We start from the raw sequence: 57671 nt of genomic DNA on the forward strand, positions 1-57671 counted from the left end.
CGCTGGCGCTGACGACCGGCGTACGTATGGACGATCATGAAACCTACGGTGAACACTGGAGTCCACGTGCCTACCTGGTTTATAACGCCACCGACACCGTAACGGTGAAAGGGGGCTGGGCGACGGCATTTAAAGCACCTTCTCTGTTGCAACTTAGCCCTGACTGGATGAGCAATTCCTGCCGTGGCGCATGCAAGATTGTGGGTAGCCCGGATCTGAAACCTGAAACCAGCGAAAGTTGGGAGCTGGGGCTGTATTACCTGGGTGAGGAGGGCTGGCTGGAAGGGATTGAATCCAGCGTGACCGTTTTCCGTAACGATGTAAAAGATCGTATCAGCATCAGCCGTACGTCTGACGTCAATGCTGCACCGGGCTACCAAAACTTTGTCGGTTTTACAGCGGACGGTGTGCCGGTATTCAGCTACTACAACGTTAACAAAGCACGTATTCAGGGCGTGGAAACCGAACTGAAAATTCCGTTCAACGATGAATGGAAACTGTCGATCAACTACACCTACAACGATGGTCGTGATGTCAGCAACGGCGAAAACAAACCGTTGTCCGATCTGCCGTTCCATACCGCTAACGGTACGCTGGACTGGAAACCGCTGGCGCTGGAAGACTGGTCATTCTATGTTTCTGGTCACTATACCGGGCAGAAACGCGCCGACAGCGCGACGGCTAAAACTCCGGGCGGTTATACCATCTGGAATACCGGCGCGGCCTGGCAGGTGACCAAAGACGTCAAACTGCGTGCGGGCGTGCTGAACCTTGGCGACAAGGATCTCAGTCGTGACGACTACAGCTATAACGAAGACGGACGTCGTTACTTTATGGCAGTGGATTATCGCTTTTGATGAGAAGATGCCCGGCGAACCGGGCAGACTTTACTTCAGTAAATACTGCGCATGGAAGCGCAGATGATCCTCTATATAAGAGGCAATAAAGTAGTAACTGTGATCATATCCCGGCTGAATACGCAGCGTCATCGGCCACGCTTTTTGACGCGCGGCTTCTGCCAGCACTGCGGGTTGTAGCTGGTCGGCAAGAAACTGATCATTATCGCCCTGATCAATCAGTGTCGGGATCGCATCCTGCGCATTACTCGCATACATCAGCGCGCAACTGTCCCATTCCATCCAGTCATTTTTATCCTCACCCAGATAAGTGCGAAACGCTTTGATTCCCCACGGGACGCTGCACGGATTCACAATCGGCGCAAAGGCAGAAACACTGGTGTATTTGCCAGGATTTTTCAGCGCCATAATCAATGCGCCGTGACCACCCATGGAATGACCGCTAATAGCGCAGCGATCGCTGACGTTAAATTGCGATTGAATGAGAGTCGGTAATTCATCGCGCAGATAATCGTACATCCTGTAATGCGTCGCCCACGGTTTTTGTGTGGCGTTGAGATAAAACCCCGCGCCCTGACCTAAATCGTAGCCGTCGTCGTTGGCTACTTGTTCGCCGCGCGGACTGGTGTCTGGCATCACCAGTACAATCCCCAGTTCCGCCGCTACGCGTTGGGCCCCCGCTTTGGTGGTGAAGTTCTCGTCATTGCAGGTTAATCCGGAGAGCCAGTACAGCACCGGCGGCGGGGTGTGATCGCGAGGCGGTGGAAGAAAGATGCTGAACGTCATCGGGCAATTTAAGGTACTGGAGTCGTGCCGCCAGCGTTGTTGCCAGCCTTCAAAACAGCGGTGCTCTTCGAGCATTTCCATGCGTGGCTCCTTGTTGTGTTGTTTGCAATTTCTTCATCATACCGTTTATTCAATGTGCTGTGAGTAACTTTCACTTCCGTATATACATAACGATGTTTTAACATCTGCTGATGAAAGGCAGCGGCAATTACAATAATTATCGCTGTGAATACTGGATTATGTGCGCCGCCTCACGCACAATAATCAGGCTGTAAATCAGCTTAATAACTTTGCCCCCACGCAGGGCGGAGGCGTCACACCTGCAGGAGAAATCATAAATGTCATCACTCAGTAAAGAAGCGGCCCTGGTTCATGAAGCGTTAGTTGCGCGAGGACTGGAAACACCGCTGCGCCCGCCCGTGCATGAAATGGATAACGAAACGCGCAAAAGCCTTATTGCTGGTCATATGACCGAAATCATGCAGCTGCTGAATCTCGACCTGGCTGATGACAGTTTGATGGAAACGCCGCATCGCATCGCTAAAATGTATGTCGATGAAATTTTCTCCGGTCTGGATTACGCCAATTTCCCGAAAATCACCCTCATTGAAAACAAAATGAAGGTTGATGAAATGGTCACCGTGCGCGATATCACCCTGACCAGTACCTGTGAACACCATTTTGTTACCATCGATGGCAAAGCGACGGTGGCTTATATCCCGAAAGATTCGGTGATCGGTCTGTCAAAAATTAACCGTATCGTGCAGTTCTTTGCCCAGCGTCCGCAGGTGCAGGAACGTCTGACGCAGCAAATTCTCATTGCGCTACAAACGCTGCTGGGCACCAATAACGTGGCTGTCTCTATCGATGCGGTACATTACTGCGTGAAGGCGCGTGGCATCCGCGATGCAACCAGTGCCACGACAACGACCTCTCTTGGTGGATTGTTCAAATCCAGTCAGAATACGCGCCACGAATTTCTGCGCGCTGTGCGTCATCACAACTGATTAAAAGGCAGGAACCATGGAGCGCAACGTCACGCTCGATTTTGTTCGCGGCGTCGCCATTCTGGGGATCCTGCTATTAAACATCAGCGCCTTTGGGTTACCAAAGGCGGCTTATCTCAATCCCGCCTGGTACGGCGCTATTACGCCGCAGGATGCATGGACCTGGGCATTACTCGATCTCATCGGTCAGGTGAAATTCCTCACGCTTTTTGCGTTGCTGTTTGGTGCTGGCCTGCAAATGTTGCTACCCCGTGGCAAACGCTGGATCCAGTCGCGGTTAACACTGTTAGTCTTGTTGGGCTTTATTCACGGTTTATTGTTCTGGGACGGCGATATTCTGTTGGCTTACGGGCTGGTGGGCTTAATCTGTTGGCGGCTGGTGCGCGATGCGCCATCGGTAAAAAGCCTGTTTAATACCGGCGTCATGCTTTATCTGGTGGGGCTTGGCGTTTTGCTGTTGTTGGGGTTGATTTCAGACAGTCAGACCAGCCGCGCCTGGACGCCGGATGCATCGGCTATTTTGTATGAAAAATACTGGAAGCTTCACGGCGGCGTTGAAGCGATCAGTAATCGTGCCGATGGTGTTGGCAACAGTTTACTGGCACTGGGCGCACAGTATGGCTGGCAACTGGCAGGGATGATGCTAATTGGCGCGGCGCTGATGCGCAGTGGCTGGCTGAAAGGGCAGTTTAGCTTGCGCCATTATCGGCGTACCGGTTTTGTGCTGGTGGCGATTGGGGTGATCATTAACCTTCCAGCGATCGCCCTGCAATGGCGGCTGGACTGGGCATATCGCTGGTGCGCCTTCTTACTTCAGATGCCGCGGGAACTGAGTGCGCCGTTTCAGGCGGTTGGCTATGCGTCGCTGTTTTATGGTTTCTGGCCGCAATTGAGCCGCTTTAAGCTGGTGCTCGCGATCGCCTGCGTCGGACGGATGGCGCTGACCAACTATCTATTGCAAACGCTGATTTGTACCACGCTTTTTTATCACCTCGGTTTGTTTATGCAGTTTGACCGTCTGGAATTGCTGGCGTTTGTTATTCCGGTATGGCTGGCGAATATTCTCTTCTCTGTTATCTGGCTGCGTTACTTCCGTCAGGGGCCGGTGGAATGGCTCTGGCGTCAGTTAACTTTGCGTGCTGCCGGACCTGCATTATCTAAAACATCAAGATAACGATCTGGATCACATTCATTAACAAAATGGTTGTAACCGTTTCCATTGCTGTGACTCGATTCACGAAGTCCTGAATTCAGTGCTGACAAAATAGCCGCCAGCAAGCAGGCATTTACTGCAATCTCATAACAGGTAGTGAATATGATCACCATTCGTGATGTAGCGCGTCAGGCTGGCGTCTCTGTGGCAACGGTTTCCCGGGTGCTCAATAACAGCACGCTGGTCAGTGCCGACACGCGTGAAGCAGTAATGAAAGCAGTGAGCGAGCTGGATTATCGGCCAAACGCCAATGCCCAGGCGCTGGCAACTCAGGTTAGCGATACCATTGGCGTGGTGGTAATGGACGTTTCTGATGCGTTTTTCGGCGCGCTGGTAAAAGCGGTGGATCTCGTCGCCCAGCAGCACCAGAAATATGTGCTAATAGGTAATAGCTATCATGAAGCGGAAAAAGAGCGTCATGCCATTGAGGTGTTAATTCGCCAGCGTTGTAACGCGTTGATTGTTCATTCAAAAGCGTTAAGCGATGATGAATTAGCGCAGTTTATGGATAACATTCCCGGTATGGTGTTAATCAACCGCGTTGTGCCAGGTTACGCCCATCGTTGCGTTTGCCTGGATAATCTCAGTGGTGCCCGAATGGCCACGCGCATGTTGCTCAATAATGGTCATCAACGTATTGGTTATCTTTCTTCCAGCCACGGCATTGAAGATGATGCCATGCGCAAAGCAGGCTGGATGAGTGCGTTGAAAGAGCAGGATATTATTCCGTCGGAAAGCTGGATTGGCACTGGCACCCCGGACATGCCAGGCGGTGAGGCGGCGATGGTTGAACTGCTGGGGCGCAATCTACAACTTACCGCTGTATTTGCATACAACGACAATATGGCCGCTGGCGCACTGACGGCATTAAAAGATAATGGTATTGCGATTCCGTTACATCTCTCAATCATCGGTTTCGATGATATTCCCATCGCTCGTTACACCGACCCACAATTAACGACCGTGCGTTATCCTATTGCTTCGATGGCAAAATTAGCTACCGAACTGGCCTTACAAGGGGCAGCAGGCAACATTGATCCTCACGCCAGCCACTGTTTTATGCCGACGTTAGTGCGTCGCCATTCTGTCGCAACGCGCCAGAATGCGGCAGCGATCACTAACTCAACAAATCAGTCGATGTAACCGCTTTCAATCTGTGAGTGATTTCACAGTATATTAACAATGCGATAGCTATGATTGCACCGTTTTAACGCTGTAACCTGTATGTAACAGTGAATCATCACTTTCACCGAGGTAATAGCGTCATAACAACAATTAAAGCCGTTTTCTGGAGCGTTACCGGGCATGGAAGAACGAATTTTAAAAAGTGAGCTTCGGCGTTCAGTAACACTTCATTAACTCTACTGCCCCGCCGAGCATTTATCTCAAGCACTACCCTGCATAAGAAAAACCGGAGATACCATGAATAAGAAGGTGTTAACCCTGTCTGCTGTAATGGCCAGTATGTTATTCGGTGCCACTGCACACGCTGCTGATACCCGTATTGGTGTAACAATCTATAAGTACGACGATAACTTTATGTCTGTTGTGCGCAAGGCTATCGAACAAGATGCGAAAGCCGCGCCAGATGTTCAGCTGCTGATGAATGATTCTCAGAATGACCAGTCCAAGCAGAACGATCAGATCGATGTATTGCTGGCGAAAGGGGTGAAGGCACTGGCGATCAACCTGGTTGACCCGGCAGCTGCGGGTACGGTGATTGAGAAAGCGCGCGGGCAAAACGTGCCGGTGGTTTTCTTCAACAAAGAACCGTCTCGTAAGGCGCTGGATAGCTACGATAAAGCCTACTATGTCGGCACTGACTCCAAAGAGTCCGGCATTATTCAGGGCGATTTGATTGCTAAGCATTGGGCGGCAAACCAGGATTGGGATCTCAACAAAGACGGTCAGATTCAATTCGTACTGCTGAAAGGTGAACCGGGCCATCCGGATGCAGAAGCACGCACCACTTACGTGATTAAAGAGCTGAACGACAAAGGCATCAAAACTGAACAGTTACAGTTAGATACCGCTATGTGGGATACCGCTCAGGCGAAAGATAAGATGGACGCCTGGCTGTCTGGCCCGAACGCCAACAAAATCGAAGTGGTTATCGCCAACAACGATGCGATGGCAATGGGCGCAGTAGAAGCACTGAAAGCACACAACAAGTCCAGCATTCCAGTGTTTGGTGTCGATGCGCTGCCAGAAGCTCTGGCACTGGTGAAATCCGGTGCACTGGCGGGCACCGTATTGAACGACGCTAACAACCAGGCGAAAGCGACTTTTGATCTGGCGAAAAACCTGGCCGATGGCAAAGGTGCGGCTGATGGTACCAACTGGAAAATCGACAACAAAGTGGTCCGCGTACCTTACGTTGGCGTAGATAAAGACAACCTGGCTGAATTCAGCAAGAAATAAGACTGATTGGGCGCAGTCGTTTACTGCGCCCTTATTGTATGGCCAACAAGGTAAAATTATATGGTCAGCTCAACGACTCCGTCTTCCGGGGAATACTTGTTGGAAATGAGCGGTATCAACAAGTCTTTTCCGGGTGTTAAGGCACTTGATAACGTTAATTTAAAAGTCCGGCCACATTCTATCCATGCATTAATGGGGGAAAACGGCGCAGGAAAATCAACATTATTAAAATGCCTGTTTGGTATTTATCAGAAAGACTCCGGCACCATTTTGTTCCAGGGGAAAGAGATCGATTTTCATTCTGCCAAAGAAGCACTGGAAAATGGTATTTCGATGGTACACCAGGAATTAAACCTGGTATTACAACGTTCGGTGATGGACAACATGTGGCTGGGGCGATATCCCACCAAAGGCATGTTTGTCGATCAGGACAAAATGTACCGCGAAACCAAAGCGATTTTTGATGAGCTGGATATTGATATCGATCCGCGTGCGCGCGTCGGCACATTATCCGTTTCGCAAATGCAGATGATCGAAATCGCCAAAGCGTTTTCCTATAACGCGAAAATTGTGATTATGGATGAACCGACATCTTCGTTAACTGAAAAAGAGGTCAATCATCTTTTCACTATTATTCGTAAATTAAAAGAGCGCGGCTGCGGTATTGTTTATATCTCGCATAAAATGGAAGAAATCTTCCAGTTATGTGATGAAGTCACCGTATTGCGCGACGGTCAGTGGATCGCTACCGAACCGCTGGCAGGGCTAACGATGGACAAGATCATCGCCATGATGGTTGGACGCTCTCTTAACCAGCGTTTCCCTGACAAAGAAAACAAGCCGGGCGAAGTGATTCTGGAAGTGCGTAATCTGACGTCGCTGCGCCAGCCGTCGATTCGCGATGTCTCGTTTGATCTGCATAAAGGGGAGATCCTCGGTATTGCCGGTCTGGTGGGGGCGAAACGTACCGATATTGTTGAGACGTTATTTGGTATTCGCGAGAAATCGGCTGGCACCATTACGTTGCACGGCAAAAAGATCAATAACCATAACGCTAATGAAGCCATAAACCACGGATTTGCACTGGTAACTGAAGAGCGCCGCTCAACGGGAATTTATGCCTATCTGGATATTGGCTTTAACTCGTTAATTTCCAATATCCGCAACTACAAAAATAAAGTTGGCTTGCTGGATAACTCGCGGATGAAAAGCGATACCCAGTGGGTAATTGATTCGATGCGGGTAAAAACGCCGGGACATCGTACGCAAATTGGTTCACTCTCCGGCGGTAATCAGCAAAAGGTAATTATTGGGCGCTGGCTGCTTACGCAACCAGAAATATTAATGCTCGATGAACCAACGCGCGGTATTGATGTCGGAGCGAAGTTTGAAATTTATCAGTTAATTGCCGAACTGGCGAAGAAAGGCAAGGGGATTATTATTATTTCCTCCGAAATGCCAGAGTTGTTAGGGATAACAGACCGTATTCTGGTCATGAGCAATGGTCTCGTTTCCGGAATTGTCGATACAAAAACAACAACGCAAAACGAAATTCTGCGTCTTGCGTCCTTGCACCTTTAAGATTAGGGGCCTCCCATGAGTGCGTTAAATAAGAAAAGTTTTCTTACTTACCTGAAAGAGGGCGGTATTTACGTCGTTCTTTTAGTTTTGCTGGCGATTATTATTTTCCAGGACCCAACTTTTTTAAGTCTGTTGAACTTAAGTAATATTCTCACCCAGTCATCGGTGCGTATTATTATCGCGCTTGGTGTGGCAGGATTAATTGTCACCCAGGGGACCGACCTTTCTGCGGGACGTCAGGTAGGGCTGGCAGCCGTGGTGGCAGCGACGTTATTGCAGTCCATGGATAACGCTAACAAAGTATTCCCGGAAATGGCGACGATGCCGATTGCGCTGGTAATTCTGATTGTCTGTGCCATTGGCGCGGTGATCGGTTTGATCAACGGCCTGATTATCGCTTATCTCAACGTGACGCCATTCATTACCACGCTCGGCACGATGATTATCGTCTACGGCATCAACTCGCTCTATTACGACTTTGTCGGGGCGTCGCCAATTTCTGGTTTTGACAGTGGCTTCTCTACCTTTGCTCAGGGCTTTGTTGCGCTGGGGAGCTTCCGTCTCTCTTACATCACTTTCTACGCGTTGATTGCGGTGGCATTCGTCTGGGTGTTGTGGAACAAAACCCGCTTCGGCAAGAACATTTTTGCCATTGGCGGTAACCCGGAAGCGGCGAAAGTTTCTGGTGTAAACGTTGGCCTGAACCTGCTGATGATCTACGCGTTGTCTGGTGTGTTCTATGCCTTTGGCGGGATGTTAGAAGCCGGACGTATCGGCTCTGCCACCAACAACCTCGGCTTTATGTATGAGCTGGATGCTATCGCAGCGTGCGTGGTGGGCGGCGTATCGTTTAGCGGCGGTGTGGGGACGGTAATTGGTGTAGTGACCGGGGTAATTATCTTTACCGTTATCAACTATGGCCTGACGTACATCGGCGTAAATCCGTACTGGCAGTACATCATCAAAGGGGCGATTATTATCTTCGCCGTGGCGCTGGATTCACTGAAATACGCGCGTAAGAAGTGATGTGAATGTGGGTATTGCCGGATGCGCCGCATCCGGCAATCGGTGCCAAATGCCGGATGCGACGCTGGTTCTACAACGTTACCGGGTGTTCTTTCTCTCCCTTCTTAAACTTCACTTCCCCGAGATCAATACAACCAACCGGGCAAACATGACCACAAAGCAGACAACCCACGCACTTCTCGGTATTACAATGCGGTGTGCGCGTTTTCTCGCTCCATTCCATCGCCTGGTGACCGCCGTCGTAACAGGAAATATAACAGCGTCCACAGCCAACACATTTATCGAGATTGATATGGGGATAGACGATATAGCTACGGTCTAAATCTTCCGCCGGAACAATATTGTGATTCGCCAGACCTACCATCTCCTGCAACGAATCAAATCCCTGATCGGCGAGATAATGCGATAACCCGCTCGCCATATCTTCCACTATCCGATACCCGTACTGCATAATGCCGGTGGTCACCTGTAACGTTGCTGCGCCGAGCAATAAAAACTCCGCAGCATCTTCCCAGGTTTCAATACCGCCGATACCGCTAATCGGGAAATCGCGCAGCTCTGGATGGGTGCGCATTTGCTGAATAAAGCGTAGGGCGATCGGTTTTACCGCTTTACCGGAATATCCGGAAATACTCGATTTACCGTTAACGATCGGCATACCAATTTTCTGATTAAGATCGATATTGGTGATGGATTTAACGGTATTAATCGCCGCAATGCCATCTGCGCCGCCGCGCTTCGCAGCCAGCGCCACTTCGCACATATCACCGATATTCGGCGTCATCTTCGCCAGCATCGGCAGCGTAGAACCACGTTTCACTGCCCGACAATATTTTTCTACCAGCTCCGGGCTTTGCCCGACATCGCTACCCATCGCATGAGAAGTCATTTGCGGACAGGAGAAGTTACACTCAATCATATCGGCACCAGCTTCTTGCACCAGCCGCGCCAGCTCTTCCCACTGCTGTTCATTTTCGCCCATGATCGAAGCGATCAATACTTTGTCCGGATAATCTTCTTTCAGCCGACGCAGGGCGGCCAGATTCTCTTCCAACGGATGTTCAGCAATCTGCTCCATATTTTTGAAGCCGATAAAACCGGTATCTTCTTTCACCAGATGATCAAAACGCGGCGAGACTTCGTTGGCGATAAAAAAGCCGATCGTTTTAAACACCACGCCACCCCAACCTGTGTCGTAGGCTTTGGCACACATCTCATAGCAGTTGCCTACCGGCGAAGAAGAGAGGCAGAACGGGTTGGGAAACTTCACGCCGCAAAAAGTAATCGAAAGATCTTTCGTTAACATGAGCAAGCTCCCTCTAAATAGTGATGAATAGCCTCGGCGGCTTCTTTCCCGGTTTTCACGGCATAGACCACGGTTTTGTCACCCTCAACAATATCGCCAGCAGCAAAGACTTGCGGATCGCGGGTCTGGTAATTTTGTGTATTGATGGTGTTACGCTGCGGCTCTAACTCCGCAAAGGCATCCAGTCTGGCATGCTGACCGACGGCGAGAATAATTTTATCTGCCGCCATCGTCAGTTCGCCCGGTAAGCGTACATGCTTAAACGTGACTTTATTGCCTTCCACGGCCACTGGTGTGAATCCATCGATGATCGAAACGCCCAACTCCCGGGCGCTGGCAAACTCTTTTTCGCTTGCCGGAAACTCATCTAACTCTTCACGTGCTACGCAGGTTACCGCCTGACAGCCGAGAACTTTCAGCGTGCTGGCAACGTCCATCGCGACATCACCGCCGCCGATAATTAATGCGCTTTGTGGAATGCTGATATCGCCCTGCGCCTGCCGTGCACGTTGCAAGAAGTCGACGGCAATCTCAACGTCGCTATGCTCAAACAGCGGTAGCCCGGAACCGCCCGACAACCCTACGGTGACAAGTACTGCGCGGTTTTCCGCTTTCAGTTGCTCCAGGGTGAGTACTTTACCGATTTCGTTATTGCACTTAATGGTCACCCCCATTTTTTCGATACGGGCGATCTCTGCATCCAGCACGGATTGCGGCAAACGAAATTGCGGAATACCGTTACACAGCCAGCCACCGGGTTGCGCTTCTTTTTCATAAATAGTGACGTCGTACCCCATATTTGTCAGCGTCACGCTGGCCTGCAATCCAGCAGGACCTGCGCCAATAATGGCGACTTTGCCGAGCGTTTTAGTACCAGGCTGATAAATTTCCATCCCGGTTTGTTGTTCAAAATCAGTGATAAAACGCTGTAAGCGACCGATATCAATGGGATCATCAACACCGGCACGGGTACAACCGCTTTGACATAATTTCTCCGTTGGGCAAACTCTGGCGCATACGGCACCGAGGGCATTATTTTCGCGAATTGTCTCGGCAGCGCCTTTAAAATTACGAAAGTAGATTGAGCGTATAAATTTCCCCGGATCGGTTTGTGCCGGGCAAGCCTGACTACAGGGCGCGTCGTGACATAATAAACAGCGAGAGGCTTCTTTAATCGCCAGTAAAGGCGTAAAAGCCGGAGTGAGTTCATCCAGATAATTTTGTTGCGGCATGTGATCTTCCTTAATGCTATGAGTAATTAAGGCGAACGCTAAATATACTCGTCATACTTCAAGTTGCATGTGCTGCGTCTGCGTTAGCTCACCCCAGTCACTTGTCGCCTTCCTGCAACTCGAATTATTTAGAGCATAAATATTGCTTGCTGATATTAAGGCTAAGCGTGTGGGGAAATTTAAACTGTGAAAGAATTCACAAATAGCTGCGGTTCAGAATGTTATATCCGCAGCTTATTGACTGAAGTAATAATTATTCTCAATAATTAACAGGGGAGGGACAATATTAACGATAGAAAATAAGATAAATAATCATACCAATAGATAAAATTCCGAAGCCACTATATGCCACTATATAAGCAAAGAAAAGTCCGGGATTTTTTGCTCGCCAGACATACACCGGTTCCGCTGCATTTTTAACCCGTTTATCAATCGCGCCTGCACGCCAGCCTTTCCATGCTTCGCGGAAACAAAATATCGGGATAAGGAAAAAAACGGCAACCACAAAAAACTGCTGTACATCCATAACTACTTTCCTTGTTTCTTCTGTAATTCAAGTAACTGTTCGGGCGTGACGGCGGGATACCCCTGTGCATCTTCCGGCACCTGGTGCATAGCCGGAATAGGCACAAGCGGCCCTAAAAAGCGCGGTTCACGTTTAAAAATATAAAGGTCAGCCAGCGCACCGAAACGGGCGGCAAATTCGCGAATACGTACTGACAGCATATCTTTCGGCGACGGTACGGCATAACACTGGGCCTGAATCCCCATATGTAGCGCTATAAATAATGCCCGCTCACAGTGGAAACGTTGGGTGATAATAATGAAATCATTAGTATCAAAAACTTTGCGTGTACGGACGATGGAATCCAGCGTACGAAAGCCTGCGTAATCGAGAACAATATCTGATGGGTCGACACCTGCGGCGATTAAATCTTTGCGCATGGTCTTTGGCTCATTATAACTTTGCAAAGCATTATCGCCGCTCAGTAATAGATAATTTACCTTGCCGCTGTTATAGGCATTAATCGCTCCTTGAATACGGTAGCGATAATACTGATTAATTACGCCAGTACGATAATATTTTGCTGTGCCGAGCACCACGCCGACCTGGCGGTAGGGGAGATCCTGCAATTCGTCGTAGATATAAGGCGCGGTTTTCCAGCTCATCCAGCGATCGAGGCCGAGCACAGTCAACAGCAGCAAGCCGATCAGGACTAACAGGCTGTAGAACACGCGCTTTAACATGCAGGAGACTCGATCTAAGGAAAATTTCCATCAGGCTACTTTACCCGCTGGTTTTGCGCAAGAAACGGCAAACTGTTTGCCGGGATTTTCGACACCGGGAGAGAGCAGGCAAGTATGATGCGACGTTTATCAGTGTGTCAGACCTGAAGGCGGCCGGATAAGGCGTTCACGCCACATCCGGCACCAGTCTTAAGCGAGAAGCACGCGGTCGATACTGTGACAGCCGAGAGCTTTCAGCGTTGCGGAGGTTGCATCCCACTGAATCAACGGCGCATCGGCTTTTTCTGCCAGAACCGCGCGCTGGATATCCGGGTAATCATAACCCTTGAGATTCAACAAAATTAATGCCCCCTGCAACGGTGGTAGAGTCGGGTTAAATGCGGCGTTTTCAGCGTAGCTGCCGCTGAAAATACGACCGTCTTTACATTCCAGCGCTACACCGCTTGGCGACTTACTGTAAGGCATGTGTGAACGATTTGCCGCTGCAATCGCCGCCTGAGAAAGCGCATCACCAGTCAGCGCATAGCCGTGATCCTGCTCGTCCATCAGCAGCGTTTTAATCTCCAGATCCTTCGGCCCAAAGGCATCCGGCAGATAGTCACGCAGCGCGTGTGCCTCGCGGCCCGGCAGATGAATACGCAGATCCAGACCGCTGTTCAGTTCATTCATAAACTGACGGCAGTGACCACAAGGCGTGTAGTTAACGGTGATGGCTGCGAGCGCTTTTTCACCACTCAACCAGGCGTGGCTGATCGCGCTTTGTTCGGCATGAACGGTTTGCTGCATTGTCGCACCAATAAATTCCATATTGGCACCGAAATACCAGGTTCCGCTCACACCGTGCGCAATTGCGCCAACATTAAAATTCGACAATGGCGTACGCGCACAGGCCGCCGCCAGCGGGAGTAGTGCGAATGCCAGCGCGTCTTCGTCCAGCCCCGTTGCGATCTTCAGCGATGAGACTTGCTCCCCGGTCAACAAAGCGGGGAAGTACTTGTCTGCCAGAATAGGTTCCAGTGCAGATTGCAAGTTATCCGCAAGTTGGGCAAAGGCGGTTTGAAAACGTGGATGCATGGCGTTGCCTCATAATCATGTAATGGGATAACAGTTTACGAACCCGTTATGGCTTTATATGTGATCTGAATCTCATTAATTGTGCAACGAATGAAACTTACATCAAAAATGCGCGACGCATCGCAAATTTTAGCCCATTACTGCCAGAATAATCGGGAAAAGGAACGGTGCGATCAGCGAAGTAATAATCCCGCATAACACCAGCGCCAGCGAACTAAATGCACCTTCCTGATAATCCAGCTCAGCACAGCGTGCCGTACCGAGGGCGTGCGAGGCTGTCCCCATCGCCAGACCGCGCGCTGCTTTGGTGCGAATACGCATCGCATTAAGTAACGTATGACCAAACACTGCGCCCAGAATACCGACGAAAATCACGCAAACTGCGCTGATTGCCGGAATACCGCCAATACTGCCGCCAACCGCCATTGCAATAGGCGTGGTGACTGATTTCGGCAGGATTGACGCGGCGATTTCCGGTGAAGCGCCCATCAACAATGCCACGGAAGTCCCCGTCACCATCGCAACCACGCTGCCGATAAAACAGATGGTGATGATCGATTTCCAGCGCGCGCGGATCTGGTGCAGCTGCTCATATAAAGGATAGGCCAGTGCGACAACCGCCGGTTGCAGCAGATCGTTTAGCACTTCGCTACCTTTAAAGTAGCTGTCGTAAGAGATGCCGGTCAGCATTAAAAAAGGAATGATCACCACCATTGCAACCAGCAATGGGTTAAGCAAGGGAAACTTATACCGCGCCGCCAGTTTGCGGGCGGCAAAAAAGACAATTAACGTTAGCGGCAATGACCACCAGATATTTGCCATCATTCTTCTGATCCTTTCTGACCTACGACTTTACGTTCACCGTGCACCAGTTGCGAACTCCAGCTCACCACCAGAAAAACCACCAGCGTACTGACTGCACAGGAAACCACTACCGGACCAAACTGTGCGCGGAGCAAATCAAAATATTGCATGACGCCTACGCCAATCGGCACAAACAATAGCGCCATATAGCGAATCAGTACGTAGCACCCCGGATTGACCCACTTTGCCGGAAGAATTTGCAAGGCCAGCAGGACAAACAAGATCAGCATCCCGATGATGCTGCCCGGAATGGTTACCGGTAGCAGGGAAGCAATGAAAATGCCTGCATACAGGCAGGCATAAATCAGGATAAAAGCGCGTAAATATTGCCAGATAATGTTCAGTGTCTTACTCATAATCAACACCCCAGATGAGATGGATTCATCATACAATTAATTCGTAAAACGTGCTACCGATCACATTAAGAATTCTCAGCATAGTTGAATTACAGGGAAGTAACATCGGGCGAGTGCCCAGTTCAGCACACTAATTCTGCTGTAAAAAGTGCAGAAACTGACTTAAAGCATAAGAAGGCGTTTCGTTATTACGCCAAAACACACCGACGCTGCCTTTCTGTTCAATCTTTGGCAGGTTGAGGATCGCCAGTTGCCCCTGGCTGGCATAACGTTGCGCCAGGCGTAATGACAAAATAGAGATCATATTGCTGCTTTGTAACAGGTTGGTACTGACGTTCATCGACGCCGACTCAATCGTGTTTTCTGGCAGCATCACGCCGTGGTCTACCAGCGCATTATCAATGCTGATGCGGATGGGGGTACCTGTCGGCCAGACTATCCACCGCCAGTTAGCAAGATCATTCCAGCTGAGGGTGGCGTATTTCGCCAGTGGATGCTCAGGACGGGCGACAAAGCATACCGGCTCGGTGTAGAGCACGCGATAATTCAGCGGCAATTGCAACGCGCGACCGCCAATTCGCCCAACCACCACATCGACAGAACCTGCCAACAGATCTTGCAGCAATGGGGTCATCACCTTCTCTTCGATATTCAGGTGTAGAGTTGGCATCTCCTTGAGCAAATGCAAAATCGCCTGGGATACGCAGTCAGTGGCGACGGGAGAACAGCCAATTTTCAGACTGCCGACCAGTCCACCTTGTTTAAAGCGAGCCAGTTCATATTGCGATCTTTCCATGTCATTGATTAACCGTTGGGCATGTTGCAATAACAATTTGCCGCCTTCGGTCGGACGAAGCCCTTTGCTGTGCCGCTCAAAAAGTGTGAGTCCGATCTCATCTTCCAGTTGTGACAACCATTTCGAAAGTGCGGGTTGGGTGATATTCATCATCCGTGCGACATGGGTCAGATTACCTTGTTCACCCAGCGCCACCAGCATTTGCAGGTGATGTAGTTTTAGTTTTTGCGCCCAGTTCGCCATTTGCCATAACCTCCAGGTTATCTCTCTGCCCGAAATGCCATTGTACATCTCATCTCTTTAATCACATTATCGCAACATATACAAAACAAAAGAAACATCTACCTTACCTGCACTGAGGCATTTACTATGACTCAACGACGTGATTTACAAGCACTTATCGATGCCGCTCCGGTCGGCAAGATGCAGTGGCGCGTTATCATCTGCTGTTTTCTGGTGGTAATGCTCGATGGTTTTGACACCGCGGCTATCGGCTTTATCGCCCCTGATATTCGCACTCACTGGCAGCTCACCGCAGGCGATCTCGCCCCGCTTTTTGGTGCGGGTCTGCTGGGTTTAACGGCAGGCGCACTGCTTTGTGGCCCGTTGTCCGATCGCTTTGGTCGCAAGCGGGTGATTGAGCTGTGCGTCTTTTTGTTTGGCGCGTTAAGCCTCGCCTCGGCTTTCTCACCGGATCTGCAAACGCTGGTCTTCCTGCGCTTTCTCACCGGCCTGGGTCTGGGCGGCGCGATGCCGAACACCATCACCATGACCTCGGAGTATCTGCCTGCCCGCCGCCGCGGCGCGCTGGTGACGCTGATGTTTTGCGGCTTTACGCTGGGTTCGGCGTTTGGCGGGATTGTCAGTGCGCAGCTGGTGCCGGTGATTGGCTGGCACGGCATTCTGGTGTTGGGGGGCGTGTTACCGCTGATGCTGTTTGTCGCACTGCTGGTAGTTCTGCCGGAATCGCCACGCTGGCAGGTGCGCCGCCAGCTACCGCAGGCGGTGATTGCGAAAACCGTCAGCGCCATCACCCGCGAGCGTTATGTCGATACCCACTTTTATCTCATTGAATCAGCCTCCGTTACAAAAGGCAGCATTCGTCAACTGTTTATGGGACGTCAGTTACCCATTACGTTGATGTTGTGGGTAGTGTTCTTTATGAGCCTGCTGATTATTTACCTGCTCTCAAGCTGGATGCCAACGCTGTTGAACCATCGCGGCATAGACCTGCAACACGCGTCCTGGGTCACCGCCGCGTTCCAGATTGGCGGTACGTTGGGCGCGCTGGCGCTGGGCGTGCTGATGGATAAGTTCAATCCTTTCCGCGTGCTGGCGCTGAGCTATGCCGTAGGCGCTGTATGCATCGTGATGATTGGCTTAAGCCAGGATGGATTATGGCTGATGGCGCTGGCGATTTTCGGCACTGGCATTGGCATTAGCGGATCTCAGGTGGGGTTGAACGCGTTGACCGCAACGCTCTACCCAACGCAAAGCCGCGCCACGGGCGTGAGCTGGTCAAACGCCGTAGGCCGCTGCGGCGCGATTGTCGGCTCGCTTTCTGGCGGCCTGATGATGGCGATGAATTTCTCTTTCGACACCCTGTTTTTCATTATCGCTGTGCCCGCGGCGATCAGTGCGGTGATGTTAAGCCTGCTGATCACCGTGGTTCGCCAGTCGACCTCTGTCCCTGACTCACTGCCTCGCGCAGGCGTTGTGAACGAATAAGGAGAATCCTAATGACTGATAACAATCAAAAAAGCCGCGAGCAATTTTATCAGCATATTTCCGGGCAAAACCTGACCCCGCTGTGGGAGTCACTGCACCATCTGGTGCCGAAAACGCCCAACGCTAACTGTGCGCCAGCGTACTGGAATTATCAGGAGATCCGCCCGCTGCTACTGGAGAGCGGCAGCCTGATTGGTGCGAAAGAGGCCGTGCGCCGCGTGCTGGTGCTGGAAAACCCGGCGCTGCGCGGGCAGTCTTCCATTACCGCGACTTTATATGCCGGTTTGCAACTGATCATGCCGGGCGAAGTGGCACCGAGTCATCGTCATAATCAGTCGGCGCTGCGTTTTATTGTTGAAGGCAAAGGGGCATTTACCGCCGTTGATGGCGAACGCACGCCAATGAATGAGGGCGATTTTATCCTGACCCCACAATGGCGCTGGCACGATCACGGTAACCCTGGCGACGAACCGGTTATCTGGCTCGATGGACTGGATCTGCCATTAGTGAACACTCTGGGCTGCGGTTTTGCCGAAGATTACCCGGAAGAGCAACAACCGGTCACGCGTAAAGAGGGGGATTATCTGCCGCGTTATGCCGCCAATATGTTGCCGCTGCGCCATCAGACGGGGAACTCCTCACCGATCTTTAACTATCGTTATGACCGTAGCCGCGAAGTGCTGCACGATTTAACCCGCCTGGGCGATGCCGACGAGTGGGATGGCTACAAAATGCGCTATGTCAACCCGGTCACCGGCGGCTATCCGATGCCGTCGATGGGCGCCTTCCTGCAACTGCTACCGAAAGGGTTCGCCTCCCGCGTGGCGCGTACCACTGACAGCACTATCTACCATGTAGTGGAAGGTAGCGGACAAGTCACCATCGGCAATGAAATCTTCACCTTTAGTGCAAAAGATATCTTCGTGGTGCCGACCTGGCACGGTGTGTCATTCCAGACTACGCAAGATACCGTTTTATTCAGTTTTTCGGACAGACCGGTACAAGAAGCCCTGGGGCTGTTCCGCGAAGCGCGTTATTAATTTGGGAGAGAGAAAATGACTCAATATGTATTCGAACCACAAGCGCCCGTTACCGTACCGGTTGTTGGCAGTGATGAACAATTCCCCGTGCGCCGCGTTTACTGTGTCGGGCGTAACTATGCCGCCCACGCCCGCGAAATGGGCTTTGATCCGGATCGTGAACCCCCCTTCTTCTTCTGCAAACCAGCAGATGCCGTTGTTCCGGTCGCCGCTGGCGAAATGCTGGCGCTGCCGTATCCGGCGCAGACCGATAACTATCATTACGAAATTGAACTGGTGGTGGCGATTGGTAAAAAGGGCAGCGATATCCCACTGGAAAAGGCCCATGAATATGTCTGGGGTTATGCCACAGGCCTTGATATGACGCGCCGTGACCGTCAAATGGAAATGCGTCAGATGGGCCGCCCGTGGGAAATCGGCAAAGCATTTGATCTCTCGGCCCCCATCGCACCGCTGCACAAAGCCAGCGAAACCGGCGGTATTGATAACGCACCAATCTGGTTACAGGTAAACGGTGAAGATCACCAGCGCAGCGATATTCGCCATCTCATCTGGTCGGTGAATGAAACCATCAGCTACCTGTCAGGCTTCTTTGAGCTGCAACCGGGCGATCTGATCTTCACTGGTACGCCAGAAGGGGTGGGCCCGGTAGTGAAAGGTGATGTGATCACGGGCAACGTCGAGGGCTTAACCCCTATCGCGGTGAAGATTGTCTGAGGTGCATGATGAAGCTGTACAGTTTTTTTAATAGTTCAGCATCGTACCGGGTACGCATTGCGCTGGCGCTGAAAGGCATTAATTACCAGACCGAAGGGGTGAATATCCGTATTGGTCAGCAAAATGAACTGGCCTATCGGCGGATGAATCCTGTCGGGCTGGTGCCGACGCTGCTGACTGACGAGGGCGAGTCACTCGGTCAGTCGCTGGCGATTATTGACTGGCTGGATCGTCACTACCCGCAAGTTCCGCTGGTGCCGCAGGAAGAACCGGCCCGCAACAAGGTGCTGGAAATTGTCTATGCCATCGCTTGTGATATTCATCCATTGAATAACCTGCGCGTGCTGCGCTACCTGACCGAAGAGCTGAACGTCAGTGAAGAAGAGAAAAAACGCTGGTATGCGCACTGGATCCAGCAAGGGTTAAACGCGGTGGAACAGCTACTGCGCCAGAGCCAGTCGGGGCAATTTTGTGTGGGTGAGACGCCGACGCTGGCAGACTGCTGCCTTGTTCCGCAGTGGGCGAACGCGCTACGTATGAACTGCGATCTGAGTGGATATCCGCGCTGCAAAGCGGTGTACGACGCCTGCACACAACTGCCAGCGTTCATTGCCGCAGCGCCAGAAAATCAACAAGATAAAATTTCAGCCTGACCAGGAGAACCATAATGACTAAAGTGACACGCGCAGTAATTGTGGGAGGCGGGATCGGCGGTGCGGCAACTGCGCTGTCACTGGCCCGCCAGGGGATCAAAGTGGTGCTGCTGGAAAAGGCGCATGAGATCGGTGAGATCGGCGCAGGCATCCAGTTGGGGCCAAACGCGTTTTCGGCGTTGGATAGTCTTGGTGTTGGCGAAATCGCCCGCCAGCGCGCGGTGTTTACCGATCACATCACCATGATGGATGCGGTGAACGCCGAAGAAGTGGTGCGTATTGAAACCGGGCAGGCCTTTCGTGACCATTTCGGCGGCCCTTACGCGGTGATCCATCGCGTTGATATTCATGCCTCGGTATGGGAAGCGGTACTGACGCATCCGGACGTGGAGTATCACACCTCCACAAACGTCGTTGATATTCGCGAGACGCCGGACGATGTCACCGTTTTCGACGATCGAGGTAATAGCTGGAGCGGCGATATTTTGATTGGCTGTGATGGCGTGAAGTCAGTGGTGCGCCAGAGCTTATTAGGCGATGCGCCGCGCGTCACCGGTCATGTGGTCTACCGTGCGGTTATCGATTGTGCGGATATGCCGGAAGATTTACGTATTAATGCGCCGGTATTGTGGGCGGGTCCGCACTGTCACCTGGTGCATTATCCTTTGCGCGGCGGCAAGCAGTATAACCTGGTGGTGACATTCCACAGCCGCCACCAGGAAGAGTGGGGCGTGAAGGATGGCAGTAAAGAGGAAGTGCTTTCCTATTTTGAAGGCATTCACCCGCGTCCTCGCCAGATGCTGGATAAACCGACGTCATGGCGACGCTGGTCAACGGCCGATCGTGAACCGGTAGGGAAATGGGGGACTAACCGCATTACGCTGGTGGGCGATGCGGCCCATCCGGTGGCGCAGTATATGGCACAAGGTGCCTGTATGGCGCTGGAAGATGCAGTAACGCTGGGTAAGGCGCTGGCGCAGTGTGTGGGTGATGCGGCGCAAGCCTTTGCGCTGTATGAGTCGGTACGTATTCCGCGTACCGCGCGCATCGTCTGGTCGACCCGTGAAATGGGGCGGGTTTATCACGCCGCAGGGGTAGAACGTCAGGTACGTAACCTGCTGTGGAAAGGGAAATCGCAGGCAGAGTTTTATCGCGGCATGGAGTGGCTGTACGGCTGGAAAGAAGATAACTGTCTGCAACCACGCTGAGTACTTCTTACCCAATCAGGTGCACGGACGGTCCCCTCGCCCCTTTGGGGAGAGGGTTAGGGTGAGGGGAAAAATCTTGCCCGAATTAATCAGTAAGTCAGTTTGTCTGCAAACACCAGAGGCGCTAACATAGCGCCTCATTTTTTTGCGGGTGATGATATGCGTGTGTTACTGGCGCCGATGGAGGGTGTACTCGACTCTCTGGTGCGTGAATTGCTGACCGAAGTTAACGACTACGATCTGTGCATCACCGAGTTTGTCCGCGTGGTGGATCAACTGCTGCCGGTAAAAGTTTTTCATCGCATTTGCCCGGAGCTACAAAACGCCAGCCGAACGCCATCCGGTACGCTGGTGCGCGTGCAATTGCTGGGTCAGTTCCCACAATGGCTGGCAGAGAACGCCGCCCGTGCGGTGGAGTTAGGTTCCTGGGGTGTGGATCTTAATTGCGGCTGTCCGTCGAAAACGGTTAACGGTAGCGGCGGCGGGGCGACACTACTCAAAGATCCTGAACTCATCTACCAGGGTGCAAAAGCGATGCGTGAAGCTGTACCGGCGCATTTGCCCGTCAGTGTGAAAGTGCGTCTGGGCTGGGACAGCGGTGAGAAGAAATTTGAAATCGCCGATGCGGTTCAACAGGCTGGCGCTACGGAGTTGGTGGTGCATGGGCGGACAAAAGAGCAGGGTTACCGCGCGGAGCATATTGACTGGCAGGCGATTGGCGAGATTCGCCAACGGCTGAATATTCCAGTGATTGCCAACGGTGAAATCTGGGACTGGCAGAGCGCGCAACAGTGTATGGCGATCAGCGGCTGTGACGCGGTGATGATTGGTCGCGGAGCGCTCAATATTCCCAATCTGAGCCGAGTGGTAAAATATAACGAACCGCGAATGCCGTGGCCGGAGGTGGTTGCTTTGCTACAAAAATATACCCGTCTGGAAAAGCAGGGCGATACTGGGTTATATCACGTTGCGCGGATTAAACAGTGGTTGAGTTATTTGCGTAAAGAATACGATGAGGCAACGGAATTATTTCAGCATGTTCGGGTGTTGAATAATTCCCCTGATATTGCAAGGGCTATTCAGGCAATTGATATCGATAAGCTGCGATAAGAGTGGAATCGCAGCTTATCAGAGACAATGAATCGTTTATTCAGCTTCATCATCTTGTTGCGCTCCTTTCATGAGCTAAGCCATATATTGCCACTGGCGCAAGGCGCGCGCAGGGGGAGGACAATCGCCTCCTCCCCCTGCATCCCCGGGCTCTGGCGAACAAAATCGCCGTTGCGTGGTACCTTCAGCTTATCCCCTTCGTCTACCGTGTCGTGCGCAAGTTAACGTCCCTGTAAAACGCGCCCTCAGCCCACATCCATGTGGGCTGCCCCGGCCTTCAGGGAACGCCTCGGCGATTTTGACGCTACCAACAACGGAGCTGTTTGCAAATCAAGTACACAAAATATCGAGTTCCTGACCTGACAACTTATATGCCATATCTGATTTTTAAAATATCATCTTAAATACGCCAGTCACCACCAGTAGTCCAATCAGGAAAATAATCAATACAGCCCAGAGTATAATTTTCATTGGCGTTCCTTTATTTGTGAGTGTCGAATAAGTATAGGAAAAAAAGAAGCCCTTTGCCGTTACTCATAAGTGATTAAGATAAATCGGAGAATATCATTCACTTACTGTATATTTTTCTGAATATGTCGTTTTATTGCCACTGATGTATTGCCACGCGAAACTAAAAAATATATCGCAACACACGGTAATCTCCGCGCACCTTTTCTTACCTGATTATTCCCCCATGAATCGTGATTCCTTTTACCCAGCCATCGCCTGTTTTCCTCTGTTACTGATGCTGGCCGGGTGTGCGCCTATGCATGAAACCCGCCAGGCGTTAAGCCAGCAAACACCCGCTGCGCAAGTTGACACCGCATTACCCACGGCGCTGAAAAATGGTTGGCCAGACAGCCAATGGTGGCTGGAGTATCACGATAATCAACTCACTTCATTAATTAACAATGCACTGCAGAACGCACCGGATATGCAGGTGGCTGAACAGCGCATTCAGCTGGCTGAAGCCCAGGCGAAGGCAGTTGCCACTCAGGATGGCCCTCAGATCGATTTTTCTGCGGATATGGAGCGGCAAAAAATGTCGGCAGAAGGGCTAATGGGGCCGTTTGCTCTGAACGATCCTGCCGCAGGTACGACCGGTCCGTGGTACACCAATGGTACTTTTGGCTTAACGGCGGGCTGGCATCTTGATATTTGGGGAAAGAATCGGGCGGAGGTTACTGCTCGCCTCGGTACGGTTAAAGCACGGGCGGCGGAACGCGAGCAAACCCGCCAATTGCTGGCTGGCAGTGTAGCCCGCCTGTACTGGGAGTGGCAAACCCAGGCAGCGTTAAACACTGTTTTGCAGCAAATCGAAAAAGAGCAGAACACCATTATCGCGACCGATCGCCAGCTATATCAGAACGGGATTACTTCTTCAGTTGAAGGTGTGGAAACCGATATTAATGCCAGCAAGACCCGGCAGCAGCTCAACGATGTCGCGGGGAAAATGAAAATTATTGAGGCACGGTTAAGCGCACTTACAAATCACCAGACAAAGGCATTGAAGCTTAATCCGGTCGCGTTGCCGAAAGTGGCAAGTCAGCTTCCTGATGAACTGGGGTATTCATTGCTGGCACGGCGGGCAGATTTGCAGGCAGCGCATTGGTACGTTGAGTCATCGTTAAGCACCATTGATGCGGCAAAAGCGGCATTTTACCCTGACATCAACCTGATGGCCTTCCTGCAACAGGATGCGTTGCACTTAAGCGATTTGTTCCGTCATTCCGCGCAGCAAATGGGCGTTACGGCAGGCCTGACGCTACCCATTTTCGATAGTGGTCGTCTTAACGCCAACCTCGATATTGCAAAAGCCGAAAGCAACTTGTCTATCGCCAGCTACAACAAAGCGGTGGTTGAAGCGGTGAATGACGTGGCGCGGGCAGCCAGTCAGGTTCAGACGCTGGCGGAGAAAAACCAGCATCAGGCGCAAATTGAGCGCGATGCCTTGCGTGTGGTAGGTCTTGCGCAGGCCCGCTTTAACGCGGGTATCATTGCTGGTTCCCGCGTCAGCGAAGCCAGGATCCCGGCGCTGCGTGAGCGGGCCAATGGCCTGTTATTGCAAGGGCAGTGGCTGGATGCCTCCATTCAACTCACTGGTGCGTTGGGCGGGGGTTACAAACGCTGATGATATACGCCTTCTATACTTAACGTTTATTCAGCGTTAAGTGGAGAACTCGATGGCACAGGTCGCGATTATTACCGCTTCCGATTCGGGGATCGGCAAAGAGTGCGCGTTATTACTGGCGCAGCAGGGTTTTGATATTGGTATTACCTGGCACTCAGATGAAGAAGGGGCAAAAGATACCGTGCGTGAGGTGGTTAGCCACGGCGTACGTGCGGAGATGGTGCAGTTGGATCTCGGTAAACTGCCAGAGGGGGCAATGGCGCTGGAGAAACTTATTCAACGGCTGGGGCGCATCGATGTGCTCGTGAATAATGCGGGCACAATGACCAAAGCGCCGTTTCTTGATATGGCTTTCGATGAGTGGCGCAAGATTTTTACCGTTGATGTTGATGGTGCATTTTTATGCTCGCAAATTGCGGCCCGCCAGATGGTGAAACAAGGGCAGGGCGGTCGCATCATCAACATTACGTCGGTACATGAGCATACGCCGCTGCCGGATGCCAGCGCCTATACAGCCGCTAAACATGCACTCGGTGGGCTAACCAAAGCGATGGCGCTTGAGCTGGTCAGGCATAAGATTTTGGTGAATGCAGTCGCGCCTGGGGCTATCGCCACACCAATGAATGGCATGGATGACGGCGACGTGAAGCCCGACGCGGAGCCTTCGATTCCCCTGCGGCGTTTCGGCGCAACGCATGAGATTGCCAGCCTGGTGGCGTGGTTATGCTCTGAAGGCGCAAATTACACCACCGGGCAGTCGTTAATTGTCGATGGTGGCTTTATGCTGGCGAATCCGCAGTTCAACCCAGAATAGCACTGTGAGGTGCGTGGTTATTTCAATGGGTAATATTTGGTAGGCATGATAAGACGTGCAAGCGTCGCATCAGGCATGGTGCGACGGATGTCGGATGCGGCGCAAACCGCCTTATCCGAGGCAATGGTTTTACGCCTGATCATCCGGCTTTTTCTTCCCGCGCCGTTTCAGCCACCAGCGCACGCCAACCACCAGAACCACGACCAGAATCAACCAGACCCAGTGCTTCAAATGCTGGTCGAGATTGTGCAACCACGGCGCAATCACCTGACCACCAGCATAACCGATAGTGGTAAAAATCAACGCCCAGGCAAATGCGCCGAGAATATTCAGCGGCAGAAAGATTTTCGGCGGCAGCTGGCTGGCACCAATCAGCGTCGGGCCAATGACCCGAAAGCCATACATAAAACGCGTACCAATGACAAACAGATACGGATGGCGCTGGATAAGTTTCTGCGCCCGCTCAATTTTATCCTGATGCTTAGAGAAACGGCGTAACAGCTTGCCACCAAACCGCCGCCCGCACAGATAAAGCACTTGGTCGCCAATCATGCCGCCAAGCGCTACAGAAAGTACCACCAGCGGGAACTTTAATAACCCCTGATGTGCCGCAACGCCTCCCAGCAACGTCACGGTTTCACCTTCCGCCAGACTTCCGAGCACCAGCGCGGCATAACCATATTGTGAGATGAGTGTATTGAGATCCATAGGCCCGTCTGTCTCCCTTTGGTTGCTTGTAAGCATACACCCTGTGAATCATTCACGCTGAAAAAGGACGCTCATCAGACGGTGCAAATTCTATGAATGCACAAAAAATAATCACAAGCTGACTTATACTTGAACTGTCAGGTTCATGAACTCACAACAAGGGGGCGGTATGAGCCATGTCTGGGGACTGTTTTCCCATCCCGATCGTGAAATGCAGGTGATTAATCGCGAAAACGAAACGATTTCTCATCACTACACCCACCACGTTTTGCTGATGGCGGCGATTCCGGTGATTTGCGCCTTCATTGGCACTACACAGATTGGCTGGAATTTTGGCGATGGCACTATCCTGAAGTTATCCTGGTTCACCGGACTGGCGCTGGCCGTCTTGTTTTATGGCGTTATGCTGGCTGGGGTCGCGGTGATGGGGCGGGTCATTTGGTGGATGGCACGCAATTACGCGCAGCGTCCGTCGCTTGCGCACTGTATGGTCTTCGCGGGCTACGTTGCGACGCCGCTGTTTTTAAGCGGTCTGGTGGCGCTTTATCCGCTGGTCTGGTTATGTGCGCTGGTCGGCACGGTGGCGCTGTTTTACACCGGCTACCTGCTTTATCTCGGTATTCCGAGCTTCCTGAATATCAACAAAGAGGAAGGCCTTAGCTTCTCCAGTTCGACGCTGGCGATTGGCGTGCTGGTACTGGAAGTGCTGCTCGCCCTTACCGTTATACTATGGGGTTACGGTTATCGTTTGTTCTAGAAAGTTCTTTTGTGTTGCATTGCTGGCGTAAATGTCAGCAATGCAGCATTTCCTCACGATTCTCCTTTGACGATCGCACTTTTTGCTCGTTATGATGGCGTCGCTAGCCTCAGTAAATCCTTACTCCGGCGGTGCGCAACCTGTGCGCGTGAACCACTATCTGAATGCTCATCATGCCGAAATTTCGAGTTTCTTTATTTAGCCTGGCCCTGATGCTGGCTGTGCCTTTTGCACCGCAGGCCGTTGCGAAAACGGCAGCCGCTACCACCGCTTCACAGCCGGAAATTGCCTCCGGTAGCGCTATGATTGTTGATCTGAATACCAACAAAGTGATCTATTCGAACCACCCGGATTTGGTGCGTCCGATTGCGTCTATCAGTAAATTAATGACCGCGATGGTTGTGCTGGATGCACGATTGCCGCTGGATGAAAAACTGAAAGTGGATATCAGCCAGACGCCGGAGATGAAAGGGGTCTATTCGCGCGTACGACTGAACAGCGAAATCAGCCGTAAAGATATGCTGTTGCTGGCGCTGATGTCTTCAGAAAACCGCGCGGCGGCAAGCCTTGCGCACCATTATCCCGGTGGCTACAAAGCCTTTATTAAGGCGATGAATGCGAAAGCGAAATCGCTCGGAATGAACAACACGCGCTTTGTTGAACCGACCGGATTGTCGGTGCATAACGTTTCAACTGCCCGTGACTTAACCAAACTGCTCATTGCCAGCAAACAATATCCGTTGATTGGTCAGTTAAGTACTACCAGGGAAGATATGGCAACCTTCTCTAACCCGACGTATACGCTGCCGTTCCGCAATACTAACCATCTGGTGTATCGCGATAACTGGAATATTCAGTTAACCAAAACGGGCTTTACCAATGCGGCGGGCCATTGTCTGGTGATGCGCACGGTTATCAATAATAAACCGGTGGCGCTGGTAGTGATGGACGCGTTTGGCAAATATACCCATTTTGCCGATGCCAGCCGCCTGCGTACCTGGATTGAAACCGGTAAAGTGATGCCTGTTCCGGCAGCAGCGTTGAGCTATAAAAAACAAAAAGCCGCTCAGATGGCGGCGGCGGGGCAGACGGCGCAGAACGATTAAGGGTAGGCAGAATAAGGCGTTTACGCCGCATCCGGCATTCGGAGCACAATGCCTGATGCGATGCTTGCGCATCTTATCAGGCCTACAAACGTGACGCGTCCGTAGGCAGGATAAGGCGTTCACGCCGCATCCGGCATTCGGTGCCCGTGCCTGATGCGATGCTTACGCATCTTATCAGGCCTACGTCTGCATCAGGCATCCAGCCGTATTTACTCCACTTCCTGCCAGTTTTTCCGCTTACTGGTTTTACCGATCCCCGGATTCATGCTGTTGGTCGGATCGTTCTCGCGATAGAACTTCTGCAACGTCTCCGGTGCTTTATACAAATGACCGACGTTATGCTCGGCAGGGTATTGCGCGCCGCGCTGCTGTAGCAGTTCCAGCATCTGTTCTTTCAACGCATGTACATCCACGCCTTTTTTAACGATGTAATCCTGATGGAAGACATAGCACATAAAATGGCCGTAATAGAGCTTGTGCACCAACTGACTGTCGATCTCCGGCGGTAAATGCTCATACCACTCGGTGTCGTTACGCCGCAGAGCGATATCCAGCGCCAGAATGTCTTCGACTTCATCGGAATGCACCGCCTGATAACGAATTGCTGCGCCCGCAGCGGCGAAACGGTGTAAAAACGCTTTGCTGCCTTCTTCCGGCGTACAGACAAAGAAATCGCCCTCGGCCTGTTTGAAATAATCCACCAGCCACGATTTAGCTTCGCCGACGCCATCGCCCGCCATTTTTAACAGCAGATGATGTTCATATTTATCGCGCCAGCTTTTCATGCGCGGTGGTAAATGGCTGGGGAACAAGTGACCGAATTTTTGCATCGCACGGTCGGTAAAATGCGGACGGAAGAATTTCACTTTCTCCAGCATCGCATCGGTGCGTCCCTTGAGATTAAAGAAGAACGGCATCTTGTCGGTGCCTAACTTATCAATCATCAGGAAGGTGTCTTTGCCGTATTTTTCCGCAATATCGTAGATATCCCGGTGCATATATTCCCCGGCAACTGGCAGATTTTCGAAATTAGCCAGAATATGACGGCGGATTTCGGTCAGTACTTCCGGCTGGTTGGTGCCGATATAAAACACCTGCTGATTTTTTTCTGCTTCGAAGGTATCAAGACGTACCGCAAAGACGGCCAGTTTACCGGCGCAACCGGAGGATTCAAACAGGCGATCCGGGTCGGCGTTATAACGTGCTGGTGTGTCGGCTTCAATATCACGAACGCGGTGGACATAGTCATAATCGTGGGCGTGACGACCATCGTGGCGCACATCGTCATCTTTGATGCGATCGTCATCCAGCTTGCTAAGGATCTGCTCCGGCGTTTCGCCGAGATCAATCCCCAGATGGTTCACCAGCGTCAGTTTGCCGTCTTCATTTATACGCGCGAATAACGACATTTCGGTATACGCCGGGCCACGCTGTACCAGCGAGCCGCCGGAGTTGTTACAGATACCGCCGATGACCGATGCGCCTATACACGATGAGCCAATCACCGAGTGCGGTTCGCGTCCCAGCGGTTTGAGGGCTTTTTCCAGCGAATAAAGCGTGGTGCCCGGATAGGCCAGCACCTGTTCGCCCTTGCCAAGAACGTGCAGCTTGTCGAGACGCAGGGTGCTGATGATCACGATATCGCGATCATAGTCGTTACCGTTTGGCGTCGAGCCTTCGGTCAGACCTGTATTGGCAGCCTGCATCAGAATAATTTTGTCGGCGGTGACGCAGGCTTTCAGCACCCGCCACAATTCCAGTAGTGAACCAGGGAAAACGACAGCCAGCGCGTCGCCCTGACCAGAACGGAAGCCCTTGCGATAGCGGGCCGTTTTTGCGGGATCGGTGAGCAGGTGTGAATGACCGACCAGACGGGCAAGTTCATTCAAAAAGGCTTTATTATCAGTTGTTGTCATGGAAGACATTTTCCACTCCTTGTGGTGGCGAAAAAATATCACAAACTAGCATAGCGCCTTGTATGACAATTCAGCGAGTGAATATTTTGAAAATTCAGACAATAAACTGAGCATTCTTTTTCTCTCTCCATCATGCTTATGGCAAACTACGGTTTTTGCACCATTTTCGCTGCCTCGTCGGGCAACAGAGGAAGAATTATCCATATGAAATGGCTATGTTCAGTAGGTATCGCGGTGAGTCTGGCCCTGCAACCAGCACTGGCGGATGATTTATTCGGTAACCATCCATTAACGCCTGAAGCGCGTGATGCGTTCGTCACCGAACTGCTCAAGAAAATGACAGTTGATGAGAAAATTGGTCAGCTGCGCTTAATCAGCGTCGGCCCGGATAATCCGAAAGAGGCGATCCGCGAGATGATCAAAGACGGGCAGGTTGGGGCGATTTTCAACACCGTAACCCGTCAGGATATCCGCGCCATGCAGGATCAGGTGATGGAATTAAGCCGCCTGAAAATTCCTCTTTTCTTTGCTTACGACGTGCTGCACGGTCAGCGCACGGTGTTCCCGATTAGCCTCGGTCTGGCCTCGTCTTTTAACCTCGATGCGGTGAAAACGGTCGGACGTGTCTCTGCTTATGAAGCCGCAGATGATGGCCTGAACATGACCTGGGCACCGATGGTCGATGTCTCGCGCGATCCGCGCTGGGGACGTGCTTCCGAAGGTTTTGGGGAAGATACGTATCTCACTTCGATTATGGGTAAGACCATGGTGGAAGCGATGCAGGGTAAAAGCCCGGCAGATCGCCACTCGGTGATGACCAGCGTCAAACACTTTGCCGCTTACGGCGCGGTGGAAGGTGGTAAAGAGTACAACACCGTCGATATGAGTCCGCAGCGCCTGTTTAACGACTATATGCCGCCGTACAAAGCGGGGCTGGATGCAGGCAGCGGTGCGGTAATGGTGGCGCTGAACTCGCTGAATGGCACGCCAGCAACTTCCGACTCCTGGCTACTGAAAGATGTGCTGCGCGATCAGTGGGGCTTTAAAGGCATTACCGTTTCCGATCATGGCGCAATCAAAGAGCTGATTAAACATGGCACGGCGGCAGACCCGGAAGATGCGGTGCGCGTGGCACTGAAATCCGGCATCAACATGAGTATGAGCGATGAGTATTACTCGAAGTATCTGCCTGGGTTGATCAAATCCGGCAAAGTGACGATGGAAGAGCTGGATGACGCTGCCCGTCATGTACTGAACGTGAAATATGATATGGGGTTGTTTAACGACCCGTACAGCCATCTCGGTCCGAAAGAGTCTGACCCGGTGGATACCAATGCCGAAAGCCGCCTGCACCGCAAAGAAGCGCGTGAAGTGGCACGCGAAAGCCTGGTGTTGCTGAAAAACCGTCTCGAAACGTTACCGCTGAAAAAATCAGCCACCATTGCGGTGGTTGGGCCACTGGCGGACAGCAAACGTGACGTGATGGGCAGCTGGTCCGCAGCCGGTGTTGCCGATCAATCCGTGACCGTACTGACCGGGATTAAAAATGCCGTCGGTGAAAACGGTAAAGTGCTGTACGCCAAAGGGGCGAACGTTACCAGTGACAAAGGCATTATCGATTTCCTGAATCAGTATGAAGAAGCGGTCAAAGTCGATCCGCGTTCGTCGCAAGAGATGATTGATGAAGCGGTGCAGACGGCGAAACAATCTGATGTGGTAGTGGCTGTAGTCGGTGAAGCACAGGGGATGGCGCACGAGGCTTCCAGCCGTACCGATATCACTATTCCGCAAAGCCAACGTGACTTGATTGCGGCGCTGAAAGCCACCGGTAAACCGCTGGTGCTGGTGCTGATGAACGGGCGTCCGCTGGCGCTGGTGAAAGAAGATCAGCAGGCTGATGCGATTCTGGAAACCTGGTTTGCGGGGACTGAAGGCGGTAATGCGATTGCCGATGTGTTGTTTGGCGATTACAACCCGTCGGGCAAGCTGCCGATGTCCTTCCCGCGTTCTGTCGGGCAGATCCCGGTGTACTACAGCCATCTGAATACCGGGCGTCCGTATAATGCCGACAAGCCGAACAAATACACTTCGCGTTATTTTGATGAAGCTAACGGGGCGCTTTATCCGTTCGGCTATGGTCTGAGCTACACCACTTTCACCGTCTCTGATGTGAAACTTTCTGCGCCGACCATGAAGCGTGACGGCAAAGTGACCGCCAGTGTGCAGGTGACGAACACCGGTAAGCGCGAAGGGGCGACGGTAGTGCAGATGTACTTGCAGGATGTGACGGCTTCCATGAGTCGTCCGGTGAAGCAGCTGAAAGGCTTTGAGAAAATCACCCTGAAACCGGGCGAAACTCAGACCGTCAGCTTCCCACTTGACATTGAGGCGTTGAAGTTCTGGAATCAACAGATGAAATATGACGCCGAGCCTGGCAAATTCAATGTCTTTATCGGCACTGATTCCGCACGCGTTAAGAAAGGCGAGTTTGAGTTGCTGTAATGCTTTAGTAAGGGCGCGACGTTTGCGCCCTTTGCCTGATGCGTTGCGCTTATCAGGCCTTCAGGGGTTTTTAACCTATTGAATTTTCGCTGTTTGTAGGCCGGATAAGGCGTTTACGCCGCATCCGGCAAGAAACGCCGGGCAAAATATGCCCTTTAAGTATTTATCTGATTCTGCAACTGAATCCTTCCGCTCAGGCTAACCCCGCCATTATCAACTATGCTTTTCTCTTAATTCGCTGAAAACAACAGTAAAAGAATGAGGAAAGCATCATGCCACTCTCAAAGCTCTGGGCAGGTTCACTGGTTTTGTTGGCAGCCGTGAGCCTGCCGCTACAGGCGGCTTCCCCCGTTAAAGTCGGTTCGAAAATCGATACCGAAGGCGCGCTACTCGGCAACATTATTTTGCAAGTGCTGGAAAGCCACGGCGTACCGACGGTGAATAAAGTCCAGTTGGGAACCACGCCGGTGGTGCGCGGGGCGATTACTTCCGGTGAACTGGATATCTATCCGGAATATACCGGCAATGGCGCGTTTTTCTTTAAAGATGAAAACGATGCGGCGTGGAAAAATGCCGGGCAAGGCTACGAGAAAGTCAAAAAGCTCGATGCAGAACAAAACAAGTTAATCTGGCTGACGCCTGCGCCTGCAAATAACACCTGGACCATCGCCGTGCGTCAGGATGTTGCAGAGAAAAACAAACTCACTTCGCTTGCCGACCTGAGTCGTTATCTGAAAGACGGTGGCACCTTCAAACTGGCGGCCTCAGCAGAGTTTATCGAACGCGCCGATGCCTTACCCGCTTTTGAAAAAGCCTATGGCTTTAAGCTCAGTCAGGATCAGTTGCTGTCACTGGCCGGTGGCGACACTGCGGTGACAATCAAAGCTGCTGCCCAGCAAACATCCGGCGTTAATGCGGCGATGGCTTACGGCACCGACGGCCCGGTCGCGGCGCTGGGGCTGCAAACCTTAAGCGATCCGCAAGGCGTGCAACCTATCTACGCGCCTGCACCAGTGGTGCGTGAATCGGTGTTGAAGGAGTATCCGCAAATGGCACAGTGGCTACAGCCAGTCTTCGCCAGCCTCGATGCAAAAACATTGCAGCAACTGAATGCCAGCATTGCCGTTGAAGGACTGGATGCCAAAAAAGTGGCTGCCGACTACCTGAAACAAAAAGGGTGGACGAAGTAATTTCCCGTGACTTATTTACGTATTAATCCTGTTCTGGCGCTGCTGATGTTGCTGACGGCAATCGCAGCGGCGCTGCCGTTTATCAGTTACGCGCCTAATCGTTTAGTCTCTGGTGAGGGGCGTCATCTCTGGCAGCTGTGGCCGCAAACGATCTGGATGCTGGTGGGCGTTGGTTGCGCCTGGCTGACAGCCTGTTTTATTCCCGGTAGAAAAGGCAGCATTTTTGCACTCATCCTGGCGCAATTCGTCTTCGTGTTGCTGGTATGGGGCGCAGGAAAGGCCGCGACGCAACTGGCGCAAAATGGCAGTGCGCTGGCGCGTACCAGCCTCGGCAGTGGTTTCTGGCTGGCTGCGGCGCTGGCATTGCTGGCCTGTAGCGATGCCATCCGCCGAATCTCCACGCATCCGCTGTGGCGCTGGTTGTTGCATATGCAGATTGCCATTATTCCGCTGTGGTTGCTGTATTCCGGCGCGCTTAACGATCTCTCGCTAATGAAAGAATACGCCAACCGTCAGGATGTGTTTGATGATGCGCTGGCACAGCATCTGACCCTGCTGTTTGGTGCGGTGCTGCCTGCGTTAGTGATTGGTGTGCCGCTGGGCGTCTGGTGCTACTTTTCCACTGCGCGGCAGGGGGCGATTTTTTCTCTGCTGAATGTCATTCAGACCGTGCCTTCGGTGGCGCTCTTTGGCCTGTTGATTGCGCCGCTTGCCGGACTGGTTACGGCCTTTCCGTGGCTGGGAACGCTCGGCGTAGCAGGAACCGGAATGACACCCGCACTGATTGCGCTGGTGCTCTATGCCTTGCTGCCGCTGGTGCGCGGTGTGGTAGTCGGCTTGAACCAGATCCCGCGCGATGTGCTGGAGAGCGCCAGAGCGATGGGCATGAGCGGGGCGCAGCGATTCCTGCATGTTCAGTTACCGCTGGCGTTACCGGTATTTCTGCGCAGCCTGCGGGTGGTGATGGTGCAAACCGTCGGCATGGCGGTGATTGCGGCGTTAATCGGCGCAGGTGGTTTTGGTGCGCTGGTTTTCCAGGGGCTGCTAAGCAGTGCCATTGATTTAGTGTTGCTGGGGGTGATCCCGGTAATCGTACTGGCGGTGCTGATCGACGCACTGTTCGATCTGGTTATCGCACTGCTGAAGGTGAAAAGTAATGATTGAATTTAGCCATGTCAGCAAACTGTTCGGCACACAAAAAGCTGTTAACGATCTCAATCTCAATTTTCAGGAAGGGAGTTTCTCGGTGCTGATTGGTACATCAGGCTCCGGTAAATCCACCACGTTGAAAATGATCAACCGTCTGGTAGAGCATGACAGCGGAGTGATCCGCTTTGCCGGAGAAGAAATTCGCTCGCTGCCAGTGCTGGAGTTGCGCCGCCGGATGGGCTATGCCATTCAATCTATTGGCCTGTTTCCCCACTGGAGCGTGGCGCAAAACATTGCTACTGTGCCGCAATTACAAAAATGGCCGCGGGCGCGGATCGACGACCGTATTGACGAATTAATGGCGCTACTGGGGCTGGAGCCGAATTTGCGTGAGCGTTATCCGCATCAGCTTTCCGGCGGTCAGCAGCAACGTGTGGGAGTGGCCCGCGCACTGGCTGCCGATCCGCAAGTCTTACTGATGGATGAACCTTTTGGCGCACTGGACCCGGTAACGCGCGGCGCGTTGCAACAAGAGATGACGCGTATTCACCGTTTGTTGGGGCGTACCATTGTGCTGGTCACTCATGATATTGATGAGGCGCTACGGCTGGCAGAACATCTGGTATTGATGGATCACGGTGAAGTGGTGCAGCAGGGCAATCCGCTGACGATGCTGACTCGTCCGGCGAATGATTTCGTCCGCCAGTTTTTTGGCCGTAGTGAACTGGGTGTGCGCCTGCTTTCGTTACGTAGCGTGGCGGATTATGTGCGCCGCGAAGAGCGGGCTGAAGGTGAGGCGCTGGCAGAAGAGATGACGCTACGCGATGCGCTCTCCCTGTTTGTCGCGCGGGGATGCGAAGTGCTGCCGGTGGTGAACACGCAGGGCCAGCCTTGCGGCACGCTGCATTTTCAGGATCTGCTGGTGGAGGCGTAAGCGTATGAAGATGTTGCGCGATCCGCTGTTCTGGCTCATTGCTTTGTTTGTGGCACTGATTTTCTGGCTGCCTTACAGCCAGCCGCTGTTTTCTGCCTTGTTCCCACAACTGCCACGCCCCGTTTATCAGCAAGAAAGTTTTGCTGCTCTGGCACTGGCTCATTTCTGGCTGGTGGGAATTTCGAGTTTGTTTGCGGTGATCATTGGCACAGGTGCCGGAATTATTGTTACTCGCCCGTGGGGCGCGGAATTTCGCCCACTGGTGGAAACTATTGCCGCCGTTGGGCAGACTTTTCCGCCCGTTGCGGTGCTGGCGATTGCCGTTCCGGTGATTGGGTTTGGTCTGCAACCCGCGATTATCGCCTTGATCCTGTACGGTGTGCTGCCCGTCCTGCAGGCGACACTTGCCGGGCTGGGAGCGATTGATGCCAGCGTGACAGAAGTTGCGAAAGGTATGGGAATGAGCCGTGGTCAGCAACTGCGTAAGGTCGAGCTACCGCTGGCGGCTCCGGTGATTCTGGCGGGCGTGCGAACTTCGGTGATTATCAACATTGGTACGGCGACGATCGCCTCAACGGTAGGGGCCAGCACGCTGGGTACGCCCATCATCATCGGGCTTAGCGGATTTAATACCGCGTATGTGATCCAGGGGGCGTTACTGGTGGCACTGGCGGCGATCATCGCAGACCGCCTGTTTGAAAGGCTGGTGCAGGCGCTTAGCCAGCACGCAAAATAAAGGTATAACCTGCGAGCATGACGCCACCAATTCCGCCTAACGCCATAAAAAGGAACAGGGCGATGACCCCAATTTTAGCTATGCGCATAATGCACTCCTTATGTTAACGAAAGGATTGTACAGTAAAGCGCATTTGTTAACGAATCATTAAATGCCGAGTGGGAAAATATCATGGCCTTGTTCCTGCCAACTGGTAAGTTGCTGCTGTTGGGCAGAGGTTCGATTTTCACCGCACCACACCAGCAATGTACGGCCTTCGAACAGTTCAGGGCGTAGTTGATTGAGCGAGTGGGCGAGGACATCAATGCGCCATCCTTGTTGACTGGCAATCCAGCCTTCCAGCCACAGACGGGTGGTATCCTGAATATTCCAGCCAACCACCAGCGCATCTTTACCCTGTTTTTTACGTGCCGAAGCCAGACAAATGGCGATGTAGTTGATCAGTACGCCGTCGAGGATCGCCAGCAGCGCCTGGAGAGTCGGTTGTTGGCACTGAAGTCGTCGGCGCAGAGGAATAAACAGGTGCGTGGTGAGTGTCTGGGCGGGGTAATCCTGACCGCGCTCTTTGATCCACGTTCGCAGGCTATGCAGATTGCCGCTTTGCAGGTAAGTCAGTAATGTTTCTTGCTGATCGCGCCAGCCGTTCTGCACATCAACATTTTCATTACTGAGCAGCATTTTAACTTTGCTGACCTGCACGCCGTTGTCGATCCAGCGTTTGATCTCGCGGATCCGGTCAATATCGGCATCATTGAACAGCCGATGACCGCCGTCTGTCCGTTGCGGTTTCAGCAATCCGTAACGCCTCTGCCACGCGCGTAACGTGACAGGGTTAATATCACAAAGCAACGCCACTTCACCAATTGTGTAAAGCGCCATCGTCTCACCCTTGCTCGCGAGGTCCCAGTTTAACTTTAGACGCAGTTTTGCGAACCAGGTAGTTTTGCCCGTTTTTTGTTCATCTATAGGGTGATTTTATTTTTGCCAGACGATTTTGAGTGATCGTACTCACGAATTCTCATTTTTCTGCAAGAGTTCAAAGAAAGTTAAACGCAGGCAATGTATGTTACGCGTTTTAAAGGGAAGTGTGGTTTGCGGGTATGTACGATTTTAATCTGGTGTTGCTGCTGCTTCAGCAGATGTGCGTTTTTTTAGTCATTGCGTGGTTAATGAGTAAAACGCCATTATTCATACCGTTAATGCAGGTCACGGTTCGTCTGCCGCATAAATTTCTCTGCTACATCGTCTTTTCCATCTTCTGCATCATGGGCACCTGGTTTGGGCTGCACATTGACGATTCTATTGCCAATACCCGTGCGATTGGTGCGGTAATGGGCGGCTTACTCGGCGGTCCGGTCGTCGGTGGGCTGGTTGGTCTGACCGGCGGGTTACATCGATATTCGATGGGGGGCATGACCGCGCTAAGTTGCATGATCTCGACCATCGTTGAAGGATTGCTCGGCGGCCTGGTACACAGCATCCTGATCCGTCGCGGGCGCACTGATAAAGTCTTTAACCCCATTACCGCCGGTGCCGTCACGTTCGTCGCTGAAATGGTGCAAATGTTGATCATCCTGGCGATCGCCCGACCTTATGAAGATGCGGTGCGTCTGGTGAGTAATATTGCTGCGCCAATGATGGTCACCAATACCGTCGGCGCGGCGCTGTTTATGCGTATATTGCTCGATAAACGCGCGATGTTTGAAAAATACACTTCGGCTTTTTCTGCTACTGCGCTGAAAGTGGCGGCTTCGACGGAAGGCATTTTGCGCCAGGGGTTTAACGAAGTGAACAGCATGAAGGTGGCTCAGGTGCTGTATCAGGAGCTGGATATTGGTGCAGTCGCGATTACCGATCGTGAGAAATTGCTGGCCTTTACCGGAATTGGTGATGACCACCATTTACCTGGTAAACCGATTTCTTCGACTTACACCTTAAAAGCGATTGAAACCGGTGAAGTGGTCTACGCCGATGGCAACGAAGTGCCTTACCGTTGCTCGTTGCATCCGCAATGCAAACTGGGTTCGACGCTGGTGATTCCGTTGCGTGGTGAAAATCAGCGGGTGATGGGCACCATCAAATTGTATGAAGCCAAAAACCGTTTGTTCAGTTCAATCAATCGCACGCTGGGCGAGGGGATTGCGCAATTGCTTTCGGCGCAGATTCTCGCTGGGCAATATGAGCGGCAAAAAGCGATGCTCACCCAGTCAGAGATCAAACTACTTCACGCTCAGGTGAACCCCCATTTTCTGTTCAATGCGCTTAACACCATTAAAGCGGTGATCCGCCGCGACAGCGAACAGGCCAGTCAGCTGGTGCAGTATCTTTCCACTTTTTTCCGCAAAAACTTAAAGCGGCCTTCGGAGTTTGTTACTCTCGCCGACGAAATTGAACATGTGAACGCTTATCTGCAAATTGAAAAGGCGCGCTTCCAGTCGCGGTTGCAGGTCAATATTGCTATTCCGCAAGAATTATCCCAGCAGCAATTGCCCGCGTTTACCCTGCAACCGATTGTGGAAAACGCTATTAAACATGGGACATCACAACTGCTGGATACAGGGCGAGTAGCAATCAGCGCCCGACGTGAGGGGCAACATTTGATGCTGGAGATCGAAGACAATGCTGGCTTGTATCAACCGGTAACCAATGCCAGCGGGCTGGGGATGAATCTGGTGGATAAGCGTTTACGTGAACGGTTTGGCGATGACTATGGGATAAGCGTCGCCTGTGAACCTGATAATTACACCCGAATAACGTTACGACTGCCATGGAGGGACGAGGCATGATTAAAGTCTTAATTGTCGATGACGAACCGTTAGCACGGGAGAACCTGCGCGTATTTTTGCAGGAGCAGAGTGATATTGAAATTGTCGGCGAGTGTTCAAACGCCGTGGAAGGGATCGGCGCGGTGCATAAACTGCGCCCGGACGTGCTGTTTCTCGATATCCAGATGCCGCGTATTAGCGGTCTGGAAATGGTGGGGATGCTCGACCCGGAACATCGTCCGTATATCGTTTTTCTCACCGCGTTTGACGAATACGCCATTAAAGCCTTTGAAGAACATGCCTTTGATTATCTGCTGAAGCCAATTGATGAAGCGCGGCTGGAGAAAACGCTGGCGCGATTGCGTCAGGAGCGCAGCAAGCAGGATATTTCGCTGTTACCGGAAAATCAACAGGCGCTGAAATTTATCCCTTGTACGGGGCATAGTCGGATTTATTTGCTGCAAATGAGAGATGTAGCATTTGTCAGCAGTCGGATGAGCGGTGTCTACGTTACCAGCCACGAAGGGAAAGAGGGTTTTACCGAACTGACTTTGCGCACCCTGGAGAGCCGTACACCACTACTGCGCTGCCATCGTCAGTACCTGGTTAACCTCGCGCATTTACAGGAGATTCGTCTGGAAGATAACGGCCAGGCCGAGTTGATTTTACGTAATGGCTTAACTGTTCCGGTCAGCCGCCGCTATCTGAAAAGTTTAAAAGAGGCGATTGGCCTGTAAAAGACTGCTAAAATGGTTTTTTGCCTCATCAACACCTGAAGGCCTCATGCTAAGTAACGATATTCTGCGCAGCGTGCGCTACATTTTGAAAGCCAATAATAACGACCTGGTGCGCATTCTGGCGCTGGGTAATGTCGAAGCCACTGCGGAACAGATCGCCGTCTGGCTACGCAAAGAAGACGAAGAAGGGTTTCAGCGTTGTCCGGACATTGTTCTGTCTTCATTCCTGAATGGCCTGATTTATGAAAAACGTGGCAAGGATGAGTCAGCTCCGGCACTGGAGCCGGAACGTCGCATTAATAACAACATCGTGCTGAAAAAATTACGTATCGCGTTTTCGCTGAAAACTGATGATATTCTGGCGATCCTTACCGAACAGCAGTTCCGCGTTTCGATGCCGGAAATTACGGCGATGATGCGTGCACCGGATCATAAAAACTTCCGCGAATGCGGCGATCAATTTTTACGTTATTTTTTGCGTGGACTGGCAGCGCGCCAGCATGTGAAGAAAAGCTAAGACGGGCATGGCGGCCATGCGAAAAACATGGCCGCCGACAGATTATTTCACTTCTTTAAAACCAGCGGCTTTCATCACCAGTTCCATTTGCGCCATAGTGATACCTTTTTTGGCATCTTCAGCAGAAACGTTGATACCTGAAATACCCTGCAGGGCTTTAAAATCAACTTTTTCCATATCGATAGTCACGTTTTCCTGAGCATAAGTATCGGTAAAGGTTAATTTTTCTTCAACGCCAGGGATGTTTTTATATTTGGCACTTAACGGCTCAAGTGTCTTGGCAGCATCTTCTTTGGTGGTTGCACCAATGGAGGCAAATTGAATTTTGGTTTCAGAAGATTGCTTAAGAACCTTGTCACCTTTGTAGACATAGGTAATAGCAATTTCAGTACCGTTCAGATTAGCGCTAAATTTCTTCGATTCTTCTTTGTCACCGCAGCCAGCAAGAGAGAAAACCAGAACAGATGCAACAACAAGGGAAAACAGCTTATTGAAAGCCTTCATGTAAAACTCCATTTTATTTAATCAAGGAACTGGTGACCACACCAGGGGCCATATAGGATATGCCTAATACCTTGGCGTGAGCAGTCCGGAACTGGAGTAGAACTCTTTGTAAAAAGCACTATTTGTCCTTGTTACTCAAGCAAGGTTAATAATTGTTCGCAAAGCAAAACGCAGTTATTCATTGCTTCTCCCCGTGCCTCGCCTTCTGTATTACGAAATTGTCCCAACACATGTGCCAGCCGATAAAAACCCATCGCGGTGAGTTCATTGACCAGCAACTCTGACTGACTAATGGCACTCTGTTCCTGATAGCGCCAGCCATTATGGAGCAGTTGAATAAGCAACGCCTGACAGCGCATCAGTAACTGATGAGTGGTAGACGGTACAGGCAGAACGCTGGTAGAAGGTAGCGGTGCCACAGGCGAAGTTTCTGCGTCCAGTGCCCAGGCGCGGGTTTGCGTCATCATTACTCGTGGTTCCAGTGTCAATTGCCCCTCAGCAAAATTGATAAACCCAGAAACCAGACTAACGGGATCTTCTGTTTGTTGTAACAGAGCTGCCATGCGTTCAACAGCAAAGGGCGCACTGGCTGAAGCTGGCAGTGATAACGTCAGCACATTATCGTCACCTTCGCCACTGATTACCTGCGCATCCAGTGTCTGCCGACTGCTGTCCCAACCGAGTGAAATGCACTCTTCTACTGGCAGAATAAATAAGTTATCGACCTGGTTAAGCGGTCGTATGGCGGCTGGCGGACGTTGGCGTAAATATTCCCGCAAAGCCACAATGCCCGGCTGGCGCAGTGGTGCGCTCAACATTTGCCAGGCATCAGGCGACAGCGGAACAACACTGCTTAAGCGGTTGCGGGTAGCTAACAGCAACTCGCCATCAGCACTGCGTTTTGCTGCTTGTGAAACAATTTGCCCACCCGCCAGCGCGCCAGCCTGAAAACTAAACAGCCGCCGTTTTGCCGCTGGAGAGTTATCCTGTTCACTTCTCGGCCAACTGCGCGAAAGATGCAAAATACTGCCGGTGTCGGGATCGGTGAACCAGATACGTAAACCATACCGCTCATTATCCTGCCAGCAACGCATACCTAGTGACACCAGCCGCAAATGATCAAGCTTTGCTTCGCCAGCAATGCCTGCGCCAATGACCGTGCGCCACGGTATGGGCGGTACTTCACCGACACTGTCACGTCGCGCCATCTCTTGTGCACTGTTCAAGCGACTGGTTAACGCCGCAAGCTGGCACAAGCATTTTCCGGCATGATAGTAGCTGGCGCGGGCGTGGAAGGCATCAACGCTTGCCCGTAGCTGTCGTAGTGATTCACTTACCCAACGCCAGTTGCAGCGTTCCGCCGCTTGCTGCGCGCGGCTGAAAGCGGCCTCGTAGTGGATTGACGGTTGGCTGATGCCGCCCAGCCATAATGCCTGACTTAATTGCTGAACATATTGACGACATGCTTTACCTTCGTCGCTGGAAAACGGATCGTCAGATGATGTGACGTGTTCACTGTGCATCTGCCAGATCAAATGAGTAAATTCTGCTTGTTGATTTTTGGCCTCGACGAAGGCCTGCACAGCCAGTACGACATGTTCACACAGCGTGCCTTCAATACAATCACAGCGTGCGAAACGAATGCTGCTGCGGGAATAAAAACGCACATCGCTCATCGGTAAGCGGGCAGAGGGAATTTCGCCCGGGGTGCAGAACAACTCAATGGTGATGCCTTTAGCGGCCAGCGCCTGCGCGCGTTTGCGCGTGGTATTGGGCAGGGTAGCCAGTTCTTCCTGCCAGATTGCCGGTTCCCACTCTTCTTCTTTTTCCGTAGGCTGGGCGGTGGCACAAAGTCGTTGATAACTTAACACCAGCATCACGCGATGACGGCACATGCCGCTGGCCCCGCAGCTGCATTGAGCCTCTTTCAGTGCCTGACTGTTCGCCAGCCGGGTACGGACACCGTCACTGAACGTGGCGATTAAAGCGCCGTTCTCATGGCAGATTTCCGGGACGTTGCCATTTTCCAGTTCTTTAAGGCTGCGCTTAACAAAACCGGCATTGCTTAACGCCGTCAAAGCTTGTGGTGTCAGTTCTAATAATTCCGGACGTAGTGAATTCATGACTGAAGATTCTCCGCAAGCCAGGTCGCCAGTTCGCCCGGTGTCATGGCAGCTATTTGTGCGCCGACATTAACCAGCGCCTGGGCCATATCGCGGTCATAGCAAGGTGTAGCGGTGCTATCTAGCGCCGCCAGTCCCAGCACTTTGATGCCGCTCTGGACACACTTTTTCACCTGATGCGTCAGCAATGATGATGAACCCCCTTCATAAAAATCGCTCACGAGGATAATGACGCTTTTCGCTGGTTGTTCAATAAGTTGCCGACCATACTCCACGGCACTGGCGATATTGGTCCCGCCGCCCAGTTGTACTTTCATTAATAACTCTACCGGATCAGCAACGTCTGCCGTGAGATCAACGACGCTGGTGTCAAACGCCACCAGATGGGTACGAATGCCGGGTAACTGCCATAAACAGGCCGCCATCACCGCTGAGTGGATCACCGAATCGACCATTGATCCGCTTTGATCAACCAGTAACACCAGCTGCCATTGTTCGCTATGGCGCTTAATGCGACTGTTAAAGCGGGGGGATTCGATATACAACTTGCCGTGTTGCGGGTGCCAGTGTTGCAGGTTGGCGCGCAGAGTACTTTTGAAATCGAAATTACGCGCCAGTGGAATAAATGAGCGGCGACGGCGATCGCGGACACCAGAAAAAGCCTGACGAACTTCCTTTGCCAGTCGCGCCATAATTTCTTCAACAACCTGGCGCACTATCCGGCGGGCGGCAGCCAGCACTTCGGGATTCATCAGATGTTTGGTGTGCAAAACGGCGCGTAACAGGCTTTCAGAGGGCTGCATACGTTCCAGCACGTCGAGATTTGTCACTACATCTTCAATGCCATAGCGCAGTACAGCATCGCTTTCCAGCCGCTCAATCACCTGTTGCGGAAACAGCGTGTGAATACTGTTGATCCAATCAGGGGTGGTGAGATTTGAGCCACCTAATCCACCGGAGCGTTCACCACGCTGGAGCCGTTCAGGATCGCGCCCGTACAGCCACTCCAGCGCGTGGTCCATCCGCCGGGCGTTGTCATCCAGCCCACAAAGCGTCGTTTCTGCCGCTTCGCCAAGAATTAATCGCCAGCGTTGTAGCTCACGAGTGGTCAGAAGATCGTTCAGTTCAGACATGGAAAACTCCCCAGTGTTGCAGTGATGCCATTGCCTGCTGTTCGAGTTGTTGATGATGTGCAATGGCTTGCGGTGGGCAATGCAACGGCATTTGCAGCGCCGAAACGGGAAGCTGAGCGAGCTGGTAATGCTCAAGCACCTGATGCGCCAGCGTCCCGCGTTCTCGTGGCGGTAGCCAGGCCATCGCCGCGCGCAAATCGGGCAGGGCGTTAATAAAATCGGCGTCACTCAGTTGATTCAAATGGCTGCTGAAACCGGCGATAAATGCAGGCTGACTGGCCAGTTGATGGCGGGCTAATGCCAGCAAACCGTGCAGCGCCTCGCCAGATTGTGCCGGGGATAATTGTGCCAGCATCGTCAGCGCCGCTTCGGCACTGGCGTTGGGATGTTCCAGACGCATCAGCGCGCCAAGGGCCGCACCGCGATCCAGCGCTGGGGCATGAATCGCCTGACTGCGACGTTCCAGTAAGGCTACCGCCGCAGAAAGCGAAACGCCGGGTAAATTAACGCCGCTATTTAGATCGCGCAGGATATGGCAAAGCGCCTGCCAGCTATGCAGGTGAGCGTGAAACTCCTTTTCATCCGGTCTGCCGTTGGATTCACACAGCCACAGCGTGCGATCGATAGCCGCGCATAACGTCGTCTGCAATATCTGCGCGCCTTGCATACCGCTGATTTCATCGAGTTGCCATAAGGCATAAAGCACTTCAAGCGCCTGGCCCATTTCGGCAAACTGATTTTCCTGGGCGATTAATAATGTGAGTTGTTCCAGTAATTGCTGACTGAAGGACGCCAGACCCGCTAACGCTGCCTGGCTAAGACATGTGGTGATGCCGCTGATTCCACCCGCGTCCAGCATATCGGCTTCTAATTTATTGCGTGCGGCCTCCTGGAGTGTGGCACCAAAGCAGGCGGCTTCAATCAATGCCGCATGTTGGCTAAGTGGCTGGGTTAATGTCCAGCGTTCTTCACCGTTGCCCGCCAGCGTCAGTGTACTTCCTTGCTCGCGCACAATGCCGGGAATCTCCAGTATTGCCAACCGATGTAGCACCTGACTTTGCGCCAGTCCATCGGGGGTAAAGCGATTTAAGGTAAGCTCCGCCGGAAGAGAGATTCCGGTACGTTCCAGTTCGCAGGTGACATCTTTTGGCAGAGGTGGCTGTGGCGTCGAGGGGGCAAGTTTACCGAATCCGTCACCTGCTAATGTGTCTATCAACGTTACCAGTATCGGATCGGTATCGGGATGAATAACGCCGCGATAGCTCCACGGCAACGGCGCATTCAAGGCTTCTTTAATCAGCGAGCCTGCTATGGCATCCAGCCAGTCAGCGCGTAACGGTAGTGTATGACCGCGCAGCTGTGCCAGCGCCATCGCATGTAGATGAGCGGCAGCCATATCCGCGGTTGAAGCAGGCAAGTGGTGCTGGCGCAAACGGGTAAGAACCGTTTTTAGTAGTTGTTCACCTGCCTGCTGCAAACCTGACTGCCAGCACCAGTTTTGCCAGACCGGGGCTGGCATTCCTGAAAGGTATCCTGCCAGCACATCAAGGCGCTTTTCACTGTATGGCGTGAGATAGCAACCTGTAACGGCATCATCCTGTGAGAGCAATTCTGGCTTGTTAATTTCTTGCGGGCATTCGCGCCACATTTTTGCAAGTGCCGGAGCGTGCCAGCCTCCGCAGACGACTAATACGTCGCCATTATTTTGCTGCATCGCCCATGCAATCCAGCGGGCCATAAAGGCTTCGCGCTGACGATTGAGTGCATCGCCGGAGGCGTCGCCCCGCAGTTGTGCAAAATAGTGCGCCAGTGCAGAGGGTAATATAGTTTGCTGGCTTTCATTTTCGAACAAGTGATCCCACAAGGTGTCGCTGTTATCCATGCGGGTGGCACGCAGCAGCAAGGCCTGGCTTTCCTCTTGCATATCCGGCGAATCATCCTCTTCTTCACTTTGTGCCCAGCAAGGCAAATCGATGAAGTAAGTTTGTGCCTGAATACGACGTGCGGCTTGTAGCGCCTGCCACTCCGGCGAAAATTCAGCAAATGGCGTCCAGGCACCACGCCCGGGGGCCGCACCGTCCTGATACTGGCAATAACTGTAAATAGCTACCGGAAGCTGGTGGGCTAACAACAGTTCGTCTACCCGGTCATTAAAATCAGCCGGGCCTTCAATCAACACGTATCGTGGCCGCTGGCTTTCGATTAACGATTTCACCAGCCGGGCGCAGGCCGGACTATGATGCCGGATGCCGACAATTAACGGCTCGCTCATGGATCTTTCCTCACGGCAGGCGGTGGCGAGCTTGATAATAAGCCTGCCAGTGAGCTTCTTTATGTGTAGCGACACGTTGTTCGAAGTAACGGCGCAGACGTGCGCGATCTTCTTCGTTATCTTTGACGATGGTTCCGGCAATACAGTCCACCAGGTCGGCTGGCTCCCCCGCGCGATTCGCTAAAAACCAGGCGCGGACGCCCACAGCGTGGGCCACGTTCACGGCTTCAGCGGTGGACATAATCGCTGTCAGTGTATCCATTGACGTTTTCTTTTCGCCGTTGGCACGCAGATCGCGGAAGGTGCGTACCAGTAACTCAAGTACCGCGTCAGGCACTTTATGCGGAATACCGCTATGGGCCAACAAACGCGCCGAAGCACTGGCGACCAGTTCCAGCTCCTGGGCGAAATCCATAATCGGAAAAACCGTTTCAAAATCGAAGCGACGCTTTAGCGCAGCGCTCATTTCATTGACGCCGCGATCGCGGGTATTGGCAGTGGCAATAATATTAAAGCCTTCTCGCGCATAGAGCTGACTGGCTTCACCAGTGAGTTCCGGCACCGTCATTACCCTGTCAGAAAGCATACCTAACAGACAGTCTTGTACTTCCAGCGGTGTACGCGTTATCTCTTCAAAACGGACAATTTTGCCGTCGCGCATTCCCTGGTAAAGTGGGGCAGGGACCAGCGCTTCCGTTGACGGGCCATGGTTGATAAGCAGGGCGTAGTTCCAGCCGTACTTGATTTGATCTTCGGTGGTAGATGCGCCGCCCTGGATGGTTAACCCAGCATCGCCGCTAATAGCGGTTGCCAGTAATTCAGACAGGAGAGATTTTGCGGTGCCAGGTTCCCCCACCAACATCAAACCGCGCCCGGTAGCAAGAGTGACTAACATGCGTTCGACAGCGGAGGGACTAATCACGACTTTACGGCTGATATTTTGCGCGCTATCGCCAAGAATAAAAGAACGGGCCGCAGGCAAACTTAACTGCCAACCGGGCGGGCAAGGTGCGTTATCATTTTGCTTTAATTTTGCCAGTTCATCGGCGTATAACACAGCGGCAGGCGGACGCTGCAGATGATTATTCTGCGGTGACATATATTCATCCCTGAAATGTATTAATCAAATAAACGATATTTTACGCGCAATAAATGTTTGGCGCATTAGTTGTTTGAGCGGAAAATATCTGGAAAGCAGATCACAGTAAATAAAAAAACCTGCTGGTGAGGCAGGTTCTTTTATTTACTACTTTCAGGCCTAACACCACGGCCTGTGCAACATCGTGTTCCAACGAACGAATTATAACCATCGGTGGACCCCGTTGCAATTAAGATAATGAGATTTATAATCCTGACTGTTGGGACGTTGCGCCGGATCGAACCCATTTCAAGTCCTGGCTACCGGACGGGTGGTGCCGCAGGTAGTGCCCTGATCCGGAGTGCAACATCGTGGTCCAACATACGTAAACCAGTATCGACAGGCAGTGTAAGGGTAAGATGCTGGTGTTGCGCTCCTTAATAAGGAGAGCGGATGGACACGCTGACACAAAAGTTAACCGTGCTCATTGCCGTACTGGAGTTATTAGTGGCTCTGTTACGGCTGATTGATTTGTTGAAGTAACGGGCAAATTGAAACGCATCTAAGGGGGAAAATACCGCTTCCCCCTTTAATAAAATGATTATTGCTTCCATTAATTCACCCGATAACTTTTTTCTTATTTATAAATTCATCGATTTTATAATGAACGTACATTTGACCGGGATGTGAGTATTTATGGTGGATTATGGGCAAAAATATCTGGAAAGCAGATCGCAGAAAATAAAAAAACCTGCTGGTGAGGCAGATTCTTTTATTTACAACTTTGACGTTAAGTTACTGATTATGCAACATGGCGCCCCAACGAACGAATTATAACGACCTACGGACCCCGTTGCAATTAAGATAATGAGATTTATAATCCTGACTGTTGGGAAGTTGCGCCGGATCGAACCAATTTCAAGTCCTGGCTACCGGACGGGTGGTGCCGCAGGTGGTGCTCTGATCCGGAGTGCAACATGGCGACTCAACATACGTAAACCAGTATCGACAGGCAGTGTAAGGGTAAGGTCCTGGTGTTGCGCTCCTTAATAAGGAGAGCGGATGGACACGCTGACACAAAAGTTAACTGTGCTCATTGCCGTACTGGAGTTATTAGTGGCTCTGTTACGGTTGATTGATTTGTTGAAGTAGCTGGCAAATTGAAACGCATCTAAGGGGGAATACCGTTTCCCCCTTTAATAAAGCTATACTCGCCATACTTCAAGTTGCATATGCTGCGGCTGCGGGTTATTCGGCCCATCCATGGACCTCACCCCTTACGGGGCCGCTACAAGTAGCGTTCAAATCCGCTCCATGCGGATTTGTCGTTCACTCCAGTCACTTACTTTAGTAAGCTTCTGGGGATTCACTCGCTTATCGCCTTCCTGCAACTTGAATTATTTAGAGTATATTATTCTATTTCTTGGTTGAATATGTTCTGTAGTTCACGATTAAAAATTGCTATTACAGTTTTAGGTGATTCACCTCGTAATTTTCGCTCATCAATAAATTCATCTCTTATATAAATCAACGCATCATTTATTAGCGGGTCGGCATCTTCTCTATCACGTTGATGAAATGTTGGACGTAGCCGGAATCGTTCCTGTCGATAGACGGAACCTGTAACTAATTCAGAGCATTTATGGATCTCAAGTCTGAAGGAAAACGGATCTTCAGGTACAGGGACTTCATAATCATAAATAGCGACCAGCTCTTTTTGCACGATCATCGCTTTTCCCGGTGGTAAGTCGTGTTAATAACGGGCAGTCGCATTACTCCCCGCTGTGTATTAATGGAAAATGACGTCAGGTGCGCTTAACGCTTCACTCAAATCAAACGTATCGAGTTCGGCAAAAGTGACAGATTTATTGTCACGGTACACTCGAAGAGAACGGAAGCTCATTAGCGCTTTGTTATCAGCACTGTAGTGGTTAAAACCGGGTGAAAACTTAAGGACCAGCCGGTACTCGCCCAGGTCATAGACAAATGCGTCCTCAAAACCTGACTCCCAGCCTTTGTATCGCATTCCCATAAGTTGCCCAACGGTTGCGGATTTACCTTCCCAGCGAGTCAGGCTGTTACTGGCTGACTCGTCAGGTGTGAGCAGCACTGTGCGCCGCATCAACTGGCGAAAAGGCGGCATAATTTCGTAATCGGCAAAAACCTGTGCAAATTCACTGCGCATTTCTGCTGTCATTTCTAACGGGTGGGCAATGCCAATCAGAGCATCCGCAGGCAGGTCAATTGGCTCATCTTGTGCGTTGCAGAACTCCCCCTCAGCGGCCACACGAAAGGCGTTGAGTAAACGACGCGGTTCATTTGCCGGATAAACCGCCCATATTAATCGCTGAGTAACCAGGCGAGTAAAGGGATGATTAACAAACAGAGAATGAAAATCTGCCAGCGACCAGCGTCGGGTGGTGCGTAGGGCAGTTTCAAGACGCGGGAGCAGGTTTTTGCTCACCTGAGTGGCATCTTTTTTTAGCCCTTTTAGTCGGGCCAGTGCCTCGGGCGCTTTCAGTTGATCGTCATCGGCGCGCAACCGGGGAACACTTTTCTGGCGAACGTTTTGCTGATCAAAGATAACCGGGTTGAGGTTTTCATCGAAGCGAACGGTAAACTGCCGGGGTCCAAAATCAAATATCAACGCCTGCGGATCATCCAGGCCCAGTGTTGGGACTAATCTGTCCGCTAACTCTTCCTGGCTTAGTCCACGATTTTCTGCGACCACCTGAAGAAATTCCGCCGCGTTATCACGTAAGGGACGGGATTTCGCCCGTTGCGATATATGATGCAGCTGTATCAGCGCCATATCATTATTCATCAGGGTAAGTATGTTCAGGCCACTGACGGCACGGGCAGATTTGCCTTCCTGTGGCCAGGCGAGGATCTTTGTCGTCAGATCCCGAGCCGTGCTTTCGTCACCAAAGAGACTTAACGCCAAAAAAGCCCAGTTGTCTTTTGCGGGGGCGCCAGCCTGTTGCCAGGCGGTGAAGAGATCCCAGGCAAAAGCGGCCAGCGTTTGTGGCTGGCAGAACGTTTTCAGTTGTTCCAGCCCGCAATAAAAACGTCCGCCCTGGGTAAAGCGCAGCATTTCGCCAATAATTTCCAGAGCGTCATCAGTAACAGGCTGATTATTCGTGATAAGACGCGGCCTGGACCACATTGCCGGATGCCAGAAATCAGGGGCTTTGGGAATGCGTGCCGGGTAAATCTCTATTGGACTCTGTTTAAGTAATTGCTCCAGGGCAGGCCATACATCTGTACGCTGCCAGCGGTTTGCTACAGTTTGCAGTAATTCGCCATGCCCTTGTTCATACAGTAAACGCAGAGCGCTGAGTGCCGCTTCGCTGTTATCGCCAGACCTGGCAAAGATTAATGGGATCAGCGCCGTAGCCGTATGCTCCGGCCATTGTAAAATCCACTGGCGAGCCAGATTACGCTGGCCCGCAAAACGATGCCAGACGCGGGCAATGGGTAACGCCAGTTCGGTAGTGCCGAATTGAATCAGCAGCGGAAATATCTCTTTTGGATGTCGGGCAAAGGCGGCGCTTAAACCGGGCAAAGCATCGGTACCCAGGACACTTAACAGATATTCTACCCCGGTGTAATGAAAATCAGCCGCAACAATTTGTTGCCAGCACGATACCGCCATTTCGCGCGGCATCTGCGCGATAAGGTACAGATTCCACACTCCCCAACGCTTTTCATCAGTGTAATTAAATTTGCGTTGGAAAGTTCGCCACCCCTCCATCAACGCAACGCTATCTTGTGCCAGTAATGCGCTGGCGGCCTCTTCCCGGTAGTGTTTATTTTCATTCTGTTTTGCCTGATAATTGAGCAATCTTCCTAATGAAGTATGTGTCTCTAGTTGATCGGTATCCAGAGCATCCAACTGTCCTGTGAGAATAAACTCATTAAACTTCCACCTGTGATCTTCAAAACCTAATTCCCGCAAGAAGGTATCGGTTCCTCTGCTAGCGAGACGTTCGTCAAAAGGCATGGCGCTAAAATGGCTGATTGTAGTTTGCTGTTCCTGCGTCCAGTGTTCCTGGGACGACCTGTACGCTTGCGGTACAAGCGTAAGTTCAGGTAGCGAAAAGTGAGTTATGGAAGCCTTTTTCCTGCCACGCCACGGTGGTGAAACGAGGATTTCAGGCAGACTATTGTTATCGGTGCTATCAATAACCGGTTTTGGCGAAGCCGATAAATAACTATTCACCACTGCCCGGGCTTGAGTACTTAACCACGGGATCACCTCTTCTGCCAGTTGTGGCTGCGATGCCATCAGCGTTTGTAACAGCGTACGCCAGTATTCATCACGTGCTTTTTGCTGTGCAGGCAGCTTTTTGTCTTCGATGATAGGATAACCAGGGCGCGTAGGGGGGGCTTTTAACGCCAGTAGTTCTGCCAGTGCGGCGAGCGTCGCATGGGGAAAGTTTTTACTGTATTTAGCCACACGCTGCAGGCTGGGTTTGTTTTTATCGACAACTAACAGCAAGATGCGAATAATTTGCGGATGGTTAATTTGTACCAGCAGGCTACCGCAATCTTCTTTATGGGCATACATTGCCAGGCGTGGAATGGCTGCCAGTCCTTGTTCGCGCAAAAGGGCGGCGCAGGCCGCGTAGCCGAAGTGGTTTTCATGCGACATGTAGCTGGCTTCGCGATCGCTGAATATATCCTGGCTCCAGTAGCGTTCGAGTTTTCTCACCGCTCTGGGGTCATTAGCAACAACTTTTAACCACTCCTTAGAATGAAAATGAGTCCGCGGGCATTCAAGGCCTACCAACTCATTGGCGATTTCTGGTTTCTCCGGGATGATGAGTGCAATAAAAGGACGGCGAACTTTGGGTATTCCTGGCAGTGCGGCAATGAGTTTGTCGGCGCAACGCTGCCAGCAGCTTTCCTCTGCCAGAGAGAGATGCTTACGCAGTCGGAGATCGAATTCGTTATAGGTTTCTGAGCGATAACCATAACCATCGTCCTCGTTCTGATACTGCAATGTTACTACCAGAGGATCACTCTCATAACACCGTACAATAAACTGGCGTGCAATCACCACTTCAGTCGCATATTCCAGTCCCTCTTGTTGGACGATTTCGTCGAGCAACTGTTGGCTATCATTTTGCGCGATACAGGCTAGCGCCGCCATTGTCCGGGCCGGAATTGAGGGTTTGTGCTCGCCGATCAAGTTGATGGCTTGCGTAATGGCCGACTGCCACTCCAGTGAAAAATTTTCATAACGCCAGACAATGTTTTTTTTCTTCTCAGCAATGTGTAGCAATTTATCACCCAGTGTCTGGATGAGGCTTTCAGTGATAACAGGCACCGGTTCGCCCGGCCAATTGCGATGGCTGAGTGGTGTTTTGCCTTTTTTATATTTCAGTTCCAGCTGGGCGTTATCCGCCAGCCACGGTAATTCCTTGTCCATGTTCTTTCCTTATTCAAACAGGGCTTCAATATCGTTAATCAACTCGCTGGCGGTGATGTCATCGAGTGCGGAGAACTGCGCTTCCTGTGTTGAATGACTCCCCCAGCCATAGCTTTCTGCTTTGCCTTCCCATAGCCACAGCTTGCTTAAGAGTTGCTCGGCACTGAGTTCGGCTGGCGACATACCTACTGCAAAGCCTTCATCGATTTCCATGATTAATGACCAGCGGCCCAGAGGTTTGATCATCCAGCCGATCCAGCCTCCGTCTTGCGGTTCACCACGCACCCAGCCTTTATTCGACAGCCCCATAACCCGACCGCTCGGGCATTTTCTGCCTGCCCAGCGGGTCAATTCGCTGGCATTGCGCTCGGTTTCTGTCAGGGCATAACTGTTGCGGTCGAGCTGGCGGAACGGCGGTAACAGCTCGTAGTCGGCAAAAAGCTGACCAAAGGCGGCGGCATCCGTCGGTGATATTTCCAGAACGTGAGGAATACCAATAGAGATATCGCCTTCCGGCAGGGTGAAAAGATCATCGTCAGCGGTGCTGTAGCTGTTATCTTCTGCCACCCGGAAACAGGCCAGTAGCTCGTTTTCGGTGCTATAAACGCCCCAAATCAGACGGCGGGTTAAGTGGCGAACCAGCGGATGCTCAACCAGGAATAGCTGGAAGTTTTCCGGCGACCAGCGGCGGCGCAGGCACATGGCGGATTCCAGCCTTGCCACCTGCTGGGCGGCAACGGTACGCGCATCTTTTTTCAGCAGTTTGTAGCGGTTAACTGCATCGTTCGCTTGGGTTTCATCATCGCTTTTGTTCGGTTTAGGCAAGTCTTTCAGGCGGCTGCCGGAAGCATCACGCACAAACGGTTTTAAGGTTTCATCAAAGCTGACGGTGAACTGCCGTGGCCCGAAATCCAGCAGCAGCGAACCGTTATCATCCAGACCGAGATCGGGCGCTAAGCGATCTTCAAGTTCTGCCACTGTGAGTTCGCGGCTTTCGGCAATGTCGGCAATTTTTTCTTTTGCCCGCTCCTGTAATGCTTTGAATTTCAGTTTCTGAGCAATGCCGTTAAGCTGCATCAGGGCGATATCGCTGCCGATAGCGGCGAGGATATCAAGCCCGACGGTGGCACGTTTATGCTGGGATTCACCAGGCCAGGCGCGGATTAATGGCGTCAGTTTGCGGGCGGTGTCATCGTTGCCGAGAACACCTAACGCAGTGAACGCCCAGCTCTCTTTCGACGGCGCGCCAGCGGTCTCCCAGGCGGTAAACAGATCCCAGGCAAACTCAGCCAGTGAGTCGGCAGTACAGGCGTCTTTCACCTGTAATAACCCCGGATACAGCGTATCTTCCTGAGGGAAGCGAAGCATTTCACCGAGGTGGAAGAGGGCGCTATCTGGCAGTGATTGGGCGTTTGCTTTTAATACCGGGCGCGTCCAGAGCGATGGCTGATAAAAGGCCGGAAGAGTGGGGATTTTTGTCGGGTGATTATCTAAGGGATCGAGCGCAAGCAGAGCGTTCACCGCGTCTGTTACTTCCGGCTGGTTATAACGCCGGGCGATTTCTTGCAATAATGGCTGCTGACCGTTTTCTGTAAGCATACGCAAGGCAGCGCGGGCGTTGTCCTGCGCTTCACCGGCTTTGCCGAGCGCCGCGGGCAGCAGGCCGGTAATGGCGTGTTCCGGGTATTTCAGCAGCCAGCTACGGGCGTCTTGTCGTAGGGTTTTGAGTTTGTTGAAGGCGCGGGCGATCAGTGGCGCTAATTCGATAGCCGCAAAATATTGTGCTACAGGCAGAGCTTCTTGTGGATAGCGTGAAAAGGAGTGAATAAAACCCTGTAACCCAGCGAGTTGCAGGTGCGTCATGACAAACTCGACACCGACGTGTGGCTCTTTACTGAGGACATTCCACGCCTGCGCTGTTTTTTCGATAGGCAGGGCGGCTAACATGTAAAGCTGCCATTCCCGTTGATAGGAGTGCCAGAAGGTTTTAAATTCGCTGATCAGCGCAGAATAATCTCCCCTCTGCCAGAGTTCTACAACAGCATCAGACGCTTTCATATACTGGCCATTATTCCAGCGATTGAAACCCAGACGTGCCAGGTAGTTCTGAATATCCTCTTTTTGGCCGATGTCTATTTGATGTGCGTGCCAGCGATGCCTTGCATGAATCTCTTTTTCTGCCGTCTCGGTCAATGTGCAGCATGACTCCAGCGGTAATGGCGTTAAATCCAATACCGGCATTACAGATTTTTTCTTTCTCGAAAGCCAGGGCGGTGAGACTAATATGGCTGGCAGTAGATCGGCGCTGGCATGGTTTGAGGGCTGTGTCAGTTGTTGCAGGCATGATTTCAGCACTGCAACTGCGGGTGTTGAGAGCCAGGGAGTAGCCTGTTCTGCTAGTGCCGGTTGCGAGATAAGCATCGTCATCAGCATAATGCGCCAACTATTCTCTTCTTTTTGCGCAAGAAGTTCCGCCAATGCTGCCAGTGCTGCGTGTGGGAACGCAGTGCAAGCCTTAGTCATTCGTTCATGGCAGCGTTTAGTTTTGCCAGACACACGTATAAGTAGCATTAATGCTTGTGGGTGATTGATCTCTGCGAGAATACTTCCACAAAGATCAGCATAAGCATAGGGGGCGAAACGAGCGATTCCGGCAATCCCTTGCTCCTGCAAAACGGTGACATTCCAGATGCAACCATGGTAATAGTCATTAAAAAGGTCGTACGCGCAATAAGATTCCAGTGCTTTGAGCAAGGAAGATTCTTGTACAACAAGTTTCAGCCATTCAACCGTTTGAACATTTTTCTGCTTCAGTAACCGTCGTGCGACTTCTTCTGCAATCTCCGGGCGTTCCGGTAGCATTAGCGCTACCATCGGTTGTTGAATGGGAGGAATATCAGGCAAAGCTGTAATGAATTTATCTACACAGCGTTGCCACAAAGTTTCTTCTGCTAGAGCCAAATGCTTACGCAGTCGAACGTCAAAGGGGGTAACACAATGTGCATGGTTTAATAATGGCTGAAAAGTAATGTGTATGCTTGTTCTGTGATAAGTGCAATCGAACGAGATATATTGCATGGCAATAAACATATCCACGGCAAATTCTAGTCCGTAGACATAGACAATTTCATCCATGAGTTCAGGGCATTCGCCCCAGAATTTACGCGAAACCAGAACAACCTGTACAGCCAACGCAGCAGGAGAAAGTGGACCATTAGCGAGAGCTTCATTGATATTCTGTTGCCAGTTAGCAGAACATGCACTGAAATCGTATGTTGTTAATTTTCCTGATAGATTATGAATATTCTGGCCTAAATTCAGAAGGAGGCTGTCTTGTGGTTTGCTTACAGCATCCCCAGGAAAACGTCGGGAAGGTAAGGCCTCCAGAGACTTTTTCTCTGATAAATGGATAGTGGAATCATCTGCCAGCCACGGGCATGGTGTTTCAGCAGGTTCAACAACCATACTTTGGTCAAATACGACAGTGGTTTCTGCCACGCCAGTTGTATCTACTTCGACCGTTTCTATTTTGATTGCGGGCTGGGATGGCGAAGATAATTCTTCCACATACCCCTTCTTCACCTTCTCCGCAATCAGCTTCAGTTCCGCTTTTTCCGCCGCCGTAGCATCAGCAAAGCTTTTTACCTGGCTTTGCCCGTTGGTACTGACTTTGCCCCAACTGATATGCAGCTCGTTTCCCTGCTGCTCCACCGCCCAGAATTTATGTGATTTTTCGTCCTGATAAATATAGGTTTTCATTGCAAAGTCCTTTTAATCAAACAATGATTCAATGTCGTTAATCAACTCGCTGGCGGTGATGTCGTCGAGCATGGAAAAAGTAAGTAAAGGTTGTTTACCGTAGCGATCATCTGGCGAGGTGATTTTTACGCTTTCAACAGGTAACAGGTCGCCATAACCTGTTTCGCCGTAAATTAATGAAAAATGTTCTGTTTCAAGTTCGAGATCGCCATAAGGGGTAGATTTGCGCATCGCATAGACGCTGCCGCTTTCTTCCAGGCGTTGCCAGCCTCGGCGCTCTAGCCCGACAATACGTCCGGCCTGACAGAGCTGTCCTTGCCAGCGTGTCAGGTCGTGGGTATTCCGTTCATTATCAGCAAGACGATAACTACCACGATCGAGCTGTTGGAAGGGGGGAAGCAGTTCGTAATCAGCGTAAATTTGCCTGAATGCAGCGGCAGATTCAGGGGGGATTTCCAGCACATGCGGTATACCGATGTTTCCTGCTGGCAGCGTGAATAACTCATCCTGCGCATCGCTGTAAGTGCTGTCTTCTGCGACCCGGAAGCAGGCAATCAGCGTGTTTTCTTCAGTATATACTCCCCATAACAGCCGTCGGGTTAAGTGACGTACCAGCGGATGCTCCACCAGAAACAGGCGGAACTGTTCTGCCGTCCAGCGTCTGCGCTGGCACATAGCCTGCTCCAGACGATCAATCTGCTGACTGGCAATGGCGCGCACATCTTTCTTCAATTGTTTGAAGAGGTTAACGGCGTCAGTTGCCAGTGTTTTATCATCGCTCTGATTTGGTTTGGGTAAATCTTTCAGGACTTTGCCGTTTGCATCGCGCACTACAGGTTTTAAGGTTTCGTCAAAACCAACGGTGAATTGACGTGGGCCGAAATTAAGTATCAGCGAGCCGTTGATATCAAGCCCTAAATCTGGAGCCAGGCGGTCTTCCAGTTCGGCCATAGTCAGCCCACGGTTTTCAGCAACTATGTTGATTTTCTCGCGGGCATGTTCCTGTAATACAACGAATTTAATCTTTTTCGCAATGCCATTAAGCAGCATTAGCGCAACATCGCTGCCAATATCAGCTAATACATCCAACCCGGACACCGCCCGTTTATGCTGTGATTCCCCAGGCCAGGCACTGATAAGCGGGGTTAATTTACGCGCGGTGTCGTCATTGCCTAAAATCCCC

At 51.7% G+C, this 57671-nt stretch carries 48 protein-coding genes (2 of these 48 cut by a window edge); 25 read left to right on the plus strand and 23 right to left on the minus strand.

Translation table 11 applies throughout. The features are described 5' to 3' along the window. A protein-coding gene (gene cirA, locus FQ015_RS07275; RefSeq protein ID WP_160523895.1) for a catecholate siderophore receptor CirA crosses the window boundary here: on the plus strand, positions 1-857 show its end. The gene continues 1123 nt to the left of window position 1, outside the view; the window shows 857 of its 1980 coding nt (coding positions 1124-1980); the start codon falls outside the window, past its left edge; the stop codon is at positions 855-857. 30 nt (positions 858-887) lie between these two features. Here the strand turns inward: cirA and yeiG are convergent, their stop codons facing one another. Continuing rightward, a complete protein-coding gene (gene yeiG, locus FQ015_RS07280) occupies positions 888-1724 on the minus strand; it encodes an S-formylglutathione hydrolase (RefSeq protein WP_039020526.1) in 837 nt (278 codons plus the stop codon). A gap of 257 nt (positions 1725-1981) precedes the next feature. On the opposite strand from yeiG, the gene folE reads away from it, so the two are divergent. From folE to mglC, 6 genes are all read left to right on the plus strand, one after another. Continuing rightward, entirely contained in the window at positions 1982-2650 is a 669-nt protein-coding gene (gene folE / locus FQ015_RS07285; RefSeq protein ID WP_001594261.1) for a GTP cyclohydrolase I FolE, read from the plus strand. 16 nt (positions 2651-2666) lie between these two features. Further along, entirely contained in the window at positions 2667-3824 is a 1158-nt protein-coding gene (yeiB, locus tag FQ015_RS07290; protein ID WP_039020527.1) for a DUF418 domain-containing protein YeiB, read from the plus strand. A 141-nt stretch (positions 3825-3965) separates the two neighbouring features. Next, positions 3966-5006 carry an HTH-type transcriptional regulator GalS gene (gene galS / locus FQ015_RS07295; protein WP_000628667.1) on the plus strand — a complete coding sequence of 347 codons (1041 nt, stop codon included), beginning with the start codon at positions 3966-3968 and terminating at the stop codon, positions 5004-5006. 279 nt (positions 5007-5285) lie between these two features. Next, positions 5286-6284, plus strand: coding sequence for a galactose/glucose ABC transporter substrate-binding protein MglB (gene mglB / locus FQ015_RS07300; protein WP_001036980.1), 999 nt, complete (start codon positions 5286-5288; stop codon positions 6282-6284). A gap of 60 nt (positions 6285-6344) precedes the next feature. Then, the gene (gene mglA, locus FQ015_RS07305; protein WP_000255032.1) at positions 6345-7865 is read left to right on the plus strand and encodes a galactose/methyl galactoside ABC transporter ATP-binding protein MglA; all 1521 of its coding nucleotides are present in this window, start codon (positions 6345-6347) and stop codon (positions 7863-7865) included. A 15-nt stretch (positions 7866-7880) separates the two neighbouring features. Further along, entirely contained in the window at positions 7881-8891 is a 1011-nt protein-coding gene (gene mglC / locus FQ015_RS07310; RefSeq protein WP_001275118.1) for a galactose/methyl galactoside ABC transporter permease MglC, read from the plus strand. A 70-nt stretch (positions 8892-8961) separates the two neighbouring features. Here the strand turns inward: mglC and preA are convergent, their stop codons facing one another. The 8 genes from preA to FQ015_RS07350 form a co-directional block, all read right to left on the minus strand. Further along, positions 8962-10197, minus strand: a complete 1236-nt coding sequence (preA, locus tag FQ015_RS07315; RefSeq protein WP_000956067.1) for an NAD-dependent dihydropyrimidine dehydrogenase subunit PreA — start codon at positions 10195-10197, stop codon at positions 8962-8964. Continuing rightward, on the minus strand, positions 10191-11429 hold the full coding sequence (preT, locus tag FQ015_RS07320; protein ID WP_160523896.1) for an NAD-dependent dihydropyrimidine dehydrogenase subunit PreT: 1239 nt from the start codon (positions 11427-11429) through the stop codon (positions 10191-10193). Before preT ends, preA begins: the two co-directional genes overlap by 7 nt. 286 nt (positions 11430-11715) lie before the next feature. Next, positions 11716-11955 carry a DUF2542 family protein gene (locus tag FQ015_RS07325; RefSeq protein ID WP_000383089.1) on the minus strand — a complete coding sequence of 80 codons (240 nt, stop codon included), beginning with the start codon at positions 11953-11955 and terminating at the stop codon, positions 11716-11718. Positions 11956-11957: 2 nt separating this feature from the next. Further along, a complete protein-coding gene (gene sanA, locus FQ015_RS07330) occupies positions 11958-12677 on the minus strand; it encodes an outer membrane permeability protein SanA (protein WP_000920073.1) in 720 nt (239 codons plus the stop codon). A 189-nt stretch (positions 12678-12866) separates the two neighbouring features. Beyond that, entirely contained in the window at positions 12867-13751 is an 885-nt protein-coding gene (gene cdd / locus FQ015_RS07335) for a cytidine deaminase (RefSeq protein ID WP_160523897.1), read from the minus strand. A 129-nt stretch (positions 13752-13880) separates the two neighbouring features. Next, positions 13881-14576: a CidB/LrgB family autolysis modulator gene (locus FQ015_RS07340; RefSeq protein ID WP_000968208.1), complete on the minus strand. Its 696-nt coding sequence runs from the start codon at positions 14574-14576 to the stop codon at positions 13881-13883. Further along, positions 14573-14971, minus strand: a complete 399-nt coding sequence (locus FQ015_RS07345) for a CidA/LrgA family protein (protein ID WP_001353095.1) — start codon at positions 14969-14971, stop codon at positions 14573-14575. Before FQ015_RS07345 ends, FQ015_RS07340 begins: the two co-directional genes overlap by 4 nt. A 130-nt stretch (positions 14972-15101) precedes the next feature. After that, positions 15102-16010 carry a LysR family transcriptional regulator gene (locus FQ015_RS07350; RefSeq protein ID WP_000024646.1) on the minus strand — a complete coding sequence of 303 codons (909 nt, stop codon included), beginning with the start codon at positions 16008-16010 and terminating at the stop codon, positions 15102-15104. A 126-nt stretch (positions 16011-16136) separates the two neighbouring features. Between FQ015_RS07350 and mhbT the strand changes: the two genes are divergently transcribed. The 6 genes from mhbT to dusC all read left to right on the plus strand — a co-directional run bounded on the left by mhbT (position 16137) and on the right by dusC (position 22223). After that, positions 16137-17495: a 3-hydroxybenzoate transporter MhbT gene (mhbT, locus tag FQ015_RS07355; protein WP_105287800.1), complete on the plus strand. Its 1359-nt coding sequence runs from the start codon at positions 16137-16139 to the stop codon at positions 17493-17495. Positions 17496-17506: 11 nt separating this feature from the next. Next, positions 17507-18535 (plus strand): gentisate 1,2-dioxygenase, encoded by a 1029-nt coding sequence (gene gtdA, locus FQ015_RS07360; RefSeq protein WP_032184597.1) that lies wholly within the window; start codon positions 17507-17509, stop codon positions 18533-18535. A gap of 15 nt (positions 18536-18550) precedes the next feature. Further along, on the plus strand, positions 18551-19252 hold the full coding sequence (locus tag FQ015_RS07365; RefSeq protein WP_160523898.1) for a fumarylacetoacetate hydrolase family protein: 702 nt from the start codon (positions 18551-18553) through the stop codon (positions 19250-19252). An 8-nt stretch (positions 19253-19260) separates the two neighbouring features. Next, complete coding sequence (gene maiA / locus FQ015_RS07370; protein ID WP_160523930.1) at positions 19261-19905, plus strand: maleylacetoacetate isomerase; 645 nt, start codon at positions 19261-19263, stop codon at positions 19903-19905. Positions 19906-19919: 14 nt separating this feature from the next. Beyond that, positions 19920-21113 (plus strand): 3-hydroxybenzoate 6-monooxygenase, encoded by a 1194-nt coding sequence (locus FQ015_RS07375; RefSeq protein ID WP_160523899.1) that lies wholly within the window; start codon positions 19920-19922, stop codon positions 21111-21113. A gap of 159 nt (positions 21114-21272) precedes the next feature. Continuing rightward, the gene (gene dusC / locus FQ015_RS07380; protein WP_001264872.1) at positions 21273-22223 is read left to right on the plus strand and encodes a tRNA dihydrouridine(16) synthase DusC; all 951 of its coding nucleotides are present in this window, start codon (positions 21273-21275) and stop codon (positions 22221-22223) included. Between the two features lie 387 nt (positions 22224-22610). On the opposite strand, the gene yohP is transcribed toward dusC, so the two are convergent. Beyond that, positions 22611-22694, minus strand: coding sequence for a small membrane protein YohP (yohP, locus tag FQ015_RS24530; RefSeq protein ID WP_000691708.1), 84 nt, complete (start codon positions 22692-22694; stop codon positions 22611-22613). A 223-nt stretch (positions 22695-22917) separates the two neighbouring features. On the opposite strand from yohP, the gene mdtQ reads away from it, so the two are divergent. Together mdtQ and FQ015_RS07395 are read left to right on the plus strand one after the other, a co-directional pair. Next, positions 22918-24354: a multidrug resistance outer membrane protein MdtQ gene (gene mdtQ / locus FQ015_RS07390; protein ID WP_001078132.1), complete on the plus strand. Its 1437-nt coding sequence runs from the start codon at positions 22918-22920 to the stop codon at positions 24352-24354. 52 nt (positions 24355-24406) lie between these two features. After that, the gene (locus FQ015_RS07395; RefSeq protein ID WP_160523901.1) at positions 24407-25168 is read left to right on the plus strand and encodes an SDR family oxidoreductase; all 762 of its coding nucleotides are present in this window, start codon (positions 24407-24409) and stop codon (positions 25166-25168) included. 129 nt (positions 25169-25297) lie between these two features. Here FQ015_RS07395 and FQ015_RS07400 read toward each other — a convergent pair whose 3' ends face one another. After that, positions 25298-25876, minus strand: coding sequence for a DedA family protein (locus FQ015_RS07400; protein WP_001353099.1), 579 nt, complete (start codon positions 25874-25876; stop codon positions 25298-25300). Between the two features lie 169 nt (positions 25877-26045). Between FQ015_RS07400 and FQ015_RS07405 the strand changes: the two genes are divergently transcribed. Both FQ015_RS07405 and pbpG read left to right on the plus strand, forming a co-directional pair. After that, the gene (locus FQ015_RS07405) at positions 26046-26633 is read left to right on the plus strand and encodes a Yip1 family protein (RefSeq protein WP_010360277.1); all 588 of its coding nucleotides are present in this window, start codon (positions 26046-26048) and stop codon (positions 26631-26633) included. A 173-nt stretch (positions 26634-26806) separates the two neighbouring features. After that, positions 26807-27739 (plus strand): D-alanyl-D-alanine endopeptidase, encoded by a 933-nt coding sequence (pbpG, locus tag FQ015_RS07410; RefSeq protein WP_001319943.1) that lies wholly within the window; start codon positions 26807-26809, stop codon positions 27737-27739. A gap of 209 nt (positions 27740-27948) precedes the next feature. On the opposite strand, the gene dld is transcribed toward pbpG, so the two are convergent. Continuing rightward, complete coding sequence (gene dld / locus FQ015_RS07415) at positions 27949-29664, minus strand: D-lactate dehydrogenase (RefSeq protein ID WP_000097376.1); 1716 nt, start codon at positions 29662-29664, stop codon at positions 27949-27951. Between the two features lie 195 nt (positions 29665-29859). Between dld and bglX the strand changes: the two genes are divergently transcribed. The 5 genes from bglX to yehW all read left to right on the plus strand — a co-directional run bounded on the left by bglX (position 29860) and on the right by yehW (position 36166). Further along, positions 29860-32157 carry a beta-glucosidase BglX gene (gene bglX / locus FQ015_RS07420; protein WP_160523902.1) on the plus strand — a complete coding sequence of 766 codons (2298 nt, stop codon included), beginning with the start codon at positions 29860-29862 and terminating at the stop codon, positions 32155-32157. A gap of 272 nt (positions 32158-32429) precedes the next feature. Then, complete coding sequence (gene osmF / locus FQ015_RS07425; RefSeq protein ID WP_045145351.1) at positions 32430-33347, plus strand: glycine betaine ABC transporter substrate-binding protein OsmF; 918 nt, start codon at positions 32430-32432, stop codon at positions 33345-33347. A 6-nt stretch (positions 33348-33353) separates the two neighbouring features. After that, on the plus strand, positions 33354-34511 hold the full coding sequence (gene yehY, locus FQ015_RS07430; RefSeq protein WP_160523903.1) for a glycine betaine ABC transporter permease YehY: 1158 nt from the start codon (positions 33354-33356) through the stop codon (positions 34509-34511). Further along, on the plus strand, positions 34504-35430 hold the full coding sequence (gene yehX / locus FQ015_RS07435; RefSeq protein WP_032303353.1) for a glycine betaine ABC transporter ATP binding protein YehX: 927 nt from the start codon (positions 34504-34506) through the stop codon (positions 35428-35430). Before yehY ends, yehX begins: the two co-directional genes overlap by 8 nt. A gap of 4 nt (positions 35431-35434) precedes the next feature. Next, positions 35435-36166 (plus strand): glycine betaine ABC transporter permease YehW, encoded by a 732-nt coding sequence (gene yehW / locus FQ015_RS07440; RefSeq protein ID WP_039020542.1) that lies wholly within the window; start codon positions 35435-35437, stop codon positions 36164-36166. Here the strand turns inward: yehW and FQ015_RS07445 are convergent. Together FQ015_RS07445 and mlrA are read right to left on the minus strand one after the other, a co-directional pair. Continuing rightward, positions 36147-36254 (minus strand): protein YohO, encoded by a 108-nt coding sequence (locus tag FQ015_RS07445; protein ID WP_001216963.1) that lies wholly within the window; start codon positions 36252-36254, stop codon positions 36147-36149. The two genes, yehW and FQ015_RS07445, sit on opposite strands and share 20 nt — an antisense overlap. A 59-nt stretch (positions 36255-36313) precedes the next feature. Next, positions 36314-37045 carry an HTH-type transcriptional regulator MlrA gene (mlrA, locus tag FQ015_RS07450; protein WP_001240401.1) on the minus strand — a complete coding sequence of 244 codons (732 nt, stop codon included), beginning with the start codon at positions 37043-37045 and terminating at the stop codon, positions 36314-36316. Positions 37046-37266: 221 nt separating this feature from the next. Here mlrA and btsS point away from each other — a divergent pair, with 221 nt between their 5' ends. The 3 genes from btsS to FQ015_RS07465 are packed head-to-tail and all read left to right on the plus strand — an operon-like array spanning position 37267 to position 40185. Next, positions 37267-38952: a two-component regulatory system sensor histidine kinase BtsS gene (gene btsS / locus FQ015_RS07455; RefSeq protein WP_024212152.1), complete on the plus strand. Its 1686-nt coding sequence runs from the start codon at positions 37267-37269 to the stop codon at positions 38950-38952. Continuing rightward, a complete protein-coding gene (gene btsR, locus FQ015_RS07460; RefSeq protein ID WP_024212151.1) occupies positions 38949-39668 on the plus strand; it encodes a two-component system response regulator BtsR in 720 nt (239 codons plus the stop codon). The genes btsS and btsR overlap by 4 nt, the downstream gene beginning before the upstream one ends. A gap of 46 nt (positions 39669-39714) precedes the next feature. After that, positions 39715-40185, plus strand: a complete 471-nt coding sequence (locus FQ015_RS07465; RefSeq protein WP_001295430.1) for a DUF1456 family protein — start codon at positions 39715-39717, stop codon at positions 40183-40185. A gap of 42 nt (positions 40186-40227) precedes the next feature. On the opposite strand, the gene FQ015_RS07470 is transcribed toward FQ015_RS07465, so the two are convergent. The 9 genes from FQ015_RS07470 to FQ015_RS07510 all read right to left on the minus strand — a co-directional run. Then, complete coding sequence (locus FQ015_RS07470) at positions 40228-40689, minus strand: YehR family lipoprotein (RefSeq protein ID WP_001353103.1); 462 nt, start codon at positions 40687-40689, stop codon at positions 40228-40230. Between the two features lie 131 nt (positions 40690-40820). Then, positions 40821-42812 (minus strand): SWIM zinc finger family protein, encoded by a 1992-nt coding sequence (locus tag FQ015_RS07475; RefSeq protein ID WP_160523904.1) that lies wholly within the window; start codon positions 42810-42812, stop codon positions 40821-40823. Continuing rightward, a complete protein-coding gene (locus tag FQ015_RS07480; RefSeq protein WP_160523905.1) occupies positions 42809-43945 on the minus strand; it encodes a VWA domain-containing protein in 1137 nt (378 codons plus the stop codon). The genes FQ015_RS07475 and FQ015_RS07480 overlap by 4 nt, the downstream gene beginning before the upstream one ends. Further along, positions 43938-46217, minus strand: coding sequence for a DUF5682 family protein (locus FQ015_RS07485; protein WP_160523906.1), 2280 nt, complete (start codon positions 46215-46217; stop codon positions 43938-43940). The genes FQ015_RS07480 and FQ015_RS07485 overlap by 8 nt, the downstream gene beginning before the upstream one ends. A gap of 10 nt (positions 46218-46227) precedes the next feature. After that, positions 46228-47316, minus strand: a complete 1089-nt coding sequence (locus tag FQ015_RS07490; RefSeq protein WP_000074861.1) for an ATP-binding protein — start codon at positions 47314-47316, stop codon at positions 46228-46230. A 1390-nt stretch (positions 47317-48706) separates the two neighbouring features. After that, positions 48707-49024, minus strand: a complete 318-nt coding sequence (yehK, locus tag FQ015_RS07495; protein ID WP_039021906.1) for a protein YehK — start codon at positions 49022-49024, stop codon at positions 48707-48709. Between the two features lie 60 nt (positions 49025-49084). Continuing rightward, complete coding sequence (locus FQ015_RS07500; protein WP_160523907.1) at positions 49085-52729, minus strand: DUF4132 domain-containing protein; 3645 nt, start codon at positions 52727-52729, stop codon at positions 49085-49087. A 9-nt stretch (positions 52730-52738) separates the two neighbouring features. Continuing rightward, positions 52739-56488, minus strand: a complete 3750-nt coding sequence (locus FQ015_RS07505) for a DUF4132 domain-containing protein (RefSeq protein WP_160523908.1) — start codon at positions 56486-56488, stop codon at positions 52739-52741. A gap of 12 nt (positions 56489-56500) precedes the next feature. After that, positions 56501-57671 carry the final stretch of a DUF4132 domain-containing protein gene (locus FQ015_RS07510; protein ID WP_160523909.1) on the minus strand. 2627 nt of this gene lie beyond the right edge of the window, so the window shows 1171 of its 3798 coding nt (coding positions 2628-3798); the start codon falls outside the window, past its right edge; it ends in the stop codon at positions 56501-56503.

This window comes from Escherichia sp. HH26CH (assembly GCF_009820205.1).
GTDB classification, from domain to species: Bacteria; Pseudomonadota; Gammaproteobacteria; order Enterobacterales; family Enterobacteriaceae; genus Escherichia; species Escherichia coli_F.

Bases quoted from the DNA above. Each gene is read 5' to 3' on its own strand.
- yeiG (WP_039020526.1), bottom strand. From the start codon at position 1,724: ATGGAAATGCTCGAAGAGCACCGCTGTTTTGAAGGCTGGCAACAACGC.
- folE (WP_001594261.1), top strand. From the start codon at position 1,982: ATGTCATCACTCAGTAAAGAAGCGGCCCTGGTTCATGAAGCGTTAGTT.
- yeiB (WP_039020527.1), top strand. From the start codon at position 2,667: ATGGAGCGCAACGTCACGCTCGATTTTGTTCGCGGCGTCGCCATTCTG.
- galS (WP_000628667.1), top strand. From the start codon at position 3,966: ATGATCACCATTCGTGATGTAGCGCGTCAGGCTGGCGTCTCTGTGGCA.
- mglB (WP_001036980.1), top strand. From the start codon at position 5,286: ATGAATAAGAAGGTGTTAACCCTGTCTGCTGTAATGGCCAGTATGTTA.
- mglA (WP_000255032.1), top strand. From the start codon at position 6,345: ATGGTCAGCTCAACGACTCCGTCTTCCGGGGAATACTTGTTGGAAATG.
- mglC (WP_001275118.1), top strand. From the start codon at position 7,881: ATGAGTGCGTTAAATAAGAAAAGTTTTCTTACTTACCTGAAAGAGGGC.
- preA (WP_000956067.1), bottom strand. From the start codon at position 10,197: ATGTTAACGAAAGATCTTTCGATTACTTTTTGCGGCGTGAAGTTTCCC.
- preT (WP_160523896.1), bottom strand. From the start codon at position 11,429: ATGCCGCAACAAAATTATCTGGATGAACTCACTCCGGCTTTTACGCCT.
- FQ015_RS07325 (WP_000383089.1), bottom strand. From the start codon at position 11,955: ATGGATGTACAGCAGTTTTTTGTGGTTGCCGTTTTTTTCCTTATCCCG.
- sanA (WP_000920073.1), bottom strand. From the start codon at position 12,677: ATGTTAAAGCGCGTGTTCTACAGCCTGTTAGTCCTGATCGGCTTGCTG.
- cdd (WP_160523897.1), bottom strand. From the start codon at position 13,751: ATGCATCCACGTTTTCAAACCGCCTTTGCCCAACTTGCGGATAACTTG.
- FQ015_RS07340 (WP_000968208.1), bottom strand. From the start codon at position 14,576: ATGATGGCAAATATCTGGTGGTCATTGCCGCTAACGTTAATTGTCTTT.
- FQ015_RS07345 (WP_001353095.1), bottom strand. From the start codon at position 14,971: ATGAGTAAGACACTGAACATTATCTGGCAATATTTACGCGCTTTTATC.
- FQ015_RS07350 (WP_000024646.1), bottom strand. From the start codon at position 16,010: ATGGCGAACTGGGCGCAAAAACTAAAACTACATCACCTGCAAATGCTG.
- mhbT (WP_105287800.1), top strand. From the start codon at position 16,137: ATGACTCAACGACGTGATTTACAAGCACTTATCGATGCCGCTCCGGTC.
- gtdA (WP_032184597.1), top strand. From the start codon at position 17,507: ATGACTGATAACAATCAAAAAAGCCGCGAGCAATTTTATCAGCATATT.
- FQ015_RS07365 (WP_160523898.1), top strand. From the start codon at position 18,551: ATGACTCAATATGTATTCGAACCACAAGCGCCCGTTACCGTACCGGTT.
- maiA (WP_160523930.1), top strand. From the start codon at position 19,261: ATGAAGCTGTACAGTTTTTTTAATAGTTCAGCATCGTACCGGGTACGC.
- FQ015_RS07375 (WP_160523899.1), top strand. From the start codon at position 19,920: ATGACTAAAGTGACACGCGCAGTAATTGTGGGAGGCGGGATCGGCGGT.
- dusC (WP_001264872.1), top strand. From the start codon at position 21,273: ATGCGTGTGTTACTGGCGCCGATGGAGGGTGTACTCGACTCTCTGGTG.
- yohP (WP_000691708.1), bottom strand. From the start codon at position 22,694: ATGAAAATTATACTCTGGGCTGTATTGATTATTTTCCTGATTGGACTA.
- mdtQ (WP_001078132.1), top strand. From the start codon at position 22,918: ATGAATCGTGATTCCTTTTACCCAGCCATCGCCTGTTTTCCTCTGTTA.
- FQ015_RS07395 (WP_160523901.1), top strand. From the start codon at position 24,407: ATGGCACAGGTCGCGATTATTACCGCTTCCGATTCGGGGATCGGCAAA.
- FQ015_RS07400 (WP_001353099.1), bottom strand. From the start codon at position 25,876: ATGGATCTCAATACACTCATCTCACAATATGGTTATGCCGCGCTGGTG.
- FQ015_RS07405 (WP_010360277.1), top strand. From the start codon at position 26,046: ATGAGCCATGTCTGGGGACTGTTTTCCCATCCCGATCGTGAAATGCAG.
- pbpG (WP_001319943.1), top strand. From the start codon at position 26,807: ATGCCGAAATTTCGAGTTTCTTTATTTAGCCTGGCCCTGATGCTGGCT.
- dld (WP_000097376.1), bottom strand. From the start codon at position 29,664: ATGTCTTCCATGACAACAACTGATAATAAAGCCTTTTTGAATGAACTT.
- bglX (WP_160523902.1), top strand. From the start codon at position 29,860: ATGAAATGGCTATGTTCAGTAGGTATCGCGGTGAGTCTGGCCCTGCAA.
- osmF (WP_045145351.1), top strand. From the start codon at position 32,430: ATGCCACTCTCAAAGCTCTGGGCAGGTTCACTGGTTTTGTTGGCAGCC.
- yehX (WP_032303353.1), top strand. From the start codon at position 34,504: ATGATTGAATTTAGCCATGTCAGCAAACTGTTCGGCACACAAAAAGCT.
- yehW (WP_039020542.1), top strand. From the start codon at position 35,435: ATGAAGATGTTGCGCGATCCGCTGTTCTGGCTCATTGCTTTGTTTGTG.
- FQ015_RS07445 (WP_001216963.1), bottom strand. From the start codon at position 36,254: ATGCGCATAGCTAAAATTGGGGTCATCGCCCTGTTCCTTTTTATGGCG.
- mlrA (WP_001240401.1), bottom strand. From the start codon at position 37,045: ATGGCGCTTTACACAATTGGTGAAGTGGCGTTGCTTTGTGATATTAAC.
- btsS (WP_024212152.1), top strand. From the start codon at position 37,267: ATGTACGATTTTAATCTGGTGTTGCTGCTGCTTCAGCAGATGTGCGTT.
- btsR (WP_024212151.1), top strand. From the start codon at position 38,949: ATGATTAAAGTCTTAATTGTCGATGACGAACCGTTAGCACGGGAGAAC.
- FQ015_RS07465 (WP_001295430.1), top strand. From the start codon at position 39,715: ATGCTAAGTAACGATATTCTGCGCAGCGTGCGCTACATTTTGAAAGCC.
- FQ015_RS07470 (WP_001353103.1), bottom strand. From the start codon at position 40,689: ATGAAGGCTTTCAATAAGCTGTTTTCCCTTGTTGTTGCATCTGTTCTG.
- FQ015_RS07475 (WP_160523904.1), bottom strand. From the start codon at position 42,812: ATGAATTCACTACGTCCGGAATTATTAGAACTGACACCACAAGCTTTG.
- FQ015_RS07480 (WP_160523905.1), bottom strand. From the start codon at position 43,945: ATGTCTGAACTGAACGATCTTCTGACCACTCGTGAGCTACAACGCTGG.
- FQ015_RS07485 (WP_160523906.1), bottom strand. From the start codon at position 46,217: ATGAGCGAGCCGTTAATTGTCGGCATCCGGCATCATAGTCCGGCCTGC.
- FQ015_RS07490 (WP_000074861.1), bottom strand. From the start codon at position 47,316: ATGTCACCGCAGAATAATCATCTGCAGCGTCCGCCTGCCGCTGTGTTA.
- yehK (WP_039021906.1), bottom strand. From the start codon at position 49,024: ATGATCGTGCAAAAAGAGCTGGTCGCTATTTATGATTATGAAGTCCCT.
- FQ015_RS07500 (WP_160523907.1), bottom strand. From the start codon at position 52,729: ATGGACAAGGAATTACCGTGGCTGGCGGATAACGCCCAGCTGGAACTG.
- FQ015_RS07505 (WP_160523908.1), bottom strand. From the start codon at position 56,488: ATGAAAACCTATATTTATCAGGACGAAAAATCACATAAATTCTGGGCG.